The 56,818-nt window shown below is 58.1% G+C and carries 55 protein-coding genes and 2 pseudogenes (2 of these 57 running past the window's edge); 14 read left to right on the forward strand and 43 right to left on the reverse strand.

Features of this window, described 5'->3' with window-relative positions; all coding sequences use genetic code 11:
• Window positions 1-234: the 5' end (the start) of a hypothetical protein gene (locus NL114_RS20680; protein ID WP_254824832.1), read on the reverse strand. It extends 456 nt beyond the left edge of the window; the window shows 234 of its 690 coding nt (coding positions 1-234); it begins with the start codon at window positions 232-234; its stop codon lies off the left edge, out of view.
• A gap of 106 nt (window positions 235-340) precedes the next feature.
• Between NL114_RS20680 and NL114_RS20685 the strand changes: the two genes are divergently transcribed.
• Window positions 341-1,108 (forward strand): DUF1889 family protein, encoded by a 768-nt coding sequence (locus tag NL114_RS20685; RefSeq protein WP_254824833.1) that lies wholly within the window; start codon window positions 341-343, stop codon window positions 1,106-1,108.
• A gap of 138 nt (window positions 1,109-1,246) precedes the next feature.
• Here the strand turns inward: NL114_RS20685 and NL114_RS20690 are convergent, their stop codons facing one another.
• The 3 genes from NL114_RS20690 to NL114_RS20700 form a co-directional block, all read right to left on the reverse strand.
• A complete protein-coding gene (locus NL114_RS20690) occupies window positions 1,247-1,627 on the reverse strand; it encodes a hypothetical protein (protein ID WP_254824834.1) in 381 nt (126 codons plus the stop codon).
• A gap of 90 nt (window positions 1,628-1,717) precedes the next feature.
• Complete coding sequence (locus NL114_RS20695) at window positions 1,718-1,906, reverse strand: DUF8012 family protein (protein ID WP_254824835.1); 189 nt, start codon at window positions 1,904-1,906, stop codon at window positions 1,718-1,720.
• 138 nt (window positions 1,907-2,044) lie between these two features.
• A complete protein-coding gene (locus NL114_RS20700) occupies window positions 2,045-2,926 on the reverse strand; it encodes a biosurfactant protein 1 (RefSeq protein WP_254824836.1) in 882 nt (293 codons plus the stop codon).
• 136 nt (window positions 2,927-3,062) lie between these two features.
• Between NL114_RS20700 and NL114_RS20705 the strand changes: the two genes are divergently transcribed.
• Together NL114_RS20705 and NL114_RS21785 are read left to right on the forward strand one after the other, a co-directional pair.
• Entirely contained in the window at window positions 3,063-3,614 is a 552-nt protein-coding gene (locus NL114_RS20705) for a DUF7342 family protein (protein WP_254824841.1), read from the forward strand.
• 17 nt (window positions 3,615-3,631) lie between these two features.
• Window positions 3,632-4,120, forward strand: coding sequence for a hypothetical protein (locus tag NL114_RS21785; protein WP_350355445.1), 489 nt, complete (start codon window positions 3,632-3,634; stop codon window positions 4,118-4,120).
• A gap of 251 nt (window positions 4,121-4,371) precedes the next feature.
• On the opposite strand, the pseudogene NL114_RS20715 reads toward NL114_RS21785, so the two are convergent.
• The 5 genes and pseudogenes from NL114_RS20715 to NL114_RS20735 all read right to left on the reverse strand — a co-directional run bounded on the left by NL114_RS20715 (window position 4,372) and on the right by NL114_RS20735 (window position 7,737).
• Window positions 4,372-5,242, reverse strand: a pseudogene (locus NL114_RS20715) (biosurfactant protein 1).
• Between the two features lie 155 nt (window positions 5,243-5,397).
• Window positions 5,398-5,535 (reverse strand): hypothetical protein, encoded by a 138-nt coding sequence (locus NL114_RS20720; RefSeq protein ID WP_254824838.1) that lies wholly within the window; start codon window positions 5,533-5,535, stop codon window positions 5,398-5,400.
• A gap of 2 nt (window positions 5,536-5,537) precedes the next feature.
• Window positions 5,538-6,083 (reverse strand): type II toxin-antitoxin system death-on-curing family toxin, encoded by a 546-nt coding sequence (locus tag NL114_RS20725; protein WP_254824839.1) that lies wholly within the window; start codon window positions 6,081-6,083, stop codon window positions 5,538-5,540.
• A gap of 28 nt (window positions 6,084-6,111) precedes the next feature.
• Window positions 6,112-7,098, reverse strand: coding sequence for a transcription initiation factor IIB (locus NL114_RS20730; RefSeq protein ID WP_254824842.1), 987 nt, complete (start codon window positions 7,096-7,098; stop codon window positions 6,112-6,114).
• A 234-nt stretch (window positions 7,099-7,332) separates the two neighbouring features.
• A complete protein-coding gene (locus NL114_RS20735) occupies window positions 7,333-7,737 on the reverse strand; it encodes a hypothetical protein (protein WP_137685129.1) in 405 nt (134 codons plus the stop codon).
• 207 nt (window positions 7,738-7,944) lie between these two features.
• On the opposite strand from NL114_RS20735, the gene NL114_RS21885 reads away from it, so the two are divergent.
• On the forward strand, window positions 7,945-8,031 hold the full coding sequence (locus NL114_RS21885) for a DUF7837 family putative zinc-binding protein (RefSeq protein ID WP_491543638.1): 87 nt from the start codon (window positions 7,945-7,947) through the stop codon (window positions 8,029-8,031).
• Here NL114_RS21885 and NL114_RS20740 read toward each other — a convergent pair.
• Window positions 8,019-8,927 (reverse strand): HFX_2341 family transcriptional regulator domain-containing protein, encoded by a 909-nt coding sequence (locus NL114_RS20740; RefSeq protein WP_254824773.1) that lies wholly within the window; start codon window positions 8,925-8,927, stop codon window positions 8,019-8,021. The two genes, NL114_RS21885 and NL114_RS20740, sit on opposite strands and share 13 nt — an antisense overlap.
• A gap of 206 nt (window positions 8,928-9,133) precedes the next feature.
• Between NL114_RS20740 and NL114_RS20745 the strand changes: the two genes are divergently transcribed.
• Together NL114_RS20745 and NL114_RS20750 are read left to right on the forward strand one after the other, a co-directional pair.
• On the forward strand, window positions 9,134-9,922 hold the full coding sequence (locus tag NL114_RS20745; RefSeq protein WP_254824774.1) for a hypothetical protein: 789 nt from the start codon (window positions 9,134-9,136) through the stop codon (window positions 9,920-9,922).
• A 95-nt stretch (window positions 9,923-10,017) separates the two neighbouring features.
• On the forward strand, window positions 10,018-10,380 hold the full coding sequence (locus NL114_RS20750; protein WP_254824775.1) for a hypothetical protein: 363 nt from the start codon (window positions 10,018-10,020) through the stop codon (window positions 10,378-10,380).
• A 549-nt stretch (window positions 10,381-10,929) separates the two neighbouring features.
• Here the strand turns inward: NL114_RS20750 and NL114_RS20755 are convergent.
• On the reverse strand, window positions 10,930-11,796 hold the full coding sequence (locus NL114_RS20755; RefSeq protein ID WP_254824776.1) for a DNA-binding protein: 867 nt from the start codon (window positions 11,794-11,796) through the stop codon (window positions 10,930-10,932).
• Between the two features lie 687 nt (window positions 11,797-12,483).
• Window positions 12,484-12,759 (reverse strand): HalOD1 output domain-containing protein, encoded by a 276-nt coding sequence (locus NL114_RS20760; RefSeq protein WP_254824777.1) that lies wholly within the window; start codon window positions 12,757-12,759, stop codon window positions 12,484-12,486.
• A gap of 196 nt (window positions 12,760-12,955) precedes the next feature.
• Here NL114_RS20760 and NL114_RS20765 point away from each other — a divergent pair, with 196 nt between their 5' ends.
• Entirely contained in the window at window positions 12,956-13,450 is a 495-nt protein-coding gene (locus tag NL114_RS20765; protein WP_144906828.1) for a redoxin domain-containing protein, read from the forward strand.
• A gap of 174 nt (window positions 13,451-13,624) precedes the next feature.
• Here NL114_RS20765 and NL114_RS20770 read toward each other — a convergent pair whose 3' ends face one another.
• Both NL114_RS20770 and NL114_RS20775 read right to left on the reverse strand, forming a co-directional pair.
• Window positions 13,625-15,508: a sensor histidine kinase gene (locus NL114_RS20770; RefSeq protein ID WP_254824778.1), complete on the reverse strand. Its 1,884-nt coding sequence runs from the start codon at window positions 15,506-15,508 to the stop codon at window positions 13,625-13,627.
• Window positions 15,509-15,654: 146 nt separating this feature from the next.
• Window positions 15,655-15,951, reverse strand: coding sequence for a hypothetical protein (locus NL114_RS20775; protein WP_241686132.1), 297 nt, complete (start codon window positions 15,949-15,951; stop codon window positions 15,655-15,657).
• A gap of 67 nt (window positions 15,952-16,018) precedes the next feature.
• Here NL114_RS20775 and NL114_RS20780 point away from each other — a divergent pair, with 67 nt between their 5' ends.
• Window positions 16,019-16,279, forward strand: coding sequence for a MarR family transcriptional regulator (locus NL114_RS20780; protein ID WP_254824779.1), 261 nt, complete (start codon window positions 16,019-16,021; stop codon window positions 16,277-16,279).
• Between the two features lie 2 nt (window positions 16,280-16,281).
• On the opposite strand, the gene NL114_RS20785 is transcribed toward NL114_RS20780, so the two are convergent.
• From NL114_RS20785 to NL114_RS20895, 23 genes are all read right to left on the reverse strand, one after another.
• Window positions 16,282-16,851 (reverse strand): hypothetical protein, encoded by a 570-nt coding sequence (locus NL114_RS20785; protein ID WP_254824780.1) that lies wholly within the window; start codon window positions 16,849-16,851, stop codon window positions 16,282-16,284.
• Entirely contained in the window at window positions 16,848-17,213 is a 366-nt protein-coding gene (locus NL114_RS20790; protein ID WP_254824781.1) for a hypothetical protein, read from the reverse strand. The genes NL114_RS20785 and NL114_RS20790 overlap by 4 nt, the downstream gene beginning before the upstream one ends.
• Window positions 17,214-17,311: 98 nt before the next feature.
• The gene (locus tag NL114_RS20795; RefSeq protein WP_254824782.1) at window positions 17,312-17,641 is read right to left on the reverse strand and encodes a DUF8158 family protein; all 330 of its coding nucleotides are present in this window, start codon (window positions 17,639-17,641) and stop codon (window positions 17,312-17,314) included.
• Window positions 17,642-17,672: 31 nt separating this feature from the next.
• Complete coding sequence (locus NL114_RS20800; protein WP_254824783.1) at window positions 17,673-18,185, reverse strand: PIN domain-containing protein; 513 nt, start codon at window positions 18,183-18,185, stop codon at window positions 17,673-17,675.
• Window positions 18,186-18,488: a hypothetical protein gene (locus tag NL114_RS20805; protein ID WP_066419238.1), complete on the reverse strand. Its 303-nt coding sequence runs from the start codon at window positions 18,486-18,488 to the stop codon at window positions 18,186-18,188.
• Window positions 18,489-18,559: 71 nt separating this feature from the next.
• Window positions 18,560-18,886 carry a DUF7558 family protein gene (locus NL114_RS20810; RefSeq protein ID WP_254824784.1) on the reverse strand — a complete coding sequence of 109 codons (327 nt, stop codon included), beginning with the start codon at window positions 18,884-18,886 and terminating at the stop codon, window positions 18,560-18,562.
• Entirely contained in the window at window positions 18,886-19,176 is a 291-nt protein-coding gene (locus tag NL114_RS20815; RefSeq protein ID WP_254824785.1) for a DUF8069 family protein, read from the reverse strand. Before NL114_RS20815 ends, NL114_RS20810 begins: the two co-directional genes overlap by 1 nt.
• 183 nt (window positions 19,177-19,359) lie before the next feature.
• Window positions 19,360-19,848: a hypothetical protein gene (locus tag NL114_RS20820; protein WP_254824786.1), complete on the reverse strand. Its 489-nt coding sequence runs from the start codon at window positions 19,846-19,848 to the stop codon at window positions 19,360-19,362.
• Window positions 19,849-19,975: 127 nt separating this feature from the next.
• The gene (locus NL114_RS20825; RefSeq protein ID WP_254824787.1) at window positions 19,976-20,410 is read right to left on the reverse strand and encodes a toxin-antitoxin system TumE family protein; all 435 of its coding nucleotides are present in this window, start codon (window positions 20,408-20,410) and stop codon (window positions 19,976-19,978) included.
• 8 nt (window positions 20,411-20,418) lie between these two features.
• Window positions 20,419-20,952: a DUF7342 family protein gene (locus NL114_RS20830; RefSeq protein ID WP_254824788.1), complete on the reverse strand. Its 534-nt coding sequence runs from the start codon at window positions 20,950-20,952 to the stop codon at window positions 20,419-20,421.
• 211 nt (window positions 20,953-21,163) lie between these two features.
• Window positions 21,164-22,432 (reverse strand): phage NrS-1 polymerase family protein, encoded by a 1,269-nt coding sequence (locus NL114_RS20835; RefSeq protein ID WP_254824789.1) that lies wholly within the window; start codon window positions 22,430-22,432, stop codon window positions 21,164-21,166.
• Between the two features lie 388 nt (window positions 22,433-22,820).
• The gene (locus NL114_RS20840; RefSeq protein ID WP_254824790.1) at window positions 22,821-27,116 is read right to left on the reverse strand and encodes an ATP-binding protein; all 4,296 of its coding nucleotides are present in this window, start codon (window positions 27,114-27,116) and stop codon (window positions 22,821-22,823) included.
• Window positions 27,109-29,316, reverse strand: a complete 2,208-nt coding sequence (locus NL114_RS20845) for a VirB4 family type IV secretion system protein (RefSeq protein ID WP_254824791.1) — start codon at window positions 29,314-29,316, stop codon at window positions 27,109-27,111. The genes NL114_RS20840 and NL114_RS20845 overlap by 8 nt, the downstream gene beginning before the upstream one ends.
• Window positions 29,309-30,430 (reverse strand): TraC-like domain-containing protein, encoded by a 1,122-nt coding sequence (locus tag NL114_RS20850; RefSeq protein ID WP_254824792.1) that lies wholly within the window; start codon window positions 30,428-30,430, stop codon window positions 29,309-29,311. Before NL114_RS20850 ends, NL114_RS20845 begins: the two co-directional genes overlap by 8 nt.
• A gap of 2 nt (window positions 30,431-30,432) precedes the next feature.
• Window positions 30,433-31,548: a TrbL/VirB6 family protein gene (locus NL114_RS20855; protein WP_254824793.1), complete on the reverse strand. Its 1,116-nt coding sequence runs from the start codon at window positions 31,546-31,548 to the stop codon at window positions 30,433-30,435.
• 2 nt (window positions 31,549-31,550) lie between these two features.
• Entirely contained in the window at window positions 31,551-32,387 is an 837-nt protein-coding gene (locus tag NL114_RS20860; protein WP_254824794.1) for a hypothetical protein, read from the reverse strand.
• 3 nt (window positions 32,388-32,390) lie between these two features.
• Window positions 32,391-34,127, reverse strand: coding sequence for a DUF8186 domain-containing protein (locus NL114_RS20865; protein ID WP_254824795.1), 1,737 nt, complete (start codon window positions 34,125-34,127; stop codon window positions 32,391-32,393).
• Window positions 34,128-34,155: 28 nt separating this feature from the next.
• Complete coding sequence (locus tag NL114_RS20870) at window positions 34,156-34,578, reverse strand: DUF7985 family protein (RefSeq protein WP_137685114.1); 423 nt, start codon at window positions 34,576-34,578, stop codon at window positions 34,156-34,158.
• A gap of 6 nt (window positions 34,579-34,584) precedes the next feature.
• Window positions 34,585-34,833 carry a hypothetical protein gene (locus tag NL114_RS20875; protein ID WP_049987855.1) on the reverse strand — a complete coding sequence of 83 codons (249 nt, stop codon included), beginning with the start codon at window positions 34,831-34,833 and terminating at the stop codon, window positions 34,585-34,587.
• A gap of 202 nt (window positions 34,834-35,035) precedes the next feature.
• A complete protein-coding gene (gene xseB / locus NL114_RS20880; protein ID WP_049987856.1) occupies window positions 35,036-35,218 on the reverse strand; it encodes an exodeoxyribonuclease VII small subunit in 183 nt (60 codons plus the stop codon).
• A gap of 2 nt (window positions 35,219-35,220) precedes the next feature.
• Complete coding sequence (xseA, locus tag NL114_RS20885; RefSeq protein ID WP_049987857.1) at window positions 35,221-36,264, reverse strand: exodeoxyribonuclease VII large subunit; 1,044 nt, start codon at window positions 36,262-36,264, stop codon at window positions 35,221-35,223.
• A gap of 82 nt (window positions 36,265-36,346) precedes the next feature.
• Window positions 36,347-36,907 carry a TATA-box-binding protein gene (locus NL114_RS20890; RefSeq protein WP_144906689.1) on the reverse strand — a complete coding sequence of 187 codons (561 nt, stop codon included), beginning with the start codon at window positions 36,905-36,907 and terminating at the stop codon, window positions 36,347-36,349.
• A 71-nt stretch (window positions 36,908-36,978) separates the two neighbouring features.
• Window positions 36,979-37,146, reverse strand: a complete 168-nt coding sequence (locus tag NL114_RS20895) for a DNA-binding protein (protein WP_004048632.1) — start codon at window positions 37,144-37,146, stop codon at window positions 36,979-36,981.
• 136 nt (window positions 37,147-37,282) lie between these two features.
• Here NL114_RS20895 and NL114_RS20900 point away from each other — a divergent pair, with 136 nt between their 5' ends.
• The gene (locus NL114_RS20900) at window positions 37,283-37,579 is read left to right on the forward strand and encodes a PadR family transcriptional regulator (RefSeq protein WP_004048633.1); all 297 of its coding nucleotides are present in this window, start codon (window positions 37,283-37,285) and stop codon (window positions 37,577-37,579) included.
• A gap of 53 nt (window positions 37,580-37,632) precedes the next feature.
• Window positions 37,633-38,520, forward strand: coding sequence for a DUF8172 family protein (locus NL114_RS20905; RefSeq protein ID WP_254824796.1), 888 nt, complete (start codon window positions 37,633-37,635; stop codon window positions 38,518-38,520).
• 179 nt (window positions 38,521-38,699) lie between these two features.
• On the opposite strand, the pseudogene NL114_RS20910 reads toward NL114_RS20905, so the two are convergent.
• Window positions 38,700-39,008, reverse strand: a pseudogene (locus tag NL114_RS20910) (site-specific integrase); the annotation flags it as partial.
• 43 nt (window positions 39,009-39,051) lie between these two features.
• Here NL114_RS20910 and NL114_RS20915 point away from each other — a divergent pair.
• From NL114_RS20915 to NL114_RS20925, 3 genes are read left to right on the forward strand one after another with little or no spacing between them, the layout of a single operon-like run.
• Window positions 39,052-40,281, forward strand: a complete 1,230-nt coding sequence (locus tag NL114_RS20915; protein WP_254824843.1) for an AAA family ATPase — start codon at window positions 39,052-39,054, stop codon at window positions 40,279-40,281.
• Window positions 40,281-42,041 (forward strand): McrC family protein, encoded by a 1,761-nt coding sequence (locus NL114_RS20920; RefSeq protein ID WP_254824797.1) that lies wholly within the window; start codon window positions 40,281-40,283, stop codon window positions 42,039-42,041. Before NL114_RS20915 ends, NL114_RS20920 begins: the two co-directional genes overlap by 1 nt.
• 58 nt (window positions 42,042-42,099) lie before the next feature.
• Window positions 42,100-44,460 carry a type 2 periplasmic-binding domain-containing protein gene (locus NL114_RS20925; RefSeq protein WP_254824798.1) on the forward strand — a complete coding sequence of 787 codons (2,361 nt, stop codon included), beginning with the start codon at window positions 42,100-42,102 and terminating at the stop codon, window positions 44,458-44,460.
• Between the two features lie 76 nt (window positions 44,461-44,536).
• On the opposite strand, the gene NL114_RS20930 is transcribed toward NL114_RS20925, so the two are convergent.
• The 5 genes from NL114_RS20930 to NL114_RS20950 form a co-directional block, all read right to left on the reverse strand.
• Window positions 44,537-44,920, reverse strand: coding sequence for a DUF8076 family protein (locus tag NL114_RS20930; protein ID WP_254824799.1), 384 nt, complete (start codon window positions 44,918-44,920; stop codon window positions 44,537-44,539).
• A gap of 117 nt (window positions 44,921-45,037) precedes the next feature.
• Window positions 45,038-47,167, reverse strand: a complete 2,130-nt coding sequence (locus NL114_RS20935) for a DUF262 domain-containing protein (protein WP_254824800.1) — start codon at window positions 47,165-47,167, stop codon at window positions 45,038-45,040.
• A 252-nt stretch (window positions 47,168-47,419) separates the two neighbouring features.
• Window positions 47,420-50,077, reverse strand: coding sequence for a DUF1156 domain-containing protein (locus NL114_RS20940; protein ID WP_254824801.1), 2,658 nt, complete (start codon window positions 50,075-50,077; stop codon window positions 47,420-47,422).
• Between the two features lie 146 nt (window positions 50,078-50,223).
• Complete coding sequence (locus NL114_RS20945; RefSeq protein ID WP_254824802.1) at window positions 50,224-51,177, reverse strand: HNH endonuclease; 954 nt, start codon at window positions 51,175-51,177, stop codon at window positions 50,224-50,226.
• A gap of 277 nt (window positions 51,178-51,454) precedes the next feature.
• Window positions 51,455-54,670, reverse strand: coding sequence for a DUF499 family protein (locus NL114_RS20950; RefSeq protein ID WP_254824803.1), 3,216 nt, complete (start codon window positions 54,668-54,670; stop codon window positions 51,455-51,457).
• A gap of 782 nt (window positions 54,671-55,452) precedes the next feature.
• Here NL114_RS20950 and NL114_RS20955 point away from each other — a divergent pair.
• Window positions 55,453-56,818 carry the 5' portion of a DEAD/DEAH box helicase gene (locus tag NL114_RS20955; protein WP_123622885.1) on the forward strand. Its footprint extends 389 nt past the window's final position, so the window shows 1,366 of its 1,755 coding nt (coding positions 1-1,366); its start codon is at window positions 55,453-55,455; its stop codon lies beyond the right edge, outside the window.

Here is a 56,818-nt window from a genome sequence, read left to right on the forward strand (position 1 = left end):
ATCAGTCCCGTCCACGTACTCGCCAGCGTCCTCCGGCTCGACTCTATTGTTCGACGTGTTGTGGACTTGGATCGCTAGAATACCCAGAGTGCCTAACATACCGATCACACCAGCAATCTCCACGAGCGAAAAAGGTGTATAGACGGTTCCGATCCCTGCGAGAATGGAGGCAGCAAGCCAGGCAAGGATGAGCTTCCCGATGAACCGCTCAGTCACGTACTGCCCAACCGACATCCTATCACTGCAAGTATTCACAGACCAGTATTATAAGTCGTAGGAGAGCAGCCTCAATCAGACATACCCACCTGATTTTTCAAGAGTTGCTGAGAAGTACCGAATTATGAGTCAAAACGACAGAACATCTTGGTTCATCGATTACGAGGGGCCAAATGAGGAGGCTGTCGAACTGGCCTTCGCGTGGGTGCAACAGCTCGGTGAGCAGCATGAAGAGAAACGAGATGCTGTCTTGGCAGTAAACACGAAAAAGCAGCTGGACGGTGTCGTATCTACTGTGATCGGTGACCAGGCAGCAAAGGCGTTGAATAAAAAGAAGCCGGTCGGCGTCGGTGAAGCAGAGATCCAGCTGATGACGAAACGGATTGATCCATCGGGGTGGCAAAGCGGTCCTGTCCTTGCTATCTACCCAGACAAAGACCTGCTGGACAAGATTGACGGAATGTATGGTGTGACCGATGTGCTCGTCGTGCCTTGGTCGAAGGACACCGTCCAGTTCTGGATCGATACCTGGGGCGCGTCAGCACTCCAATCAGATGCGAGTGGCGATGCACCAGAAATCGATAATCCGGTCGCCAAGGAAGCTGTCGACACGCTCGATGCATTGGTCAACACCTCGACTGGGATCACGCATTCGTCAGATCGTGCTACCTGTATCGAGATCTTCAAAACCCTCCATAGCAACGGTATCAGCTTCGATCCTGAAGCAATCAGAGCCTGGTTAGTCGCTGAAAAAGGCTGGGACCCGGATTATGCCGATGACGTAAAAGAGGTCGCCGAAGGCGTCCAAACGGGGAAACGCTTCCAGTACGACTCTGGCCGTCTTAGCAACGACATTATGAACCAGTGGAAAGACGCCGCAAATGTTAATTAATCCAATATAACTGCCGGAAATCGTTTTCACTCCGTTTGCTCACGTTCCTGTAGTGACCGCTCTGATGCATCTATGCTCTGTACTGACCAGCTGTTTCAGCTCTCACTCTAAATAAAGAAACAGTATCGGAAACTACTGCTACTCGTCGATCGGGTCGGGGGAACTGAGGTCCGCGTGGAGGACTTCGCCGTCGCGAACGACGTACCGCTTCGCCAGGACTGGGAAGCGGCACTTGGTGAACCCCGCCGTCTGGATATCGAACTCCTCGTCAGCTTCGAGGTGGTCGGCGAGTTCTTGCAGGAATTCGTGAGTCACGATCCCGCCCTCGTAGTCCGGCAGGCCGTTCTCCCGCGCCTCGTACACCTCGAAGTCGTCGTACCCCCAGATGGTGAGTTCGCCCTCGTCGGTCACCTCCCAGTCGAGCGTCCCGAAGCAGTAGCTCTCACAGAGCTCGCGGACTGCCTGTGGATCCGATACGATCGCGTCGGTCGACGTCGTCGCAGCTTGCAGTGTAGCCATGTCTGGAGTTCACGGGGTCGCCCCCGCACCCCTATCGGGGCGATAAACCGACGCGAGAGGTGCCTCCCGAGGCGTGGCCGGCGACGCCAGTTAGGAGTCTGCGTGGACGTCCGACCCGGCTCCGTCGCCCGGCCGCGTGAAAAGACTCACCTCTTCCAGGAGGTCTCTCGCGGTCTCGACTCGCTCTCGATCCGCGTCGTCCAATCGGTCGATGTCGAGTCGGTTGAGATTGCTGAGTATACGATGCATCCGGTAGCCCTGTTTGAACTCTTGCTCCATCGGAAGCGCCTCACCGCTCGCCGGCGCGGAAAGACGCCCCATCGAGGTTGGCGTCGGGCTTGCAGGAGCTCGCGGACGTAACCAACGAACCTCGACGCTACTCGCAGGGTGTTGGTTAATCGACGCCCAGCACTGGCGCTACTCGAGACTGGGTCCGTAGCGAGCCGAGCCACACACCCGACACTCCCAGATCGGTTGCCCCGTCCACGCCTCATCCGGGACCGACTCGTGGGTCTTGAACCGATGGCCGGTCGCCCGTTCACAGGTTTGACAGTCGAGTTCCTGCGTCGTCGGCACCGACGACACCTGGCGATCAGCCGCAGCCTCGCCAGTGGATTCGGTCAGCGCCATCGCTGGAACCAGCCACACCGCGTCGGCGGCGTCGTCGAGGACCGCGTCGAGACGCGACGCGCCGCGGATGCCGTCCCCACGCTGGTCGTAGAGCCGCGTCGGGGCCTGTTCCTGCCGCTCCGACGCTTCCTGCCCGTGCCACCCAGTCCGGTCACGGGCGGCACTGAGAAGCCGCTCTCCCTCCTCTGACGCCACCTGTACCGCGTCGGGGAGTGAGGGCCATTGCTCGGCCAGCTGGCGCGCCGGCGCCTCGTCGAGATCGTAGATGAGCGTGTAGTCGTCGACGGCCGGCTCCGCCTCGTTGGTAGAGAGGAGGTTCGCCGCGGCGCCGCCTTTCGCCACGGCGCCGTAGAACGTGGTCGACTCGACGACCAGATGGACGATGCCGAGGAACGTCGTCGACGCTGCCTCGTTCGTGCTAGTGGCGTCACCTCCGAGATGGTTAGAGAGACAGAACCGGCATTTCGTCTGGCCGTCTGGGACTGAGGCCCCACAGGACCGGCACTCGCCGTCGGTGGCCGTCGGCGCATCAGGGTAGCCACCAGCGTTCGTCGCGACGCGTTGCCGTCGGGGGGCACCCTCACAGCCGTCGTCCAGCCTCGTGTCCGGAATGTGGGACGCCTCGCCAGTCGGCCGTAGTTTTGCAAAGTCAGAATATCGGTTATGCATCGGTTGGCTCATACCTTCTGTCGGTATCGCATTTCAACGTCCGGACGCCTTCGCCTGCAAGGCACTCTTGATTATGCGAGACGGTACAAACATATATGGGAGTAGGGCGCGAACACTGTCCCAAGAGGTGCCAACCATGACCGAATCCTCGCGAGATGAGGTCCAATCGTGGACTGAGTCGATGAGCGCCCGCGAACGCATTCGAGCGGTCGCCGAGTCACTTCGCGAACCGCGGTCGGTCAACTGGATCAGCGAGCAGGCCGACGCTGCCTGGAGTACGACCAACGAGGAACTTCAGGATCTCGTCGACCAGGGCCAATTGCGTCGCGTCGAGGCCGGCGAGACGACGCGCTACCAGCCGGACTACACGCGACTGCTCTTCGAGGAGATCCGCACGCTCATCGAGGAGAACACCCGCGAGGAGCTGCGGAGTGAATTGGCCGCGATTACCGAGGAGATCGAGGAGTGGCAGGCGACCTACGACGTCGAGACGTGGGAAGACCTCGAACAGTCGCTCGCCGACGGCGACCTCACAAGTGCGGAGCTCCGGGACCGCCGCGACGTCATCGCGTTCTGGCGTGAGAACGAGGAGGATCGCCGCCTCATCAAGCACGCACTGGAACTCTACTCCGACGTCGAAGCTGCCCGCGAGCAGATGACCGACGTGGCTGACCGCGCCACGAGCTAACCCTCCTCTCTCACAGAATGATCTTTCTTGCCGGTCGCGACCGCTATACACAGCGGACCCTCCTCCGCGACGTTCACGACCGATTGACGAACCAGCCAGGGTGTGAAGAGGTCCGCTATCGCCCGTCTCGACGCCGACCCCGGTACGTCATCGCGGATGTCGATCCGACGACGTTCCTGAGTGACTCGTACGATGCGGCGACAGCACGACTGGAGATTCGCTTCTGGTACCCCGCCGGCGTCGACCACGAATACTACCGCATAAACTGGGTCGAACCGGACCGAAATCTGATGCTCGGATTCCACCAGGACGCCGACCATCCGGACCTTGGGCTCTGTCACATCCAACTCAATTACGAAGACACGCCGGTTGATCGGCACAAGGCGACGTTTCTCGATGCGCACCCACTCGCCGTCCTCGATGACCGACTACAGCAGTTCCCGCCCGCGCTAGATGCGATCCACTGGAAGAATGGAGCGCCCTCGCTCCCTACCTGGCCCGTCTAGACAGCGAGTTCATCGAGCGTCTGGTGATGCGTCCGTGTCGTGGTCGGCGTGACGTTTCCGGACTCGGCGATGTCACGGTGCGCTACCCACTACCCCTGTTCCCGCCCCGATTTGTGGAGGTAAGCCGCTGCGAACCCTGCCAAATGAACGCCCGCCGTGACTGCCGTCGGAATTGAGGGTACTCACCGTATTAACCAACAGAAGCCATCTCTGTCGGAGACTGTTGGTTAATCGGCGAGATTCCTCCTGCCCTATTCGGGAGCAGGTCCGTAGCGACCTGTGCCACACACCTGGCACTCCCAGATTGGTTGGCCTGTCCAGGTCTCGTCAGAGAGCGACTCACGTGTCCTGAACCGATGTTCTGTTTCTCTCGTACAGTGCTGGCACTCCAGGGCTGTCACGGTCGGGATTTCAGCTCCGGTACTGGTGGATTCGGTTTTGCGGGGAACTGTTTCAACAGCGATTGCTGGGACGATCCACAGCTGATCGCTGTCGTCGAGCGTGTGCTCGAGGGACGACTCATCACGAATTCCCTGGCCTCGCTCGTCATAGACGCGTGGAATCTCCTTCTGAGGGCGATTGTTCCTCTCGTTCCACGCTGTCCGCTCACGGGTCGCTGTTAGCAACGCCTCACCGGCCGCTGAGGTCACCTCGGCGGCCGCGGGGAGCGTAGGCCAGCGTTCGGTTAGCTGGGGTGCGGGCTCGTCGTCGAGAGCGTAGATGAGCGTACAGTCGTCGATCGGTTCGTCGTGACCTGACGTAAGAAGTGTCGCTGCAGCTGCCCCTTTCGCGACAGCACCATAGAACGTCCCGGATTCGACGAGGAAGTGGATCACACCACGGAGTGATTGCTCGGAACTCGCAGCATCCGACGCTGAGGCGGCGTCGAGTTCGTGTTCGAGACAGAACCGGCATTTTCCGTTGCGACGCCGGTATGGATGCGCCACAGGAGACACAGGCTCGGTCTGTGTCGGCCGTTCTATCCGGATACCCACCCGAATGCGCGGCTTCACGCTGGCGGGTTGGCTGGCCGTCCGCGGGCTGATCCAGCGCTGGGTCCGGCACCAGAGCGCCTTCCCCGACAGGTTGGAACGCGTCTCGGTCTGAGTTGCGGTCAGTCATCGATTCGCTCCGCGTTTCCCCCGGTTTGGTACTTGAGTCTCCGGACGCTGTCCACACAGCTCCCCGAGCGGTACGCTACTGAGACAGATGCCGAGCGGGACTCAGTCTGGGGGATTGAAGAACGAGCGATCGCCGTAATACCGCCGGCTGCCGTCCTATTCGGTGGCGAGTTCCTCGTAGATCTCCGCGTGCTCGTCGAGGTCTTGGCGACCGAGGAACCGGATGAGATACTGCCGCGCCTCCTCGGCGGACAGCTCATCGGGAATCTCGGGCGGCTCGCTTTCAGCGGCCATGCTTACTCCTCATTACGGGGGTCGTGGTCATAATCGTTCGGTTCGTGGGATTCCTGCTCGCCGGTGTCGCGGTCCGTTGGGAGCTGCTCCGTCCCGTCGATACGGGCCAGCCACAGATTGATGGTCGCCTCGTATTCCGGTGCCAGCGGCTCTGTGTGCGCCCGCAGATACGCGAGCACATCGTCCACATCGACACTGGACTCGTCTGTCGCGAGTGCCTTCAGAATCTCTTTGATCTCCCGATCGTAGTCGAAGCGCAGCCCATTCAGCGCGTAGAAAATCCGGGTCGACATGAGTGCTGTTCGCTTGTTGCCATCGACAAACGGATGATTGGCCGCAATGAGCCGGAGCAGCTGGAAGGCCTTCTCGTGGAGCGACTCGGGGCCCTGACCGAACTGGCCTTCCTGAACGTGTTCCACGGCGTATTCGATATCGCCTGGCGAGGCCACCCCGGCGGTAGTCTCTGCATTTGCCTCCACGATCAACGCGTGAATGGCCTGGATGTCGTCGGCCGACAGGTAGCTGATCGACTCCGAGTCCTCGCCCATTGTCGATATCCTCTACGACAACGCGTATCTATCTACTGTTTTGTGGAGCGCACTCGCGGGCCACCGCGGTGGCAAGATCTCCGCGCTGTCCGATGTCGAGCTCCTGCAGCACGTCGCGGTGGTTCCGTATCGTCGTTGCCGTAACGCTCGCCACGGCCGCGGCCTCGCCCTGTGTTACCCATCGCCCTGCTTCCTGGCCGGCCGTGTAGAGACAGGCCGCAGCGAAGCCGGCGGGATGGACGCCGGTCGTCACGCCGGCATCCTCGGCCGCTTCGGCAAGTGTTCGCGCTCGACGTCGGATCCGCTCCGGACAGTCGAGGTCAGATGCGAGCCGCGGAATGTACATCGTCGGTGTCGCGGGTTTGGCTGGGAGACCTAGCTCCTCGTTGAGTGTCTTGTAGGCGTTCGTGACCCGTGATTCCCCGACCGTCGCGACTGCCACGATGTCGTCGAGGAGCTGCGACCGGCCGTTGCATCGGCCGGTACCGTAGATGCTCGCTGCACCGATGGCTTCGATGGATCTGCCACGAAGCAGATCCTCGCTCTGAGCCCTCCGGAAGAGCTGGCACGCCTGGTCACGAATCGACTCGGAGAGTTCGAGCGCACTCGCCAGCCGGCGCACCTCGCCCAACCCGTGTGCGAGATTCCGTTCCGCTTTGGACCGCCAGCGACCACGGGTCTGCTCACGCCGCATCCGAGCGAGCCGCCGTCGCTTCTGTCCTGAGAGTTCATTCCCGTGAGCATCGGTTCTGTGACCGATCTCCGTCGAGAGGCCTCGATCGTGGCGGGCCGCCGTTAACGGTGCGCCTGTTCGCTCGCGCTCGTCTGCATCGTACGCTCGCCATTCTGGCCCGTGGTCGATCCGCTGCTCGTTGATGACCAGGCCACAGTCCTCGCAGATGGTTTCGACTGCGTTGGTGGTGACCCGCCCGTCGCACTCGGGACACAGGTTAGCGCTCGACTCCGTCTGGGCGTCCTCATCGAAGTCAGTTTCGTAGATGTCTCTGATTGCCATGGTTCTCACCGTGTTCAGGGAACCCGCCAGTACGGCGAGCCCCTCACCCATTGAGGGGACAATAGACTCTATGCTGGACTGAAGTGCCTACACAGGGAGTCGGGGGAACTTCGATGCCTGCCGTAAGAACGGCAAGAAGTGGAACAAGGTCCGCGACTGGGGCTACGACGAAATGTCACTAGACCTCCTGTACTCCAGATCGAGTCCTTTCTCATAGGATATGATGGGGCAGGACTAATCGTCCCGCTTCAGTGCTGCGTAGTACGGCACGCCCATCCTCACCGCGCCAATGAGTCTGTAGATGCCGTAGACGGCGCCAAGGGAGATACCGACGGTTACAGCCCCGAACTCCATCCCGAGCTCTATCAACATCGTCACACGCGGCAGCACACGACTGAGCAACGGGACGGATTGCAGGAAGAGGCCTGAGTCGAGAACGAATGGTGTACCACCGTAGACGGCGAGCAGGACGGCGTCCTTGAACTTCAGCACGCCAAAGAGGAGTAGCAGGCACACGCCACTGTAGATCCATTCGAGGTTCTCTAGAACGGCCTCCCGACCCACCGCGATAGAGGTGTCCTTGTTACCGGAGAAGTCACCTCGGATCTTGTTGATGGTCTGATGGAGGTCGTCGAACACTGTCGGATAATCAGACTGTTCCAGCATAGGTCTTGTTCCGCGTTCCACTTTCACTTCGCTTGGCTCGAATTTTTGAACGTATACTCCATTACTACACTTGGAGCCCCGGAATACAGTGTCACACGCTCCAGCGCTCCATCCCCCATGTCGTCGGAACAATCGATCCTCGGAACCTGTCCGGCTTGCGACACCGAGATACCCGCAGGTATGCTCCTCATCGAGTACGAGAAGGACGACCACCGAGCGGTCTACGCGGAGTGTCCATTATGCGAGGATCCAGTTCATCCTCGGTGAGTTTCCACCCACATCCGCCCCATCGTCGAGAGCTGCGTTTCGAGACTATTTCCGACCTTCTCGCGGTCTACATACCCCTTTTCGTCGAGTTTCGAGACGTTGTACTGGACGCGGCTGCGGAACGACTCGTCGTACTCCTCACCCTCTTCTTCAGCCAGCTGTTCGGCGAGCGCCGACGTCGACGCAATCGGATCCTTCCCAAAGAGGAAGTTCAGAATGGTCTTCTCGAAATCCTCAACGTCACTGCCAGGCGACGACGGGAACTCGACGTACATCTGCCCGTCGAGGTCTCGGGCACCCTCCGTCACACCGCTTTCGTTGATTCGGTCGAGAAGCTGCACGATCTCTTCGTACTGGCTGTGCACGGTCAGGTCCTCGTACTGCTTCAGATCATCGAGTGTGTCCGCGGCGTTCTCCAGAACCTCCATCATCCGGTGCACGAGATATTCCTCCGGAGAGACGTAGTAGGTGTGGAGCCGGTCTCGAATTTCATCCATAGTCTCCTGGAACTCGGCGATTATCGAGTCGGCCGCAGTAGCGAACGCGAAGGCGACCGTGCGAGGCATCGAAGAGATGTTGACAAAAACCTCGTTATCAGCCTTCAGTTCGTCGAGGATGTAGTCGTACGCCATCGGATAGAGGGTCTCATAGTCAAACATGCCCTCGATTTCGATGGATTCGCGCTGGACCTCGACATCAATCAGTTTAAACGAATCTTCCAATCGGCGAGTCATATTCGATGCGAGTTGCGCGGCCTTACTCGTTGCCTCATCGTCTGGATCGCCTTCGTGCGTGATGAGCACGACTCGGTCGGCCTCCATCTGTCCCTGCGAAATTGGGTAGATGAGACGCTCGAAGTCGAATCCAACTGGGATGATATGGACTCGTTCGGTCATAGTTCCCTCTGTCTGCGGTTTAGGCTAAAGACCTTCGTTATACGCTTCGTATGTGGGACGAATTATGGTCTCTACAGGCAGTATGTATTTTGGCAAGCCTAAGAAATAGTGTTTGTGCGAATAAACGCAAACAAGACTTATGCCTGTGCGGTGAATAGTGCCACGACAGGCGCCACCGAGACACAACCGCGCCTGAGAGATCCGACATGCCCGGCGACCGATTCCCGCACGAGTTCGTACCGAAGACCAAACCTGGAGCTTCCACCGATAGACGCCTCTTCGGCTACAACGTCGAGGAGTTTCCGGCCCTCCAAGCACCGTTCCGCCGGTCGACTTGGTTCGTAAACCAACCACGAGAGGCGTTCATGCATCCCGACCAGATGCTCATCATCAACTCGATGGAGCAGAACGAGTTCCTGGTCGGTCGTACTCCTGAGGACGAGTTCGAGCGGCTACAGGAACTGGACGGGATCGTCGACGTCTACTTCCCAGGCGACCGCTGGGTCATGGACAGCGACGATATGGACCGTCGCGAACTCCTGAGCGAGATTGAGCGATCGGTCGAGGGGCAGAAGGCGCTCTACCGTATGGTTGAGGATGCCGAACTCGACGTCGAACTCTATCCCATCATCGTGGGGTGGGAACCGTGGCACTACGAGCACTGCCGGGAGCTGTTCGAGGTCTTCGGCACGAAGTCGTGTGCCTTCGACGGGACCGAGTACAACTCGAAGTTCAACCTCTGGGATGACCTGGAGGCCCTGGTCGAGACGCTCGGCCCGGATCGGATCTACCTCAACGGTCGGGTCTCACACGAACATCTCCTCCACGCCCCAGACGAGGTTGTTGCCTTCTCCGGGAAGACGTCGATCTTGGACGAGAGCAGGCAACCGAACGGGGAACACGATGCCGAGCGGTTGACCGAGACCATCAACTGGAGGATCGAGGCCCTGCACAGCTCGCAAACTGCTCTTGACGAATTCATGGTGACCAACTAATGCCACGCAAAGGCGGCGGACCACCTGACGGACGTACCGACGAAGAACAATGGCAGCCTCCGGGACGCGAGGAACCACTCCAACGGTCACTCGATATGGCCTTGGAACTTGAACTGGACGATGAGGAGGAAGACCCGGATTTCATCTACGGCGATATCGTCCACGATACTGAGGCCGACGAACCGATCGCCTTGGTCGTCGTAAACATTCCTGGACTCGAACTCGACGAGTGGGAGTTTGAGGACGGGGACACGCTGGCCGACAAGACTCCGAAGTACCCGGATGACGACGAGATCATCGTAGTTACTCCACTCGATGTGCTCGAACAGCACATCCCGAGATGGGGCGACCGGGAAGCTGCAATCCCACTCGAAGACCTCGTTGAGGAGAAAATTCCCTTCGCACCGTTCCCGTCCCTCCAACTGGTCCGGGTCGAAGACTCCCACCTTCGAGACTGAGATGGCCGACGAACTGTGGCCGTTCTTGATCTTACTTGCCCTCTTGGTCCTCACCGGAACGCTCGGGACCGTTATCGGCGTGTTCGGAGACGTTGTGCACCTCCTGTGTCCCGACCCGTCGAGCCCATTCAGTGTCTGGTGGTGTTAGGTGTCCTGCGTAGTCTCTGACCGAGATCCCCTCCTGCAGGTGCATCGGCGGTAGGTCTTTCCAGGCGTCCAGTGCGGCGGCTAACTGTACTTCGACGATCGGTGAGCCGGTCGTCCGGTGAGCTTCGCGGAGGTGAATGCGAAGCCGTTCGCGGGCTGTGAAAGTATGTTCCTTGGACATCGTTGCTCAGGGCACGTTGTCTGTGTCCCCCCCCTGCCCCTCTGGGTACACACAAACCCCCTCTCTCTCAACCCTTGACAGCCGTCTCACTGCGCTCCTCTCAAGGGTAGGAGCCCGGTCGTGGCTGCCGGCCGACCAGCGGGAGGCCGGGAGCGGAGGGTGGGGTGGCGGGGTCTGGGCTGGTCCGGCACACAGCAAAAAAAGAAGGCTGCGCTAACTGGCTATTCTTCCCACCACCGACCGCGCTCTGGGAATTCGATCCGACTCCAGCCCGTGATGGCGAGACTGCACCGACCTTGGTACCAGTTCTTCTTGACCGCTCTGAATCTGACCGTCTGCCCCTCTCGAACCACCGTTTTCCCGCTTTTCTCCCAGACCGTGAATTTTGTTCGCCCGCTCTCGTCTTCGATGAGCCCGACTTGTTGAATTGAGTTGTCACTTGGGCTCCAGAGCTCAGTGATTTCACCCTGGACCGTCACTTCCCCGACGGGCACGTCCGGCACATCCGCGATGGGTACGATTGCACCTGGCACCGCCTTCAGTTCCTCCAGCGTCTCCAGCACCGCCTTGGTCACGTCCTGGCCGCGCTGCACCTTCTTGGCCAGCTGCTTCGCGACGACCGCTCTCGACCAGCCGCCTTGCACTTCGTCGTTGATCCGCATCGCCTGCTTGTTCACCGCCGAGAGTTCGCTCTGCGTCAGTTTTTCCCGTGGATCCGTGCGCTCCACCGGTTCGGGCTCATCCCGGCCACATTGCTCGACGACGACCTCTCGCGTCCGCTTCGCGCGTCCCTCCTGCTGACTGAGTTCCGCTTGGGCACTGATGTGCTCCAGCTCGGCCTCCCGGGCCTCGATGCGCTCTTCCTGTTCGAGGGTCTTCCCGTACAGGTGATCCGGGCCTTCCTCGACCCGCGCGTCTGGATGGTTGGAATCGACTTTCGCCTGCACTTCCATGTCGACCGTCGCCCGGAACTCGGGGGTCTCGTCGACGACCTCGAATCCGTCCTCGTCGACCTCGGTTTCATCGTGTTTCTCGAAAGCCTGTTCATCGACCGAAACTACATCCGTGGTGACGTTCTTACTTGACATTGGAACTTACCCTAGTTCCGAAGGCGCTCACGCGCCCGACACCGCGATGCCTCAACATCGCGGATTTCCTCGACGACAACAACCGACAGAACCATCTGCGCGCTCTCGCTCGCGCCTTCGCGAGCGCCCTGTGGGCGCGAGCGAGAGCGCGCCCGAGGCGGACGATCATCCAGCACCGCGCGCCGACCCGCCCGGAGCGAGCGGCCAGCGGGATATGCCCGCTCGTGTCCGGCCCGATGTGCGGGTCCGTGTCCAGGGCGACTGTCGCCGAGAACGCGCGCCGCGGTGTGGCGCGCGACAGCGCAGGCGGCACAAAGCGCTGGAACGCGAAAGCCCGCAAGGGGCGCAACCGACGGGGATACCCGCTGGCGCCGAGGGCACATCCATTTTAGCCCGGAACGGGCGCGGGCGGTGCGGAGAGCGCCCGCACGCCCGGAATGGTCGGTCGCGAGCGACGCGGAGGGCGGAACGCGGCGAGCGGGGCGGGCCATAACGGACACACCAGTCTAGCCGGCCGCGACACTCGGCGATCCAGCTACCGTCCTGGTGGACTCAGAAAGGGCGAGGCCGCCTCGGTCGTCCCCCGACCCCGCAAGCACCGCAGGAACGAGGAGCGCAGCAGTGGTCGCGGGATGCCGAGCGGCCGAGGGCTTTCAGAAGTCGTCTCTGTCGACGATTCCGAGCGCCTTAGTGGTTCGGTGAGCCGACTGGCTCGTCAAGAGGGATGTCGACGCCGTCCTTCGTGACGACGACCTCAACCCCCTCGACAGTGAATCGAACCTCGACATCGCCGGAGGACGATGCGAGAAGTCGTTCGAGTGCCTCGATGTCGACGACATCGTGGAGCTGATACGAATCGCTCGGCAGGCCGTGGACTTCCAGGGTTTCGACGATTTCGATAAGGAGATTCGAACACCGGTCCGTATCACTCGGGGATGATGAATCCGTCCTGATCTCAGCCAATCAAAGGACGAACAGCAGTTAAAAGCGATGGTTCGATAGCTGGTGAGGTCGCGTCCGACGAACGAAGGCTCTATCCTCGCACTACTCCGCCGAGTTGACTCGGTAGTGGGCAACTTGCCCGTTACAGAGACGTTTCTGAAAATCTGTGCGACAAAAGCGTGACAACTGATTTCAGACTCGCCTCCGTTATACAAATATGGTTCAAGTAGGGGACACAGCGCCAGACTTCACACTGACAGGAACCCAAGGTGACGAAGTTCGGGAGTTCTCGCTGTCTGAGTTCGCTGCTGGACGACCTGCTATGCTGGTGTTTTACGTCTACGATTTCAGTCCCGTGTGTGCTGACCAGCTGTGCGAGCTGAACGATATGGAGATGTTAACGTTCAACGACGAGATCGCAGTGCTCGGTATCTCGCCCGACGGCCCATACAGTCACCAACAGTTCATCGACCAAAACAACCTCTCGTATCCGCTCTTGACGGATGAGGAAAAGCAGGTGTATGACCAGTACGGAATGCTCGAGGAGACGATTGAGGGCAAACGAAACCAGAAACGAGGGATCGTCCTACTTGACGGCGACCGCACTGTGCGCTACCGGTGGGTTGCCGAAGATAACTGGGCGTCGTGGAATATGGAGCCGCTCAACGAAGCGTATGAGGTCAGCCAAGAGCTCGGAACCGCTGACGAGTAGTCTCAGCACAGTCAAGACGATATTCTACAGCTGTCTCACGAGCGTCACTCCGGAGCTTAGCTACCTGATAGCCGAACAGTCGCAAGCGACCCGGAAGACGTAGCAGGGATCGTGGGATGTCGGGAGGGACCTGGCGTTCAGATCGTCTCCTCACGCTCCTGATGCCGAGCTGAATCAAACGTCTGAGATCTCGAAGCGAGCGCCACCATCGCGACCGGTGGTGACGTCGATCTCCCAGCCGTGGGCTTCGACGATTCGTTTGACGATCGCGAGCCCGAACCCGGTACCCTCTTGATGGGTCGTGTATCCGCTCTCGAAGATATCGTCTCGTTCGTCCTCCGGGATACCGGGGCCTGTATCCTCAATGTAGAAGCCGCCGTCGAGGGAGCCGACGCGAATTGTGACCCCGCCGCCGTGTTCGATGGCGTTCCGGTACAGGTTCTCGAACACCTGGATGAGCCGACTGTGGTCAGCGTCGATCCGGACGCTCGATTCGATCTCGAGGGCAGCGGATTCCGTTGCGACGTTGTTCCAGGCTTGATTAGCGATCGCACGAAGCTCAACCGGTTCCGTTTCACCGACGGCATCGCCTTCGCGAGCGAGTGTCAACATATCCTTGATGAGCCGTTCCATCCGATCGAGCGCGCTGTCGATGGCGTCGACGTGGTCTATCTCGCCGGTCATCTGTATGAGCTCCAGGCGACCCTGGGCGACGTTCAGGGGATTTCGGAGGTCGTGCGAGAGGATGCTGGCGAACTCTTCGAGTCGGTCGCGTTCGCGTCGGATAGTCGACTCGGCCTCGATTCGCTGGAGGGCCGTCGTGACGTGCGTTGCGAGCATCTCGGCGACCTCTTCATCGCGGTCGGTGAATGCTGCTGGCTCTGGCGCAAACGCCTGCACCACCCCATACTCCCCGAGAGGAATGCTCAACAGCGACCGTGGTTCCGTTGGGTCCGCGTCCGGCAGTGATCCCCCGTCCTGGAGCGAGGATCGCGCTGCCGAGCGCGTATCCGTTAGATCCTCCAGTCGGAGCACCTCGCCTGACTGGTAGCTCTGCCCCGCGTAGCCGAGGGTTGCAGACACCGGCTCACACTCCTCGAGGGATTCGTGGTCCGAACTGGCGGCCGGCACGAGCTGGTCCCCGTCCGCGATCGCCACGCGGGCGACAGCGGCCGGAAAGACGTCAACAGCCCCGTCGGCAGTGCGTTGGTACACCTGTTCTTTGGATGCTGCCCTGGTGATCTCGGTCGCGACCTCGTGCAGCTGCGTGACTTTCGACGTGTGGTCACGAAGCTGCTCCTCGGCTGCTTTTCGGTCGGAAATGTCCTGAATAACGCCCGTAAAGAGGTGGTCGTCGCCTACGACGTATTCGCCAAAACTGACTTCGACAGGGAATTCCTCGCCGTCGGCGCGCAACCCGGCCAATTCGAGGCCATCCAAGTCGACAGTTCGCCTATCGTTAGAGAGGTACTGAGACAGCCCCTCGAGATGCGCCTCACGGAAGCGGGCCGGCATCAGCTTCGTCAGCGGCTCGCCGACGAGGTCCGTCGTGGGATACCCGAAGAGAGTTTCAGTCGCGTCGTTCGCGTAGCGAATCGTACTCGTCTCGTCGATCGAGATGACCGCGAACGACGAGTTCTCCGTTAGTGCCCGGAAGCGATTTTCTGAGAGTTCAAGTTGATGCTCCCGCGTTTGGAGTCCTGTGGCATAGTAGCCGAGAAGCACACCGGCAGCCATGAAGATGCCAGCGCCATTGAGATTCAACACGACCGGTTCCCCGGATGGAACCTGTTCGAGCGAGATGATGAAGACGAACCAGAGATTGACAGCCACGCCGACGAGGCCACCACCCAGCGTCCACTTCGAAAGTTGTCTGACACGGGCTACTGGTGACGTTCTTGCGAGCCATATCCCGCCGACGATGAGTCCGATGCCGACGGCGAACGGGGCCGCGACCTCGATGAAGTCGATAAGTGGCTCGTCGGTGTCTGTCGCGGCTCGGGCGAGCGTGACCAGGAGAAGCACCACTCCAAGGATGGTGACCGACCATTGACTCACCGCCCGAGACCAATCCCTCATCTGAAAGATATAGTAGATTCTAGCTTCATAATTTGCCTGATTGGGGAACGGACGTAATTCCACGCCTCACATCAGCTACAACGGGAATTGGAACGTTCGGAAGTCGATATTCCACGAATAGCATGCTATTGGGCCTCCGAATGTCCGCCTTGGGGATCGACGATTTCGACAGCATCACCTGTAACGGCGAGCTGAATCCCCTCGACAGTGACACGAACCTCGACTGCTCCACTGGATCCCGCTACCAGCTGCTCGAATGCTTCGACGTCGAGATAGTCGTGTAACTGGTACTGGTCGCGGTCCACTCCACATGATTCCAACGTCTCGATAATCTCTACAGTGAGGGTTTGTGGTGAGGACTGATCCATTTCAATACTCGTGGAGTAGGGTGGGTAGCCGTTAAAACGTTGGGAGTCAACCATAGAAGCTTATCGCTCTGCTACTTGACTTAGCGCGTTCGGGATAGCGTCGGCGCAACCACAAGCGATTATGCGCTTTGACGCCGACTGGATGTCTCGCGCTGATGACCGCATTCTGGAGCATCTATCTGAAGCCGGCCCCGATACCCCAAAGGAAATGGCGGACAGCGACCGTGTCCGCTTCTCTCGGCAACACATCAATGCCCGCTGCAAGACGCTGGTCAAATACGGACTCCTTGTCCACCTCGGCAACGGCGTCTACGACATCACGCGAACGGGAGAGCAGTATCTCGCCGGCGAACTCGACGCTCGTGACCTCGAAGCTGACTGAACCTACCCTTCCAGAAGCGTGACTAACTGGGCGACGTACGGGCTGTTGTCCCAGCTCCGGTGGGGGCTGATCACGCGAAGTAGCGTTCGCGCCTCCTCGTGGGTCATGTGGCCGTTCCGGGCGTAGTCGCAGATAAGCCGCGGTGTCGGGACGATACGCGGCCCCTGGAGCACAGCGTGAATCAGTGGGAAGTTCGTGCCGCCAAATTCGTCGGTGAGAAAGCCGTCGACGTCGAGCGCGTTCGCGAGGACGATGCCATCAGTTTCGCCGTCGTCGAGGCCGAACGTCGGTCGCGCATCCGGGGTGTCGTCGCGCGCATACGGATCTTCGACCGTATAGTGGTCACGGGCCGCGAGGACGTTACTCGCCGCAGCGGCGTGGATATCCTGATATTGCGTGATATCGCGGAGTTCTGCGACCACTTCCGGAGGGACGATCACGTCACAGGAGGTGAGCAGGTACTGGAACGGGTCCGGAACGTCGGACCCGACCGCTGCATCTGCACAAGGCACGGCGAGACTGACAAGCGCGCTCGTGTCAGCGACGACCGTTCGCAGTCGCTGGCCGCTCATCGATCGTCATCACTGGTCTCGACCGTCGTCACATCCCCTTCGTAGATGTCGACGTCGTCAGGGGCAGCGAGATCGAGCGGCTCGTCCTCGAGATCCGCTTTGAGGAGACGGAGTCGCTGGGCGGTCTCGGCGCCGACCAGTTGCTTGACCGTCTCGAACTCGAGCTGGTCGTCGTAGTACTTCGTCGCGACCAGCTCTTGGAACGTCTCGCTGTCGGCCGTGTCTTCGATGTACTCGCGGATGGCCTCGACGAGGAGATCTGTCCGGTCCTTGTCGAAGAGGTCGGCGATGGCATCCAGCCGGTCGACGAGGTACTCCGGCGACTGGAAGTGAACCCGCCGGGGATCGTCGCTTGCGCTCATTCTATGTGCAAGTTCTGCACATAGGCGCATAACGGTTTCGGCGTAGCCACAGCGCTTGCACATCAGTGCGCGGGAGAAGGGACTCGCTCACGTCGGTTTCAGTCGTCGTCCTGTGCGTTCAGTTCGTCGAGGAACTGGCCAGCGGTCGTCCCGACACGAACACCGTCGAAGTTGGACATTTCGAGGCCGTGAGTAGCGGTCCGGAAAGGCGTGCCGTCGACGAGAACGCGATGGATAACAGTTCGGACGGGGCCGGTCCCGTACCTGTCGACGACAGTAGCCATCATCTCGTCGAGATGTGCGTCCCGGTGCTCCGTCCGGGGATGCTGTGCGCGTTCGAGCACGAGTTCGACTACATCGTCAACTGATGCGTGCTCGGGATTCTTCGTTCGTTCACGAACGTCGTAGAGAGCGTCGTTATCGGGCATTCCTAATCACTTCGAAGGATCCTCCACGGTGTTAGGGCTCTTCGAGCAACGAGCGAGCTCGCTGCACGTAACTGTTCGCGCCCCAGCTACGGGCGTCGCTGATCGCATCGAGGAGCAGCCGCGCATCAGCAGTTGATAGTTGTTCAGTTCGAACGAGAACCGAGAGTAGCGTCGGTGTCGTGACGAGCCGAGTATCAGCGAGTGAGGCGTGGATCAAGCCAAGTTGGTTGAATTCGTCACAGAGGAAGAGCGCAGCATTGAGATTATTCGCGAGCGTGACCGCCGCGTTTTCACCGTCATCGAGGGGGAACTCGGCATCGAGGTCCACCGACTGTGTCGTGAATGACTCCGTTTGGTCGAGGACGGCGGACGCGGCGTGTCCATGGACGTCATCGTAGGAGGCGATCTCTTGGAGTTCATCGATGACCGCCGTTGGGACGACGACCTCGTACCGGGAGAGACAGAGTGCGAGTGGATCGGGGTCGTCGTCAGTAACGATGCCGAGACTCACGAGGGCGGAGGCGTCTGCGATAAGCCGCGACATCTATGCGTCGGCGACCTCGTCGATGAAGTCCTCGTCCAACTGCTGTTTCAACACGCGGAGGTTTGCCGCCTCCTCGGCGCCGACGAGCGCTTTGAGTTGCTCGAAGGTGATCTCATCGTCGTAATAGGCGGCGGCGATCTCCTGGGTGAGTGCGTCGTCGTGAGCGGCGTCTTGGAGGTACTCCCGAAGCGCGGTCACGAGGACGTCTGTTCGGTCTTCCCCGAGGACTGCGGCCAGTGCATCGGCGCGGTCGATGAGCCGATTGGGGGCCCGAAACTGCACGCGCTTCTTATCGGTGCTCATGATGTGTACATTGTGAGCCAACGCACTTAGCCGTTTTCGTGTGTACGATGTGAGCCTCACTCGGACGACCGTCACTCGGCCACGAGATGCTCCTTGAGATTACGTGTCCAGTACGTTGCGAGCCCCCCTGGACTACAGTGCTCGCACAGTTGGAGCGCCCCCTCGAGATGGCCGAGTTCGACACGGAACCGGGTAAGTGCCGCGAGGGCGTCGACGACCAGTCCGCACCCGTCGCAGGCGTGGTGGTCGCGCTCGTCCGGATCCGACCGCGTCTGGGTGGCGCAGTCGACACAGATTGGGTGCGTCACCCGTTCGTCTTTCCCCCACGTATGCGCCTCGCCCATCTCGGAGCCGGGCGGTGATTCGCAGAACGCACACCCGGAGAGCGTCTGTTGCATCAGTTGTCCTCCGTGTCGGCGTCGATGGCGGCCTGCCAGCCGCGATGGAACACGGCGAGTTGGATGATCGAGTCGAAGGGCGTGCTACTGGGCTCGTGGACGAGAATGCGTTGGTTTGGGATCGGCGCCACCACATCGTCCTCGACGAGGTCGCCAACGAGACGGCGGGCAGTCGCCTCGTCGATGTCCGCCGTCGCGACTCGGGACGCATCCCGGTCCTGTGCAACGAGTTCGGTTTCGAGCCGGTCGTAGTCGCCTGTCGTGTCGTCGATGGTATCTTGACCAGACATAGGAATTCACGCTTCTGCACGCGCTTCGAGCGCGCCTCACGCCTCCTGGCGCCGATAAACACGCCTGCGGTGCGGGCACGATGTCCTACGTCAGCGATCTGCCTCCAGCTAGCCGTTCCTGGTTGGAAGGGAGCATGACGCTACTCCAACACCTACTGTAAGCCACCCCTTGCTGTCGGTCTGTTAGAGTGCGATCACGAGCCCGGTCACGAGTGTCACGAGTCCGAGTGCCAGCCACGTCGTCCGCGCTGCAAGGCGCTGCCAAACCCGCCTCCCCAGCTGGCGGAGTTGATCACGGAGGGCTGCCTGCCGTTCTGTTTCGAGGACCGCGACTTCGTCGTAGTAGTCGCGGCGCTCTGCGGGAAGCGTCCGGAGTGTCGTCTGGCACTCGCTGCAGGTGTATTCGAACTCTGCTCGGACGTGCTGGCGGCGGAATTCTTGCTCGCCGCCCTCGTCGTAGCCTGTGACCTCGTACACAAGGAGTTTCGAGACGAATCGACGGTTCCCACACTCCGGACATTGGTCCATCTTGAGCGTTGGTGTTCCATCCTCGCTGCTCGCATCGTCTGGCCACGACGGCTGCGAATCTGTGTCCTCGGTCTCTCTCGGTGGACTCGTGTGGTTTTCTGACGGCGATGCACTCGCTGTCTCGGAGTTACTGAACGTAGACATGGATTCACCTGTGACTGCACTCAGCTGACACCTGGCTGGACACCACGGCGACTATCGTGGTGGTGCCCATCGTGCTGAGCGCCGTCACCCTTGGTCGGCGCGATAAACGCCACTGCGGGGGAGTCGTCTAGTCGTCCCACAGTACTGCAATCCGGTCTTCGACCTCGTCGAGGACCAGTTGCAGGACATCACGATGATCGGTCGGCCAGGAGTCATCATCACCGGGCGTCGGGGCGGTGGGTGGGGGATGGAAGTGGTCGCGCGTATTGTGGGGGTTCGGATGCCGATCCCATCGACATTCCCAGGTGTGCTCCGAATGGACCTCTCGATAGTGGATTGTGAAGTCGTCGTTCGTGTACCAGCGGACAGTCAGGGTAGCGTCGTCGACGGGCGCTGGGTAGTACGACTGGGCAAAGACGACCTGAAGCTCGAAATGGCCGCTTGCATCCGTGATGGCCGCGTGGGAGACCTGCCTCGTCGCTTGGAGCCGTGTCTGAAGGAACTCGAGGATGGGACGATCGATGGGGGCAGGGCTCCCGCCATCGCCTGTCGGTGGCACCATCGAGCGGGCTACCCGGATGTCTGTTTGCGCTCGTCACCCGTGCGTTGCTGGCGCGCCCGTTCGTAGCAGTCTCGCTCTTCGCGGGCGGTCGCCCAGTCGGCGAGGTCGCTGTATACGTCGTCGATGGTCCGTTCGTCGCTGCCCTCTGCGGCGGCGACGGCATCGACGGCGGCCGGTGACGCGGCGTCGTACGCCTCCTCATACTCGGTGATGCGCGTCGTGAGTTCACGAACGCGTTCCTGCAGTTCCTCGACGGAATGGTCGGCTGCGAGCTGATTAATTCGTCGCCACTCGAAGTACGCGTTGTTGCGCTCGTAGGTGGCTGGATGGCCGTCGTGGCGGGTGACGATGCCGAGGTCGTCGAACCAGCCCAGATACTTTCGGGCGGTCTTGGGGTCACAGTCGGCGCTGTCGGCGATCGCGCTTGCCGTCGTCGGCTCGCGGGTCTGCAGGATGGTGCCGTAGATGCGTTGTTCGACGTCGTCGCTGGCGAACGCATCCTCGAAGGGAGGTGGCCCATCGGCGGCGTCTGTCTCGGACATACTCAGAATTGCAGGTCTAAGGATATAGTTCTTATTTCGGGGAATAGTTTCCCGAACAACAGTATCCTGCGATAGCCCCCATTTTGCGGCGAGATTGAGCGTAGTTAACCAACAAATCGCGTGGTAGAGCGAGTCTGTTGGTTAATTTTCTTGGCTCGCGGAACCTGAACGCTCGAGGGAGGGCTTTTCGGATGGCGGTGAAGCGGCGCCACTACTCGGACCGACCACCGAAGAATCGATTCAACAAAGAGGCTGGCTTTGGGTCATCATCGGTCTCGTCCCCCGTACCGGAGTCTTCCTCGTGGGACTGCTCAGTTTCCTCGTCACGGGCATCGAGTTCGTCGGTGAGTCGTTCGATTTCTGCTTCGAGGGTCTCGATCCGCTCAGTCTTCTGTTCGAGTGTTGCCTCGAGTTCGTCGACGCGCTCGCTCAACAAGCGGTTTTTCTCCGCCAGATACGCACGACTCCGGTCTGTCTCGGCAGGCGTCCCGCCAGCTGTGACACCGTCAGGTGTGCCGTGGGGATCTGCAGCGTCGTCGCCGGCGTCCGGGTCGTAGAACTCCGACGTGGTTGCAATCGCTCGCTCGATGGTCTTCTCGCCGTACGTCGACCCGTCAGCGTAGTGGACCTCGTCCCACTTCTCCCGCATCAATCCCGACTGGCGGAACAGCTGCTCCATTTGGGTCCGGTCACCACCGGTCCAGAACGCCAGCAAACAGCACAGCGCCATGTCGGCCTCGGACTGACTGTCGTAGCCGACCGTATTCCCGTTCCAGAGCCGCTCGAACTTCTCGCCGTTCGATGCGTTTCGCGCTTTCTTGAGGAGGTCCTCGTCTTCGAGGTCGACGTCAACGTCGACGTCGACCGCATCGGTCGTCGGTGACCGGGCGGCAGCGCCACCACGCTGCTCGGACTCGGGTGCTGTGTCACGCTCGGTGTCCTGGACGTACTCGCGGTGAATCGCTGTGAGCGCGTCCTGCCGGCGTGCAACGCGCGTTGGGGTCCGCTCGACGTGGTCGCCAGTAACGGTGAAAAAGCGTGCCGTGTCGTACAGTTCGACGCTCCCGCGACGGTTCCGCCCGTCGGGGAGTGTGCCGGTAATCAGGACGTGATAGCCGGTACCGGACGGTGACACCTCCGTATAGGAGTCGAGTCGTGTGATGATGTCCAGCGCCGCGTCGTCGACGTCGTCTGTATCGGGATCGCGGCAGTCGTCTAGATCGACGCCGACGATGGGATCGTCGTCAGTAAACACGAACCCGATGCCATCGGCGTGCTCTGTCTCGGTGTAGTCGAGTGCTGCCTCGAAACTCGCCCAGGTCTCCGACGCTGTTGCTGACGCGAACCCCCCAGCCCCTGGCGTCACCGGAATCTTCGTCGGCTTGCCGTCCCGCTCCTCTTCGCGCCAGCACACCCACTGGTCCCGTTCGCGTAGCGTCTCCGGAATCGCCTCCGATTCGTCGATACTAATCTCACTCATCCTCACATAGCACCTCGCATGGCTCTCACTGGCTCTGAGCCAGCACAGACTTCACGCTGCTCTACGTCTCGATCCAATCCCTTGGTCCCAACGGGGACCCCCCGTTCTATCCTAGTTGGTTTTTGCCGTAACAGATCATTCAAATCAGCGAAATCCTGGGTCTGAGGCTCCCGATACGTGCATACAGCAAAATCTCTCCAGAATGCTTGTGTTACGGCATTTTGGTTGATTGCCGTAACCCCTCTCAGTCTGCTGATTTCGGTGCTGCGGAGACGATATGCCTCGATGATTCCGTAACGCGAGAGGCATTTCCTGTTATACAAACTCAAATTCGCATGTACGGTATATTTGGCGCTGAGTGTGGATTGCATTGTATTCACTTCCAGCTCTATTCTGATTTGAGTGCAAGCCCCTCGTAGTATCGAACAGAGTCGCCGTTCTCATTGTCTGTGTTCCGCTCGAACGTGACATAGTTCCCGAGGCGACGGCCGAACCAGGGTTTGCTATCTGTATCAATCCCGTGAGCCTCAGCCCACTGCTCGTAGATTTCGTAGACATTTCCGGCGGCTACTCTGCTTTCCGGGTCTTCGACGAGGTGTGTCTCTGCGAATCGCTCAACAACCGCCTCTGGATCATCAGCAATCTCGTCAATCGATGGCTGAGGCGTCTGCTGAATATGGTCCGCCTGTTCTCCTGTCGTTTCTTCGCACCCACTTGTGGTGACGGTATCGAGTAAGGTGTCCATCGAGTACGTACCGTCAGTATCGTACACGACCGGGTCGCCTTCCTCAGGGAGAATGACGATAGCGTACGACGTGGGACTATAATCGGGTGTCTGGAGTTCGGCTTCGGGGACGAATGGCTTCTTGATACGCACCCAATCGTCCTCGAACGCCGATTTCGTCTCGTAGATGTGTTGCTCACCGTGCTCGTATACGACGTACTCGTCGGCAGCGTGGTCGTAGCTGTAGATGGCTGGAACACGGTCCTTCGAGAGTTTTTCAAGCGACGGGAGGCGGATGTGTTCCGTCCCGCTGGCATCACGAAGGACGATCTCGGCGCCATCACGCTGCCAGATGTTCTGGGTCCCGTTCTCGTCCCCGGTCGCTGGTCGGACAGCCGTCACTCCACCTTCTTCGGTTGCCCCGCCGTTGAACGCGAGATTCGAGTCAGTCGTGTAGAACCGCGTCTCACCATTCTGGAGGGTACGAACGGGTGGTGTGAGAATGCCGTCGACACGCTCGGCCCACTCAGTTTCGTCGTTTCCTGGTCGAACGACAAACAGCGGGATATCTCCTGCTTCTTGGGCTTTCCGGAGATTTGTGAGTACCTTTGCGGGATTCTCGGGTGTCGTCGTTTCGACTTCGATGGCGAATCGATCGGCAACGTCGGGGTGGCTCGCCCTCGCGTCAGGTTTCTCGCTGCCATCCTGTGCGAGGATCGAGACAGTGAAACCGAGTGCAGTGAGTTCTTCCTCGATCTGGCGGAGTGCTGCGTCGTGAGCACTTCCACCAGCGGCCTGCACGTCACCAGTATCGGGTGTTGCGACCTCTTCTCCGGCTTCAGTGAGCCGGATGCGGAGCTCGTCGGCGTCGATATCGACGGTCGTATCGAGGTATCGTGATCGTTCTCGGATGTCCGCGAGTGCATCATACGACGGCGGCTCGGCGTCGACGTCGTCGAAGAGCCGTCTGAGTTCGTCGTCAACTGCTTCAACGGCTACCCAGCCGTTCTCCTCGCGGCACCCCTCTCGAAGCTGGAGACTCCGGACCACCGTCGCAATCGCGACGTCCAGGTCGTCACTCCCGATATCGAGGACCTCGTGTCCGTCGGCAGGTGTGCTCGTTGTTGCGGTGTCTGGCTCAGCCGGCACACCGTGTTCATCGCTGATGTGCTCGTGCATCGAGGAGAGCGTCTCAGTGAACTGCTCCTCTTCACGCTCAGTGAGCGGGGATTCGCTCTCGGGGTGGCCCGGTGGAATCGGGAGTGGTTCGAGACTGAACGGATACGGCCCCGTTTCACCGAACGTCGGGCTTGGCAAGCTGGCGATCCACTCTCCGCGCGGCAACGAACGGATCCGATTGGCGAAATCCGCAGGGTCCATCTCTTCGTGGGCCATCGCACGTGCCAGTTCCCGGTCGACGTTGATTTTCCCGATGAGCGAACTGCCGATGTTGTTCAGAGCATTCAGGTAGATCTTCCGCCCACCTTCAGCCTCCATCTGTTCGGGGAACTGCATCGACAGGCCAACAGAGAGCCGGAATCCCCGGCCTTTCTCGAGGAGATCATTCATGATGTCGGAGACCACGACCGACGCTGCCTCGTCGACGAGCAAGTTCACGACGTAGTCGTCCGAGTGCTGGGAGAGGGCCTGTTTGCGGTCCTTGAGAGCTGCATCGAGATTCGTCAGGATCACACCGGTCATAATCCGGGCGGCGTCGTCGCGCAGGTCGCCGAGGTCGAAGAGGATGACCGTATCCTCATCGAGGACATCCCGAAAGTCGAACTGGTTCTCGGTATTGTTGAAGATCTGCCGCAGGTGCGTATCCTGTGAAATGTACGCAAGGCGGTTTCCGACACCACCCATCACGTTCGCGAAGGTGTTCGGATCTAACTGGAGTTGCCGTCGAATCGTCCGCGTGACCTCCTCGTCGCTCGACCGTGGGGCGTTGCCGATGTTTTCGTTCGGTGGCCCGGCCTCCCAGAGCTGGTCGACGACGTGTTCGAGCTGTCGGTGGGCGAAATAGTCCGTCGACGCTCGGTACAGCCCGTTTTCACGGCCGTATTCCTCGTCGAACAGGGCCTTGATGAGTGTCTTGATGAGAGTCGGGGCCACAGTCGCCCGCTCGTAGCGGTCGGTTCCCATCACGAGCTTCAAAATCTCTTCGTAGTGGTCGGCCTTCCGTTGGACGGCGTCTTCGCGGCGCCGTCCGCTCTCCATCGACGGTTCGAGATCGAAAAACGAGAACCCGGGGAGGACGTCCGGGATTGGGAAGTGGACGACGTTCTCTTCGAGGTCGGTCATTCCGAACCGACGCGCGTGAGCTCGCATATAATTCTGGGCCATATCGTCGTTCTTCGGGATGATGAGGATCGTCGGCCCCTCGGTGTTGTCGTACAGCGACAGCATATCGTTGATGAGGGCTTTCGATTTCCCAGAGCCGGTTGTTCCGAACCGGCCGTAATGAGTGGGCAACAGTCCGGGTGGAATGTGTGTCGGCACGTCTTCGGCCTCGCCGGTGTCGTCGAGGGCATACCCGATTGCCATCCCGTCTCGGAACTCACCCATAAGGTCCTGGTGCGGACGGGGCAACGGATTCCGACTCTGCTGTTCCGCACGCGTCCCACGTGCCCCCTCGACAGTAAGCTGCTCCGAGGAGGGGACGAGGACGAAGTGCGCGAGTTCTCGACCACTCAGGACGAACTCCGGTCGGGTCGTCCCACGACCGGTCGTGATCTCACGATCCAAGAGCCGCTGCAGCGCCGCTCGTGCGTTCCGTTCTTTTGTGGCTGCCCGCAAGCCGCTGTCACGTATTCGTTCGGCTGCAACCTGGTAGTACGGCCCGTCAAGCGGGTCGAATACTGGGACAAGTGACTGTATCCGCTCATCGAGATCATCGCGACCGTTACCACCGGATGGAATCCCGACTGCTCGGATGTTCGCGGTGAACGACCGCTTCGGATTTTTCGCCTCGATTGCTGCGACACGTTTTGCAACCGCGTCGCTCAGCTGGTTTCTGTCCCGGTTCTCCGGCTGATCGTCAAGTTCGAAGAGGGAGCCAATAATCTCCTGAGCGAGTGTGTCTCGGCCGTCGATGACGTCCTCCTTGCGAAGGTCGGCATCGGACTGCCAGCTCTCGCGTCGCTGGAAGACGACTTGGAATGCTACTGGTGCTGTCGCCTCCATTAGGTGGTCGACGAGCGACGCGAGCGCACCTCCTGGCTGATCGACGGCTGGGAGTTCCGCTTCGTCGTCTGCAGTAAATGGCGAGAGTGAGGTCATCCAGTCTTGCTTCCGAGTTGCCGACCCTTGCCACCGCACGCCGAGTGGGGAGACGGATTCGGTCGCTGGCCGCGCGAGTATCGTCCCCTCCGATGTTACCGTTGGTTTGGCAAGCGTCGTGAGTGGCTCATCCTCGGGAATCGCATCTGGTGGGGCGAGTTCGAGGGCAGTATCGCCGATCTCGATGATGTGGTCGGCAGACTGATCACCGACCGTTCCTCCATCCGCGACCGATTCGGCGTCCCCTGGCCCCGATTGTTTGTTGTCGTCAGTGCCACGTTCGTATTGCTCGTCAGGGTCGAATTCGTACTGGAGGTCGCCCGCCTCATAGTGCTCGACGAATGTCTCGCGGTCGAATTCGACAGGCTGTACGAGTCGGGATGCGATGTCGACCTCGGTACGCTCGATGTCGAACGTCTCGGGATAGACCGACCGGAGCCGCTTCTCAAGGGTATCCAGATGGTCGTCGGCACCGTAGTAGAATTCGACGGGGTCATCTTTCCCCTCGCTGAGCGCGAGGAATTCGAAGCGTAGCGGTGTGTCGCTATGTAGCGGATTGAGTTTGTCAGCTAGCCCTGTCGAGTCCGTGGAGGTCAGTTTGTGGAGGCTCTCCAGTGCCTGCGGCAGACGCTCCGGATTGAGCCGTTCGGAGGTTGGCGTCACGCGAAGGTACTCACGCATCGCCGTCACCTCCCGCTGCGCCACCATCAGTCTCTGCTGGCGTCTGCTCAGGTGGGCGTTGTCCGTTGTCGGTCGCTCGGCTTTCAATATCGTCTTGGAACGCCTGCACCTCCGCGTCCACAGCATTCTCACCAGTCCCCGGGAGTGAGTCTCGCCGTTGCTCGGTTGGCTCGAAGTCGATGACCTGCTTCTCCTTGGGCATCGCTTTGACCTGAATGCCGCGCCACTCGCCGTCGACGCCCACGAGGGCCTCGGAGAAACCGGCGTCCTCGTTGCCAGGAACGGCGTCCTGAACGAACCGCATCTGCGCGTAGTTCAGCCCGAACTCGTCGGCCCACTCCTTGTCCATCCCGTCGAGGCGGTGGAACTGCTTGACCGCACACTGGTCCAGGATGGCCTCAGATTCGGCGTGCTCGAAGAACTCGTCGACGGTCTGCGTGACCAGTCGGATCGAGAGGTCGTGGTGACGGTGGTGGCGGAACACCGTCTCGAGGAACGCTAGACTCGCGGCGTCCTGCATGATGTAGCGGGCCTCGTCGATGTAGAACACGACCTCCTTCTCCGAGACCTTCGCTCGCTCGTAGACCAGCGAGATGAGCAGCTGCATGGTCAGCGCCGTACTGCTGTCGACGCTCCCCTCCTGCTGGGCGAGGTCGAGATAGATGACCTTCTCGTCCCGGATGTCGAAGTCGGATTCCTGGCCGAGGTTGGCGTGGCGACCGTCGTCCTCGAAGGGGCGGAGCTGGTCGAGGAGCCACGTCGCATCCTCCTTGATCTTCCCGGCCTCCTCGTCGGATCGGACAACGAACTCCTCGGGGTCGTCGACCATATCCTCGAAGACGTCCATCATGTCACGGATGGTCGGACTCGGATTGTCGTGCGTCGAGATGTCGTCGGTGATGCCCTGACGCTTGTAGGCACGTTTGAGGGCGAGTTCGAGCGTCGTCCGCCGGTCGCCCAGTGAGATACCACGAAGGGCGAAGAAGTTCGTGAGGAAGCTCATCGCGTCGTCGAGCTTCTCGTTGAACGGGCTGGCGTCCTCGCCCATCGCTCGCTGGACGTGCTCGGGCGTCTCTCGAATCTCCAGGGGATTGAGGCCGAGCGTCCCGCCGACCGTGATCCGTTTGGCATCGAGGGCTTCGGCGACGCCGGCCCAGTTGTTCAGCGGCTCGAGGATGATGCCGATACGGTCCTTGCTCTGCTCGATAGAGCGGATGAAGTTCTGCTTGGAACTGAACGACTTCCCCGAGCCCGTGTCGCCGACGGTGAACATCGCGTACCCGTTATCTCGGGCAAACGGATCGATGACCACCGGGCTCTGGTTGTCCTTGTGAATCCCGAACTCGACGCCGCCCTCCTCAAGGATCGTCGCGTTGTGCGGTGAGGAGAGTAACGCGCCGACAGCCCCGCCCAAGGCGATCGATGTCCGGCCGAACTCGTTGTCGCCGATGGGTGCGGCGGACTGGAGGGCGAGGTCCTGCCGGCAAATTGCGGTCTTCGGCGTGAGGTTCGCCGGGTCGTCGCGGAGCGCACTCTTGACCGTCTGGACAGCGTCTCTGAGCCCGTCTTTCTCGTCGGCCCGGACGGTGATGAACATCCCCTGGTCGAAGACGTTCGCGCCGTTCTCGACGGCCTTGTACGTCGCTGCGGCCTCGTTGGCGCGCTCTTGGAGATAGGCGCTCCGGATACTCTGTTCGAGGTCAGCATCGACCTGGAGGTCGTCAGCGATGTCCTGTAGTTCGTTCCGGGCTCGCTCCTGATTTTTCGGCGTGATGTGGGCCGTCAGATCGAACTGGACGTCGGTCATCTCGAAGAGGTCGCTCAGATACCCGTCGTTGGGATAGTCGGCATAGTTAGCGATGTACAGCGTCGTCGTCCACTGCTCGCCGACCCGTGCGGCTCGCGTTTCCCACTCGACAGCTCCGGGCGCGGTGACGGTTTTGTGCGACTCGGAGATGTCGTCGAGGAGCTTGCGTTCGGCCTCGCCTTCTTCGAGTGTCTCCTCGTCGAGGACATCGGTGAAGTCCACGTCTGGTTCATCATCCGCAGTGAAGCGGTCCCAGAGGTACTTACTGCCGGCGCCAAGGCCGAGACCCACTACAAGGGCAAGTACTGCACTCTCTGCTGGCGTCAGATTCTGGAGCCACCCGGCGACGGAGCCAAGCGCGCCACCACCAGTCTGGAGGATCACGTTACGCATCGTGTGGGTCCTCCCGGCGCGAGTGGCCGATGATCGATTGGTCGCGAACGGTACGCTCCGCCTCGTCGTAGTCGTGTTCGCGGCCGTTCCAGAAGTCCATATTCAGGACGAACAGCTCGACCGTGCTGAGCCGGCGTGCGGACCAGCCAGACGCCTGCTGGATGAACTCCGACCGTACGTCGTTGACTCGGCTATCCAGTTTCTCGAACATCTGTGCGCGGCGCTCGACGTCGGTGAGGTCCTCGCGGCGGGTGACAAACGGGTTGAACAGGAACCCGATGACCGGGAACTGAGTCAGCTTCTCGGCGGGGGTGCCCTCGTCACGGAAGCGGTCGTACACTTCTATCGGACTGACTTCAACGCCGATGTAGTACCGGACCTGCTGAATACCCCGGTCACGCATCTCCTTCGGCCGTGTCTCTCGGTACTCTTCGAGGAGTTCCCGGAAAATCGGGTTCTCCGTGACGTCTTCGTCCGTGAGTCGATCCTCGATGGTCTCGGTGATCTGCTCGACCGGGAAGGAACGGGTTGTGGCGTGGAGTTTGAGCTTCGAGTCCAGCTCTTTGTTAGCGAACTCTTCGCCGGCGTCCTGCAGCTGCGCCCAGTCGTCGGACATCGCGAAGTCCATGTTGGCCGGATCGATCTCGATGAACGCCTCCATCGCGCCGTCTTCACGCTGGATGGCACCAGCGCCCGGCCACGCTCGCTTGATGTTCGTGAGGTCCTGTGTCCGCTCGTCCGGCTTGAACGGCGTGTAGTTTGCGAGTCCGCCTTCGTTCCGCTCTGACTCGTTGGTACTCGTGTCGGCGTCGGCGGGCGCACTGAACGTGACCTGAGGCCGTTTGAGATACCGATAGACGTCTTTGGTCCACGTCCAGGCGTTCAGGTGGGTTGGTGAGACGTAGATGACGGCAACGCCAAAGCCAAGCCCGCCAGCGACGAACGGGAGGGCCAGTGATTCGATCCCGGTGAGGCCAGCGATAAACAGCCCAATAATGGGGAAGGCGATGAGCATGCCGACGTCCCCTTCCTCGATATTGAGATACGGGATGCGACTCTCCTCGCCGAACTGATCCATGATGCGCCGTGCGGCCGCGTCTTGATCTGCTGACATTGTTAGTGGATTCCTCGATCAAACTCCATCCCACGGTCGTCACTCGCCGATTCCGCTGTCGCTCCACCAGGGTCATTCTCTGTTCGACGGTACGATGGCGTCCCGCCATCGTCTCCTCCATGCCCACCGCGGGCAGCTGCCTTTTGTGCGACGGCGTGGCCAGCGGCGGCTTTCGGCCCCCACCGAGCGGCGGTCGTCGCGACGCCGGCGCCACCGACATAGGCACCGGCGGCGACACCACCAACGAGTGCTGCGCCTTTCGTCGCACCGCCGACGACTTTGGCCGTCAACGGGGTCGCGTATTTGAACGTCTTCCACGTGATGTAGAGGGCGACCAGCGGGAGAGACGCAGCGACGAGATATTTGAGGAACGCTGTTCCTGGTGTGAGCGTTCCACCGCTGTAGATCAAATCGTATCCCTTGAGGACCATCGCAGCTGGGAGCGGGAGGACAGCCAACGGGACAAACCGTTTGCAGAACCCCATCGCGATATCGGATACGACCGGAATGTTTCCGTAGGCCAGTGCAAATGCAATCGGCATTCCGTACAGGTAGACATAGAGCAGGATCATCCGGATGTAGAACAGCGCCTCCAGCGCCCACATCGAAATTCCACCAATCACGGCGAACAATAGCCCCAGCCCTGGGTTTGTGATGGCTGCACCCAAGAACTGAAGCATTGCCGAGGCTACGGAGGAAAGCTCCGGCATCAGTGCAATGGTGAACCCGTCGACGAGGTAGAGCGCAAGAGTTCCAACCCAATACCACGTAATGATTAGAAAGGCCCCGACCCAGGCCGTCTTCTTCGTTTTTCGAGCTTCGTAGGTACTTCCAATATTGAAGATCCGAACCGTGTGACGCCCCTGGACACTCATCACGAGGAGCAAAAGGGACACCAGCATGATTTCGCCGCCGATGAGAGCATCGTGAATCGCTGGCCAGGGTGCGTTGGTTGGTTCACCGAAGACAAATGCTCCGTTCGTCTCTGGGGTCGGCGTTCCGAACATCCCCTCAGTCAGGGTCTCATACCCCGACCTGAGACCGTCCATGAACAGCCCGATGAACCAATCAACGACGCCTTTGATACCCTCAAGGACGACGTCAATGAGATCAACCATCGTCAGGCCTCCGTGATCGTGACCTCACAGTCAGTCATCTCGTCAGACCCGGAATACTGGACATCGTAGGTACTCGTGACCCGATTGCCACTGACTTGAGTCTCGACGATAACCGTGAACTGCCCGCTGTTTCCATCTGGGGAACACCCCATTCCGTCCTCACTCTCTGAACCGAACGGGAACGAGTTACTGAACAGGTCGGCCGTCTCGCCGGGGGAGACTACTACCCGGTCGGTTTCGTGCATTCCACTGCCTCTGGGGTTCTCAATTGGATTGGGAACGTCCCCGGAGAAGATTAGTTCAGTTATCGCTTCCGGACCACTTCCTGTGTTCTCTACCGTGACGAATGCCTCGCCATTCTTGATCCGGTCCGTCTCGCTCTCACCATAGACTTCGTCCCACGGCTTATCTGGATTATTCCGATAGAGTCCGACATCCTGTATCTGAATCTCTGGACGGAGTTCAGTCGTGGTCTCAACTACTGTCTCCTCGCCTTTCAACGCGAGTACGCGGTACTCACCGGGCGCATACGCGGTGCCGATCTCGAACGAGACCTGTTGAGCACCCGCGGCTACGTCACGCTTCCCGAATAGCTCGCCGTTCGGTTGGATGAGGTTGACCTGGTCAATGTCGGCCTCTTCGGAGAGTTCGACGACGAGTGTTGTCCCCTCGATAGCGATACGCGTGAGTGGGCCGTTGCCATCTGGAGAGGTCGTTCCGTCACCAGGCGTCCCAGAACCGCCATTGTCGTTCAGACAGCCAGCGACGCTTACGACCGCAGCACCTGCGACTGTTCGGAGGGCGGTTCGCCGACTGATGTGTGGGTGGTTTCTAGTCATGGACTATGGGTTCCGTTGGAAGATGTCTTCTGGACCGAGCATTCGGAGAAGCCGCTTGCCAGCGTAGAACATCACAAGAAACGGGATGAGCTGCCAGCCGACCTCGAAAATGAACGCGAACCAACCGTCGATGGTGCCGAGCGGGTGCCAGCGGGCAGTAGCCGTCGCACTCACATATGCGGGGTTGTGCCCGAGCCACGAACCCGGATGGTACCGAGCCGTGTAGATACCCGGCTTGTCGATCGTCACAATCGCTACCCCGGAGGCGTTGGTCTCAACACGTTGCTCCGCGATGGTGATGTAGCCGTTGCGAGTGTTCCCGCCGATTGGATATCGTCGGTCGGGATCGCTGAGCACGATTGGTGCGCCGGTCTCGTTATCCCGGAGCTCGATGCGGAGTGTGGCCTGGCTTTCGTTCTGCTGGAGCACCTCAACAGTCAGATTACTGCGCCGGAGCTGCCGCTCTGAGCCAGCGTCAGGTGCCACAATCGAGGCGTTCACACCCCGCACGATCCCCGCTACTTGGAGGGCGTTGCGGTCGACGTTCTCCGCGCGAACCGCAACACCGTACGTCGTCGTGTACGACTGGTTGACGATGTCGATGTTGATGTTCTCACCGAGCGTGCCGACCGGAGACGGTCGGTCAGTGCCCCAGGTGTCGATGATCTCTGGGCCATCGCGAACTGGTTCAGCACGCGGGCCGATTCGCGACGGGTACGCGTGAACATAGACCGGAATCGCATCCGACTCGACGGTGGCGCTGTCGGTCCGGTTCGACCTGACGAGTGTATCCCAGTTGGTGTTCCGAGCGGTGTAGAACCGCCAGACGCCACGCACTCGTGCGCTTCCATTCCCCGTCAGCGTGTACCCCTGCCACGGTCTGGACTGGAAGATAGCCACACCAGCGTCACCATTGGGATACTCGGCGTAGTAGGGGTACGCAGAGAGGTCGTAGATCTCGACGGCGATCGAGTCCGAGACGTTGAGCGACTCGGTACGATACGTGACCTCGACATCGGTCTCGTCGCCTCGGTCGATTCGCGTGGTCTTCTTCAGCCGGACGCTGATCTCGGCTTCAAGCGTGAGGTTTGCACTCCAGTCATCCTCGATCTGGTAGTCGAGGGCCGGCGTGTGCGAGCCGTCGCGCTCGACAATGGTTTCGCCGTCCTTCTGCAATCGAACCTCCTCGACCTCGTTGCTCGCGAGCGACCACTCGATCGTCCTGTTCCCCGAGGAGCTTCCGTTCGGGACGCGAACGCGATAGTCGACGAACCCCCGCATCGTGCCGTTCGGCGCGATATAGAGCGGGGTCTCACCCGACTCCAAGTGACCTCGCGTCGACGGCTGCACTGCGAACACTGTGGCGTGGGCGTCCTCGATAAACACGCCATCTTCGAGCGACGCGTGGCGCGGATGCACGGACGTATCCGACCCACCGGCTTCGAGATCAGCGAAATCGTTTCGCGTCCACGTTGCAGCTGTCGCCGGCGGGCGCGTGAACGTGATGTCCGTCCCGTTTGCGAGTTGGTGCATCGCGGTCCGGCTCTCGCCGTATCGCTGCTGGTACTCCTCCTGGGTGATGTAGTTGTCCGCGTCACGAGACCACAGCGTCGCTGATTCATTCTCAGTGAGCCCATTCCCCTCCGTGCCTGGCCGTGGCGGGCTTGCAGTGACGAGACCCGTGACTAGGCTCGTCACGAACAGGGCGGCCATTAGCACGGAGAGCTCTCGTTGTTTCATGGGGGCTCGCGACGGGGGTGGTAGTCGCCTACCAGGGGGCGAGGTCGACGCACTGCGCCAGCGGGAGGTTCATCATCGACCCAGCGACGGTGTAAAGTGGCCCGAGGGCGACGAGGACGACCGCAGACTTCATCGCGGAGCGCTTGTGGCGCTTGAGGCCCTTCTTTTGGTCGGGTGTGATCGTGAACATCTCGATGAGGGAGTCGGCCTGCCACACGACTGCGAGGCCGACAATGCCCAGCGCCGTGGTAAGCTGGAAGAAGCCCTCGATCATGCTGGGGAGGTTGTCCGCACTACAGACGGCATTCGTCTGTGCGGCGGCGGGTTCCACAGCGAACAGGCTCAGGGCGACGACGATGAACATAGCTTGCCTGGGAAGCCTACTCGATGCCGTGGACTGGCTGTCGGGGCGATTCGAAGCCGTCTCGGAGGGCGTATTGTCCTGTGACATAGCGGGTTACTCCTCTGCGTCGTCGACGAGTGCTTTCAGATCAGCGTAGCGGTTGGTCTCGTCGACGATCTCGTCTTTCGTGTAGCCCTGTTCGCGGGCCCGTTCGAAGAGATCTCGAAGCTCGTCGGGGTCGACGTCGCGAAGCTCCATTTCATCTCGGAGGGCGCGGCGATAGAGGGCGGAACCGTTGATATGGCTGTTCCACGTCAGGTACAGATCATCGATGTCTTCGATGGTGACTGCCCGTGTGATCATATGTGCGGGGTGGGTATGCACCGGTTGAGCCCCGGTCCATGGTGGTGCGATAGCTAGAAGATCGGTATATGCTTTCTGGCCACCAACTGGCGCAAAAATCTAAAGTAAATTATAACCGGATAGCTCGTTCACCTCGCAAGGGTACGGTTAACCAACAATGGGGCTAGATTCCGTTGTCTGTTGGTTAAGGTTAGGATGGCCTCTACTCGAGTTCCACGACCTCTCCACGCCCGTTGTCAAGGATTTCTCGCACCTCGGCCAAGCGTTCCTGACCCTCCTCGTGGAGCCTTGTCCCTTCATCGAGATCACACTCATCCGCATCGAGCTGCTCAATGATTTCTTCGACACGGGTCAGCCGGTCGTGAATCTCTTGGTCGTTTGCCACGCTCAGATCACCCCCAACCAAAGCCCAGTGATAGCCAACAACAGCAACAACAGCACAGCGATTGCGGCCTTGTAATAGACCGGCGGGAGGCCCTCGGGTACGGCCGCCTCGTCGACTGCTTCGGCAAGCTCCCGTTCATGTTCGTGCTCTTGCTGGAAGGTCTCGTACGCGGCGTCGAGTTGCTGTGCCAGCGGCTTGACTTCGCCCGCCAAGAACTCCTCGCGGGAATTCACGATATACTCACCGGCGGCCGTCGGCGTGATCGTTGCCACATCCGCGACCTGATCGGCGATTAACCGGTCGTCAGTATGCCCGATCGCCGTGACGATCGGGGTGTTTGCGGTGAAGATAGCTTCCGAGACCCGCTCGGTGTTGAACGCCTGGAGGTTCGAATCGCTCCCGCCACCGCGACCGACGATAATCGCGTCGACGTCCTCGGAGCGGTCCAGATGGTGGATGCCGTTCGCGATGGATGTGGGCGACTCCGACCCTTGGACGGTGGCGTCCTTCACCAGGATGTCGACGGTAGGGTCCTGTTCGTGGATCGCGTTCTGGATGTCATAACGGGCATCGCCACGGAGGGAGGTTACGACCCCAACCCGCTCTGGGAACGCCGGCGGGCGCTGTTTCTGCTCGTCGTCGAACCAGCCACGCTCTTCGAGTTCGCTTCGTAGTCGCTCGACGGCAGCTGCTTGATCGCCGTCGCCGACGACGATCACCTCCCACGGCTTGAGGTCGATTTTCCCGCCCTCTGTCCAGTAGTCGATATCGCCTTCGAGGATGACCTCGGTCCCGTCCTCGAGGTCAGCGTCCATCTTCTGATAGCGGTTCGCCCAGAGCATACAGGGAAGCTCGGCGTCGCCGTCAGTCAGGGTGAAATAGAGGGCGGTACTGTTCTGATGGAGATCCGTGACCTCGCCAATACAGCGGACGCCGTTGAGGGCAGGCGTGTCCTGGACGACCGATGCAATTCGGTCGTTCAGCTCTTGGACTGAAAGAACATTCCCGGACAGGACATCATCTACCTCCCGTTCGGCATCAGCCATCGCACTAACTTAACACGGGGAGAGCCGATTCAAAAATGTACTCACCAGTGCCAGTGTACCCTGCCAACTGTTCTGTGTTGAATTACTCCAGTAACCCGAGGTCAGTGAGCCGGTTTTCGATCACTGTAAGCGCTTGTTCAGCATCGTCAAGCTGTTTTCCGCCCGTGATGACGAGCTTTCCACTCCCGAAGAGGAGTGCGACGACGTCCGGGTCGTCAAGTCGGTAGACGAGCCCCGGGAACTGCTCTGGTTCGTATTCGATGTGTTCGAGACCTAGGCCGATCGCAATCGCATTCAAATTGAGTGTGTGGTCGAGGTCCCCACTTGAGACAATATTCTGGATTTCGATATCTGGGGAGGTAGCGACATCGACACCCAATTCACGGAGCTCGTCGAAGACGTATTCCAACGCAGTCGTCACATTGTCGACGCTTTTTGCACCCGTACAGACGACTTTCCCCGAGCGGAAAATGAGCGCTGCGGCTTTAGGATCGTGCATCCGATATACGAGTCCAGGGAAGTTATCGGGATCGTAGTCGGTGGCTCCTAAATCCTCAGAAAGCGTTTCCAGATCGAGTTCTTGACCGATATCGGACGACGCGACCACATTCTCGACTTGAATTGATTCGGCTGTGACACTCATAGGAGTACCTTCCAGTCACAACCCCCTTAAAACGGGGAGTGACTTCGAGCGTCGGTGTGGTACCTTCCGAATTAGAGGTCGCGGGGCTGGACCGTCTTCCGGTCGTTGGCCTCGGCACGCTCGGCGGCGTCGTCGAGCAGTTCGGCGACCTCTTCGTTGAGGGCGTCGTAGAAATCTGCCGAGACGTTGTGGTCCGAGAGCGCGTCCTTCACGGCTGCTTTGACGATTAGGTCAGACATTCCATCGCGGACTTCTCTTGTCCACCATATAAAGGTTCGAAGTTCTCACGCAGGGTTCTCGCCTCGTCGTATCGAATATTGGCATCTGAGTACCAGAGAGAACATATGCCACCCCTCAAAAATAGAGAACAGGCAGATGCACGATCTAACTGGGTTCCAGCGGGATATCTTGTACGTAACCACCGGGCTCGAGGAACCACATGGGCTCGCAATCAAGGACGAACTCGACGACTACTACGAGCAGGAGATCAATCATGGCCGCCTCTATCCGAATCTCGACGATCTCGTCAACAAAGGACTGCTGGAGAAGGGTGAACTCGACAAGCGGACGAACGTGTACACGGTCACGCAACGCGGATTGCGGGAAATCGAGGCGCGACGTGAGTGGGAAAGTCAGTATTTAGAAGATGTGAACGCACCCACTACGTCGTAGAGTCATTATAAAAACGGGACTGCTTTACCCACTTCCCACGAATCCACAGTAAGATGGCTCGGCTCGTCTTCTATCACCACCCACAGGCCGAGAATTTCTCACTCAAATATAGCTCGGCATCGGTGGCAGAAATCCTGTCTCAGCGAGAGCAATCCGGCGAGTCGACAAAGCTCATCGGGTACCCCTTCGAAGCTCCAGTCTATGTGCTCTACGAAGGCGAGTCAGAGATCGAATCTGCCCAAGAGGTCGACTTCGATCAGGAATGGCTGAGCGACCGTATTCGTGACCTTCCCCGTGCTGGGCAGGTTGTCGCATTCCGATTAGTAGAGTTGCTCGAAGCTGCGGTTGATGTTCGCGATGAGGATGAGTTCCGGCTCTACAAGGAGTTCGAACCGCAAAAGATCCAGCAGGCACTCGATCACGTCTCCTGGGGAGCTCCACTTCCGATCGTCGCTGGAGAGGTGATGTCGAATTTGATCCTCCGACATTCCCTCCCAAATGCGAATCACCGAACTGGCATCGCGATGCTGCAGTTCTGTATTGAGAGTGTGGACCCGGATTTTGAGATGCCACGAACGCACGTCGACGACGATACCTGGCGAGAGTGGGTTGATCCCTATATTGTTGATTCTAAGCGTCTCATCACGGTCCGCCGGAACAACCTCCGTTTCAAGCAACTCGAAGAGCTGGACGTCGACCTCGTCGAACGGAAAGACGGGATCCAAATCCGGTTAGCCGAGTTCGAGCTGGATATGCACTGGCGAGAAGCCCTATCAGAGTATGCTGGGCAGCACGAATCTCACTGTACGGACTTCGCGCAGGCAGTTCTCGAACGAGCAGGACGGGACGATCTGCTCGACCGTCAAGGACCAACGAAACAAGAGTTCATCACGTATCTGGAGGACGGACTGGTCGAACGGGACTTCAGAGAAATGTTTTGATCAGTCGCGAAGCTCGGCGACCGACTGACCAACCTCACGGACGTGTTCACTTCGCTCGAGGTCGAGTTCCTCGGCGAGGTAGTCAACCGTCTCTTCGAGGCTCATATTGGAAAGAAGTCTGCCGAGCGGTATAAACCTAGTGCTGACCAGCAATGTAGCTCATCAGGGGAAGCGCCTCCTTACGTAAGACTATCAATCTCTTCTAGTGCCTCAGTTGCGACGTCGCCGAGTTCACCAGCTTCTATATGTGCGTAACGCTCTCTCACCATCTCCTCGGAGTTATCCAAGTAACGAGCAGCCACCGTGTACCCAAACGCGCGGACAAGTACCTCCCCCATCCCACGTCGACCACCGTGCGGAGCAAGATAATCGTGTTTCGGATGGTCAATTTCGATCTCTGTGGCTTTCGAGAGCCGCTGGAGAATCTATCATGCGCCGTCCGTCGTAATCGACGGCGGCCGAATGTCCTCATCGAGCGCCAGCAGGATTTTGAACGGGATTTTATATACTGCGGACTACCTGTATTCGATGATGAGTGACTCGTCGGACGACTATACACTTGAAGATGCGAAAGACGAAGTCGGAATTCTTCGCCGTGTAACCGACGACGTCGTCGAAGCAATCCGGAATGCAGAGAGCGAAGACGTACTGGAGTTTTTGATCGAGGACGAGAAACTCGACGTAGTCCACGACGGTGAACGTGGTCTGGGTCAGGTTCGACGTGCCGTACTTGAGTCGCCGCTGGCCTCAGACCGTCTCAAGCGCGTCGTGAGTCTCCGCGGTGATGAAACGCCTGAAGAGATACTCGTTCCGAAAGATGTCGAACGCAACGCCAAAGTCGCGCTTGAAGCCGGGAAGCCCGTCGTCCTGTACGGACCGACCGGAACAGGGAAGACGACCTTCGCCAAGCAGCTCGCCCGTGAGACCGGCATCGGGTACGCTCTCAACACTGCGACCCCCTCGTGGACGCCGTCGGACATCATCGGCGGGATCAGCCCGGACTACACCGGTGACTCGCTAAGCTACCGGACGAAACTCGGCTGCGTGTCCGAAGCCGTTCAGCGTGCCCGCCGATTCGACGTCGAGTACGGCGTCATCCTCGACGAGATCACGCGAGCCGACATCTCGAAGATCTTCGGTCCGCTGTACACTGCCATCGAGAACCCCCATCAGACCATCTTCGAGACCGACGAAGGCGAAACCATCGAATTGGATGAGCGAGTGAACATCATCTGTACGATGAATATGTCTGACCGGACGGTGAACGAACTCGACAACGCCATCACCCGTCGGTTCGCCATGATCGAGCTCGATGAGTACGAGGAGGACAAGCGCCGACAGCTGTTCAAAGACTGGATCACCACGCACGTCACCGACCACACGGACCTCGGAGAAAGCGAGATCCTCCGCCTATTCGAGCGGGACTACCAAGGGATCAACCACGGTCACGAATCGACGTCACAAGGGTCGATCATGCGCTTCGGCCCGATGCATTATCGCGACGTCGCCGTCTTCCTTGGCGTCGGCTGTCGAGAAGGCGGAGAGTACGAGTATGACCAGAAAGATGCGGTCGGACAGGCGTTCCGGACGTACATCGTTCCGCGACTCCTGAACGCCGCCGCATTTCCGCAGATCGAGCGAATCGCGGAACACTACCGCGCGATGAACGGCGAGTTCGAGGAGTTCGATCTAGCCCCCGCGGCTGAGCTCGCCGAACGGGAACTCGAACAGGAACGTCGCCAGATGGGCTCCTACGAGTAATGAGCACCGTTGACGAAGTTTACGAGTACGGGCAGGACACCTTCAACGTCCCCGAACGCGGGGAGATCCGGATAGAGGGCTGTCCGTCGTCCATCGGGGACCAGCTTCGTCGCGCATCTTTCACACAGCAGAGTCCCGGCGTCTTCACGAAGAGTCAAGCAGCACTCGAGGGCGAGCAGGAGTACGAAGTCGTCACAGTCACCGTAGACGGCGACGAGAACGAGGTACTCCACGTCGAAGCGACGGACATCATCGGCGTCGTGAGCCTCACACCGTCGTCGAAGGTCCAGGTCGATCCGAAGATCGACTGGGAGCACATCTTCGATATGTTGCTGGCGGTCTACGACCAGAATCGGTCAATCGAATACCACGGGATCCCGCTGCAGGACTTCCTCTCCGACGACATCCATCTCGACGATGTCTTCGTTGTGCTGGCAATCAACTACCTCGATGGGTTAGAGACGATCCACCGGCAGGGGTACATCCGCGACTTGGTTATCCGACGGCTCGACAGTCTGGACGGGCGGGGAGAGATCGACGTCGAACAGACGCTTATGAACCACGCGCGGGGGACGCTGGAGCCACATTGGATCCGCAACGAGACCGAGTACGACAACGCCGCGAACTCGCTACTCCACTACGCGGGGAAGACGCTGCTTCGGCTCTTTCGACAGAACTCTCACGAGAACGACCACCCTGCATACGACCGTATCTTCTCAGAGGTTCACCGAGAGGTGGAGCGCCTGGAGAGTATGGGTGTTAGCAGCGGGTTAGACCGGATGGACGCGTATCGACGCCTCTCGCTTAGCGACCTCCCGAAGCAGCGCCGGTACTACCAGAAGGCGTTCGATGTCGCCAAGGCGGTGATGTCGTCATCACTCGGCCAGCAACTCCGAGACGGCCCGCGGGAACTGGTCGTGGACTACGTTCTGAATATGGAGTCGCTGTTCGAGCAGTACTCCCAGGTCGTCATCGAGCGCGAATTCTCATACATCAAGTCCTACGACCACCTCGGCGGCCTCGACGACGTGACGCCTGTCCGGTCACCGTCCGTGAATCCGTTCGAGGGTGAGGGCCAGATCTACCATGAACCGGACCACGCGCTACAAGAGGGCGACGAGACACTAGCTGTACTGGACTCGAAATACTACGCAGAAGGCCACGACCCAGTGAAGGAGTCGCCGTCTCGGTCTCGGTTGTTCAGCTACGCCTACCTCCTGCACGCTGACCGGCTCGCGTTCCTGTGTCCGCTACTCGAACCGAAGCGTCGCCGAGTCGCCCAGACCGGAGCCGAACTGCAGATCGTCTCACCCGAGCAGTCGTTCACTCTGGACGGATACGGCGACGTCGTCCACAACTACCTACACGACGTCCTCGTCGAGAAATCTGCTGAACTCGAAGCCTTCCGCGCCGTCGCAGAGAATCGCCTGTGTCTCGACGGCGTCGAAGAGACTGCCCTGAGCGAAGCGACATCGATGAGCGGTCCGTTCACGTTCAAGGATACTCGGGACTTCTCGCTCCGCGTCCTCAAGGCCGCTGCCGATGAACACTCGTGGGAAGTTCGCAATCGGTACGACCTAGAGCAAGACGGTGACTGGACGCGAGAACAGATCGAGACGCGCTGTGAACAGCGCTACGAGCATACGACGACGTGCGTACCGGTGTTCTGCCGCGAGCACGGGCAGGAGTGGATCGACCTCTATTTCCTCCAGAACGGTTCCGATGAAGTGGAGAAAGAAGGACCGCTGAAACTGCTCTGAACAGTAGTTTCGTCCGACAGCCTCTTTATACCTGGTTTCACACTAATCAGATAGTTGAATGAGTAACGAGATGACATCACATGACCCCCTTTCGAACGATGACGGGTTCTGGGGTCTACTGCTCGGGAAGAAATATGATAAAATCCCGGAATCAGAACGGACGCTTGAAAATCTCGTATCGGACTTCTACGTTGGGCGAACGAAACGAATTGACTCCCGGTTTGAGTCAGTCGACGACTTACTCGCAGAATTAAAGGACCGATCACCAGATCGTGCACAACAGCTTCTACTCACCATCTGGGCAGAAGAAAAATGGGCGCAAAAGAGCAGCGGTGGCAACGGTTTCCAAGTGGAAACTAATTTCGAGGACGAACTTCGACGACTCGAAGAAGAGGGTCTCTTCGTCGAAGAGTTGATTGACGGTTTTACACTGGTGTGGCCGAGCAAAGAGGTTCGTGTGACCACTCGGGAAGACGACCGTGTCCGAAGTCGCTTGTTCGAGCGCGCCCACCCACTATTCGTTCGGAAAGATGGTGGTGGTGAGGTAGAGGTACGAGGTGCAAAGAGTCGAATCAAGAAGTTCTCAAAGACCTTTACGGATAGTGATGGAGTTGACAGAATAGAGCGATCACAAACGACTCAGCACGTCATCGATGGACTTGCGTCAATCTTCAACGATGAGATTGAAGCGCTCACACTCACCGAGGTGGAGTTCCAACGAACCTATCTCCCCGATGGATCATCCCTGTCCCTCAGCAACCCTACGGGAGTTCGAAATGATCTCAACTCAGAAGCCGTCTTTCAGGAACTAGTCGATCTACAGAGCTTATCCGAACTGTCCCATCTCGGCTTCAACCACAACAAGACGGGGAAGAAGGTCGAGCTGAAAGTAGAGCGTGAAGAAACAGGATTTTACTTTGAGATCCAGGATCGGTACCTTCCCGAGTCAGAAAAGGAGGCAATTCGATTACTGATCGAGGACAAATTGGGCATCTCATTCGATAGCATCTATCCATATGACGTCCAGCTACGAGATTCATACATCTTCCACCAGATTCTCACTGGGGCAGTTGAGACGTATAACCGATATTTCGAGGATTTACCGGAAGAAGAACAGTCACTTCTGAACGAATTCATCGACGTAGCCGAGATTGACACATTTGAGTGTTATCGCTGTCACGAGGTATATGAGGAAGAAAAGCCGGACGAGTGCGACGAATGTGAAGGTGATAGTTTCAGGGACGACATCCGGCGGGAGGTCAGCGTTGACGATGTGGCGATCCATGAAGCAGCATTTGAGTCGCTAAAAGAGATCCGTGATACGCTTTCGGATAATGGCATCAACTTCTTGGACGTCTCAATCGATGCGTATGAGACGAAACACAACGACTACATCCGAGCCACATTCCAGGAAGTGGCAAGTGCAGGAAAAGAAGCCAACACGCACCGGTATGAGTACATCAACTATTGTCTCGGAAATGGCCGCCTTCCTCGACGAATCAATCAATACCTGCTAAACTCGGTTCTCGTCGTTTACGGGAAAGCGTATCTCAACGGGCGAGAGCACTTCGGAACTATTGACCTACACGACCTGTTGATGACTGATTCTCCAGAGGATCTTCTTACCTCAGCGATTCGTGACAGCAAATCCCAGTTCAGAAACCGAATTATTGGTCGGGCGGACGAAGCGTTCGAACGCCTTCAGGACCTACATCAGCGGGGTGCAGCAGGCGAATTCGACGATCTCTCACAGGAGGAGCGGAAGGAACTGAAGGAGGATTACGATTACAACGAGTTTGAACGGGACGTATTCTATCTCCTGAAATTCATGTTCCTCTTCACCGAGCGGTGGGGTCGAGAAGGAGAGACGGAAACAGATGGCTGTCTCGTGATTCCTGAAGACGACGGTTACTTCATCGCAAGCTACGACCCGAAACTCACCTACACAAAGAAGGGATACGATCTCGATGCCGGTGAGAAGAACAAAGCTGCTTGGTACATGGTTACGGAAAACCTCGGTGGTGCTCTCTCGGTTTCGCTCTCAGATGACGAAAACCTGGACGCTCACCTCTTCGTTTCGAATAACTTCCGAGAAGGTCAATTCCCCTATGTCGCCTCTCGTGTACAGGAGTGGTTCGAGCAGAGTGAGGATGTGGAGAAGGAAGATATCCCAGTTGCATTCCTCCCTCTCGAATCATTGTTGTCGCTTTACGATACCTTCGACCGACACTACGATCCGATAATCGAATACCCCTCAGTGAAAGCTGCATTCAGAAGGGCATTCATAGAGAAGATCAGGAGCGGAGAGGACGGATACTCTGTTGTGGACACCGACGCCTGCGACGCCGTCGAAGAGCGAGTACTGCAGGCCTTGAAAGGGACTACCCGGAGTAGAACTCTCAAAGACCATACTGAATAGGGTGCGGTTAATTCTGCGCCCCTTTTCGAAATAGTACGACCGGACTACATACAGGGGTGATAACCGCTGGTGAGAATTAAAACGGCGCGACGAGCCATTCTCCACCCTCTTTCCGTTCGAGTTGTGGACCAAAGACCTGCTGAAGCGAGTAGAGTTCGTCATCGTACCGAAGGTCGTAGGTCTTCCCGCTTCGGTGAAACGACCCTTCGACGACGAACTGTATCGTGGGACTTTGATACTCCAGATCGTTCGCACGCTGATCCATCTCACGGGCGAGTTCGTTCGCCAGATCCTCGTCACTCAGGGCATCCGCGAGTCCGACAACACTCACTGTCTCGGGAACATCATCTTCCTTGAGCCGCTGGAGGAACTCCTTCACGGGAATCTGGTGTTCGAAGGTCTCGTAGACACCTTCAATGACGAGATTGTACTGTCCGGGTATTTGTCCGGGGCCTGCCATTACCTATAACACGTCGCCGAGGGGTCAAAAAGGGGTGCGGTACCTCAATCGTCACGTCGGAGGTCTTGCGGGAATTAATGCGTCGAAGTGCGTTATACCGATCGCGGTAGTTGGGCGTTAGGTCGGGAGTTCAATGCCAAGCGCCTCGTCGGTGGGCGACCAGGTATGCTTGTTCTGCTCAGCGAGGCCAACGTTCTGGAGACGGCTCAGAATCGAACCTACCTCATTTCGTTCTGTGCCGTTCGAGTTCGGTTCTTCGAACGGTGAGTCTGGAAGCTCGGTCGCGTCCCCGTGGATAACACGACGGACCGCGCCACCAGTGTTCTGGCGGAGTGCCTTGAGAACGAACTGTTCCTCCTTCGTAAGCCGGTCAATCGCGTCCGTCGGCTCTTCGATGTCTCCAAGACGTGTCTCGGGCGTCGCCCATTCGTCGAGGACAAAACCGATTATCGTCTCCTCACGGTCCTCGATATTTTCCACGGACCACTCGTCGTAGTCGTTCTGGATATCCCATTGTACCCAGAGCTTCGACTCCACGTATCCCTCATCACACTTGGTCTCGAATGTAGTGTTCCCCCACTTCGAGTTCCACGGTCTGCTCGCAAGCGTGAGATTCCCGAGTCGATCAACGTATGCGTCGTACCGCGCTTCAGGACTGGGATACTCGTCGGCATCCTCGAGGGGAAGTTCGTCGGGACTCTGTGGCCAAATGTGTTCGACCGTGTATTCGTTGCTCATCGCTTCCGTGAGCGATGGTCCACCGCGCTCACCCTTCTCGTCAGCTCGGTGTTCGTTGTAGAAGTAGAAGAGATACCGGAGGTCCTGCGAGCTCGCTTTCGAGTACAGATCCGCGGCTGAAAGGGATCGTCGGAACTGCGAGTCGTCCTCGTATCGATTCATTAGGGAGACGACTTTGCTCACCCAGATATCGGCTGGACTGTCTTCGCTGATGTTTCGCGTGCGGACGTAGAGACTGGACTCTCCGGTGTGACTTCGATGGTTACCAATCGAGTAGACGCGGAAAATGTACGTCTCAATCGCGTTCAGGAGCTCCCGCCTGCCATCGTCATCAAGATTCGGCCACGCTTTAAGGAGCAACGGGTAGAACTTCGTCGCGTGACGGAGACGGTGTATTCGCTGGACGAGGGTCGAAATTTCGTCATCACCGGTACAGTCTAACACCATCGATAACGCGTTAAATCCGCGTTCCAAGCTGTTGGTGTAGTCCTTGATGTATTCCAAGCACGCTCGTGGATCTTCCTGTCGAAGCTTGCGGATGTGCTCTTTCAGCTCGCTAAGGAAGGCGGGATCACTGTACTCGTCGGAGTTCGACCAGTCAAAATACGAAATGAAGTGGTAGCGCTGGACTGCATCATCGCTAATATCGGTGACGTACGGTGACTCCAGCATCGTCTGGTGGTCGTTGTACATCTCCCCGAACGATTGTCGGATTCGGCGGATGGTCGCTTGTGCCTCGCTCTCAGTATCCGCAGCGAGGTATGCCATCCGCATCAGGAACGACTTCGTCTTGTCGAACGTAGAGAGCGACCGACCTCGGTCGTTGACGCTATCGAAGATGAGCGTCGCCTTCTCGGGGTTGGCTGCGTCGACAACGTACACCATCAGTTCGAGTTCGAGGATGGTCTCCCAGAGTTGCTTGAGTTCCGTAGCGACGTCCACGGGATCGACATCGGGGGATGCGGTTAGATCGTCGAGTTGGTCGTCGAAGTATTCCTTCGCCTCGATCATCTTCCGCTGAGACGGGCGGTCCGGTTCGTGAACGTCGTGGCCCGTGAGTAGCCATTCGAGGTACTTGTTGTCCTCCTCGTCGAGGAGCTGAAGCTGATAGATGTTGTCCTCAACGAGAAGTGTCTCGCGCATCTCTTCGACGTCGTCGAGTATCTCGGCCTCGTGATCCGTCTCCGGTGCGATTTCCTCCAAACACTCCGTCATCGATCGAACCAGCAGCGCAAGCGAGGTGAGCCGTTGTTGGCCGTCGATAAGGAGGTTGATTGGCTTTTCTCTCGAAGAGCCGTAGCCACCGGTGCTCCCACCGCTTTCCGTTTCGTCCGTCTTCTGGATGATGATCGTCCCGAAGTAGTGCTGTTTGTCCGGCGGAAGCGTGTAGAGATCAGTCCAGAGGTCATCCCACTCCGGTTCAGTCCACGAGTAGTAGCGCTGATACTCCGGAACGTGGAACACCCCTGCTGTCGTCAGTTCCTCTAACGACTTCTTTCCCGATTCCATATGGTCGTGTGTTCAGAGGAGGTAGAAAGTTCCCGGGGTGGTATTCGCTCCAACAGCGTACCTCGGTCAGCCATCCAAAGCTCTATTTCACGGCGTGGCTAATCAACTATCGAGCGCAACGGTGCTGCGTAGAGCCTGTGTGACCATATCCCGGAAGCCTGGCGGTGCAAGTCAAGAGGCGTCAAAGACGGACGTGGGCACAGGAAACGCACCGATTTTTCGATTCTACGGTACGGAGAGCTGCTACCGGGCTCAGTAACTAGTGATATCCCGGTCTCCGAGCACTCGCGTGTACGTGTCGTCGCCGGTCACGTCCGCGAGCCGTCCCGCGAGTTCGCGCAGGTCGTCATCGACGTCCCACTTCTCGACGTAGTTCTGGACTGCCTGCCCCTTCTCGTACCGGTAGCGGAGGAACTGGAGCTTGTCGAGATTCGAGAGGTGTTCACCACCATCGCCGTTGACGCGCTCTTGGATGTACGCCTGGCGCTTCTCGTTGTCCCAGGTTCCGAGTTCGAAGCCGTCTTCCTGGTTGTAGAGGCGCATCTCCTTGAGGTCCTCCGGGGTGGCGTTGGTCCCTCGGCAGAGCTTGTTCACGTCGTCGAAGGACGGGTTCGGAGTGTCGAGGAGATCGATGAAGACGTCTTCGACGCCGATGTCGCTGGCCTCCTGGATGATGCCGTAAATCTCCTGGACGACCTCCTTCGCGGACATGATCTCGCCGTCGCGCTGGACCTTCCCGTGGTGCTTCGAGTATTCACGGAAACAGGCACCCATTTCCATCACGCCGATGTCGCCGCGGGAAAGATCACGGTTTTCTTCGAGTTGCTGGCGAGTACGGCGCGCTGTGCGGTAGATTTCGCGACGAAGTGACTTCCACGAGGCCGGTTCTGTATCGTCGATGGGACGAGCGACAACGACGATGTCGAATGAGACGGCCTCGCCGCTGATGAACTTGTTCAGGTCTGAGGAGATGGGATACGTGGCAGTTACCTCGAACCCAGTCTCGCAAAGGGATTCCAGTAGTTCCCCCCAAGATTCCGAGTCAGAGTGGTGGTAAGTAAATGCTAACAGGCCATCTGACTTGAGATGGCGGTGGATATTTTCGAATGCTTGACCCAGCTCAGATTCAAAATCTTCTGCTGTTTTACCGTGGAACGGATTGGTGACAATACTATCTGCTCGGGGTGTTTTTTCGTTATCGAACCCCGGATAGTCTCCTTCCAGCAGCAGCTTTTGCCAAACATAAAAGTAGTCAGCAACCTCTGAATACATGACATTATCATAATACGGGGGATCTGTAATTACTGCATCAAACTCGTTTTCCCCGAAATTGATCGTCCTAGCGTCACCTAGATTCAGAGTATGTGTCCCACCAATTTCCTTCGAAAACGGCTCTGATTCCTTTGTCTCGCCATCTTCGATATAGCGTTCTGTGGGGTTTGAGGCGTATTCTACAGCATTGAAGACTTTGTCCATCGTGTTGGAGAAAGTTCCCCGTCCAAATTTGGTACCCCAGAGGTTGTTTTCAACGAAGTCTGTCTGGGGAACGAATGAGTTCATCCTAAACGTGCCTTCAATCTTGTTAGCGTTTAGATTGTAGATAGAAAATGTACTGTTGAACATTAGGCTGTCAGAGAAGCCCAGAAGCAACAGTTCCCGAAGATTATCGTCCGACACATTCTGGTCAATTGAACGTAGAAGCGTACTCAGGCCAAAAAGCTGCCTGTCAGTAAACATATCCTGCCACTCTTCATATCCATGGTCGAAGATGGGGTTTCTTTCTGAAGGAATGTGTCCTTCGGGAATCTGTTCCGAAGGTGAATAAGACCGGAGTTCTTCATTTCCTTCCCACCTCTCTTTTGCTTCTTTAAACAGCTGAATATCCGTATCTTCAGCCTTTTTGTACCCTTTGTACAGGCTTCGCTCTTCATCTGCATCCTCACAGTGTTCACAATAATACTCCAGAGCGTACAGACGCGTGTCGTATCCTCCCTGTTCCTGGATCGCGTCTGTGATCGCATACTTCTGTCCGCAGTCAGGACAGTTGTACTTCCCACCACGGGAAACGTTTCCTTCCTTAGGGACGAACCCATGTCCACAATCGTTACATACACTTTCAGACTGCCAATCGTCAACAAGCGTGACCGCTCCACAGTCTGGACAAAGGACGTTATATTGGTCATCATTCTCGTAACGTCCTTTCGCAACACGGTAATCCTTGAAGAGCGGAACCGTGTGTCCGCAGGAGACGCAGTCCAACTCCTTGACCCAGAAGTTGTACATCACGTCAGCCTCGTGGTCGCCGTTCGGGCAGGGGGTCCGGTAATACTGCGAGATCTCGTCGGCGACATCTTCCTTTACCTCCTCGAAGGCAGCTTTGAGGTCTTCGACGTCAGTCTGTCCGGCCTCAAGTTCCTTTTTTGTGACGAACCATGCGACCGGATTTAGATCGTTTCCGACGACTTCGGCACCGAAACGCGATGCCTCAACTAGCGAGGTTCCACCCCCCATGAACGGATCGAGGATCTTCTTATCTTCAACCCGTACGTCTTTGGGGTAGAGTTTCCAGAGGCTCTCCGGATCCGTCATGTCCACCCGCTCAAGCAGGGACGCGACATCGAATTCCTCGGCGTCGTCGTCACCCCAACCGGCGAGTGTCTGGTCCTTATTCCCTGGTTCAAACACTTCCACCTTTTCTGGATCATCCAGAAGCGTATATAGAGAGACGGCACGGAAGACGCAGCCGAGACGGCGTGCCCACCACTTGTGCATCGTATAAATCGGCCGATAGTGAATCTTCGCACGGCCTTCCTTCTCGGCGATCTCGTTCACCCGCTCAATAGGGAATCCTTTCTCAATCGGGAGGGATTGCCGTTCAGAAATCTGCTTCCCTCCGGAGCCATCTGTCATATAAGGATGAAGCACAATCTGACCGCATAAGGATTCGGGTGTCTCGACAATAATTATACTACAACAGTCAGTAGCCTGTTGTAACTGTAACAACTGCTGTTCGGTTCGTCAATCGTATGTCGGAACTTGAGAGGTTGCAAGACGGATTAGAATTCGGTGATATGATCGTTATTGTACTCTAGAAATCCGGGATCAACCCCATGACCCGGTCGGAATTCGAGTTCTCTTTCTTTATCCTCGTAGCAGTGGTTGATATCCAATGACTCTGGGTCAACTTTGACCATCCCAAAATCGAAGTCAGCGTGATGGTTTGGACAGAGTATGATTATGTTCCTGATGTCATCAGGCCCCCCATCGCTCAGAGGTTTCAAATGATGTCCTTCAGCATAGTAGTCATCCCTAGATTGTTTTCGACGTTCCCCGCAGACCTGACAACGGTAGTTGTATCTCTGCTTTAGATTATTTACGATAGTTGTATTCCGAATTTTTCTAGTAGTCTCTGATGTCCTTTCATCCGGTATATCATAGTCAGTAGCCTTCTTTTCCGGATCTGGATTGGATACGCCAGCTGCTTCTGTTCCCGCCGGGAGAGATGAGCTTGAGAGCGAGGTCCGCAAACGGATTGCTTCCTTTAGATTCTCACTATTAGCCGTAATAACCACTTCCTCGCCAGTTTGTAAATTTCTAGTCTGTTCTCCTAACTCACCGCGGACTGCCTTCCTGATAGCCCATTGCTTCACATAGACTGTTTTTGAGAACGAAAAGTCTGGATGTAAATATCCATCCCATAATACAAAGACCTCCTCATTCTGTTCGTAACCGATTAGAAGGACAAGCCAATCATCAGAGAAATCGAAAGAACCTCGTTCGTCGCTATCTTGACCCGGTGCAATTAGTTGTGCTTTGTATTCATCATCCGGCCGATCACCTTCGGGGCTTGTGACATTATACATGTATACTCGAACTTTCGGAGGGAGCGGGTGATCAAGCGTTATCTCTAATGGTTTCTGGGAAGTATCAGAATAGTCTACCACAGCATCATCAAGGGCCGAAAGAAGTTTCTGATGCAATTGTTCCTTTGGTAGGGTATCAGTGGACATAGGTCTCTTAGCGGGGAACTGAGCATAGAGTGAAATAAATCTGCATCCCGATCAACATCCACTACCTCAAAGGCGGAGAAACTCAACCACAGAGATACAAGTACCGCTGACACAACAGGCCGATAGATAACGACTGACGACCTTTCTTTTGTAATTGGAGGGCGGCCAGGATCACTCAATCGGGAATGATTATTCTACTGCAGTACATGGATTAATCGGCCGAACACAAAGAACAGGAACTGGCGATTAATGAGGAGACGATACAGCTGAACTACAGCTACTTCTGAAAGCTGATCTCGATTTTCAGGCTTGTCGCCTCCTCGGGCATCCGCTCAAATAGGTCCTGTACCTTCGTGTAGTCTTGTTCGGACCGCAACGTCAAGCTGACCTGCGTCCGCTCAACATCGGCGGTCCCCTGAAGAGCGCCGGGAACACCCTCCCTGTCGGGCAGCATAAAGGTGACATCGCCGTACTCAACGCTCCCCGTCTGGTGGTTGTTCCGCCACTTGCTCCGCATCGCAGCGACGTCGTCGCCGTTGTACTCGAAGCGCCACGTATCAGCCTCTGTATCAGCCTTCCGGAACGGATAGCCGGGCACCCAGTCGGTGGCCTTGTCCGACCCGGTTGTGTTGACCACGTACTCTGGTTCCTCGTCCTTCCCGATGTTCTCCAGCAGGAACGTCCGCACCATGTACTCGGTGACGCTGTCGTCGAAACGGTCGGTGACCTTGTTGACGGTGAACTGATCACCCGGCTCCAGGTCCTCGATATACGCCAGAATCTGGTCACCGATTCGGTCGGATACCGTCGGGACAATCTTGACTGTCGTCGGCTCCCGGTCGCCGAGCGATCCGAGATACCGACCGCCGGCCTCCAGCACGTAGTCGTCGACGAGGAACTCGTTGACCGCCTCACGAGCGACCGATTCGGTCTCGTCCGGCGGCAGGAACACCGCTTCGTCCGACCGAACCTCTCCGATAATTGTGTCGAGATTCGCATACCCGTCGTCGTTGATATGCTCCTCGATACGGTCCACGAGGGACGACGCACCGACGACCTCTGCACCGCCGACGTCACGGAGCGTCGCGTCGGACTGCGGCTTGTCGAGAATCTCGTTCCCTTTCACGATGACGTACTGATCCTCACGGGCGAGCCGGCCGATAGCCCGCATCACAACGTCGTGGCTATCGCCGTCGATCCAGATCTCGCCGTCCTCAACGAGTTCCAGTTCGAAGTCGCCGATGTCGAGCGCAGTCGTCCCGCTCCCGAAGCGCTGGCGGAGTTCCTGCTCGGCGTCATCGACCCCCCACACGTCCACGTCATCCTGCTGAACGAGCACAGTGTCCAGCGAGCTTCCGGAAAGGTCGTCACGGAACCCACCAGTATCACGGGCGAGTACCGGCTTGCCGTCGAGCGCTTCGACGGTTGCGTTCAACACGTCGTTGGCACTGCCGGGAATCGGGAGCTCTGGGTCACGGAGGAACTGCTCGTAGATATCCTCGACCGATATTTCCCCCCGTCGCTCCAGAAGGTCCTCGGCGATGTCCCAGACGTGCGACTGGAGGTCGAACGGGTCAGCTGCCGCAGAGTCCGCAATGTTCGAGGCGTCGAGTTCCGCCTCGTCGAGGACGAACACATCGAGATCCATCGGCTCCACTTTCGCCCACTCGTCATCGTCCATCAGATTGTCGCCGTCGATCACATCGCCGTACAGGAGTTGAAGCTCTTCACGGAGCTCGTTCTCCTCCTGCTCCATCATACTACGAATCGAGGTGCGGATTTCGTCGTCGAGAGACTCGTCGGCAAGTACCTGTCGCGCGCCCTCGATATACCGTGCCTTGTCGATGTACCGTGTTCCGGACTCGATGGCCTTGTCCCCCGAGGGCTGGACGAACACGAGTGTGTTGCGCCACTCGCGTCCGCGACCGTCGTTCGTGATGACCTTCTTCACCTCGTCCTGGGTCCACTGGCCGTCCTTCACGACGACCTTCACCTCACGGTCGTCCGGGATATCCCGCATATCGTTCGTCCGGAACCCGACCGGGTGCGCGTTCGAGCCGAAGATATCCGTGATGAAGTCCGCGATCTCGGCCTTCGCCGACGTCTCCGACACATCCACAGCTGCGTTCCGGATGAGTGCGTTCGGGTTCTGCCGGTCGCGGATGGCGTACTTCCCGTTCAGCTTGTGGAGGTGCCATGCAACGCCGTGCAATCGTTCGAGGTTGAGGACGACGTCGGAAACGAGGTCACCTGTCTGGTAGGCACCCATCACAATCTCCGAGACCTCCGCACCCTCGCCTTCGCTCGGCTTCAACGAGTAGAGGAGGATCGTGTTCAGGATGCGACGACCGTGGGGCACTTCATCCGTGTCAACACGACTTTTGATATCACCGGTAGCGGCGTTCAGTCGTTCGTAGTTGATCTTCGCCAGTTCGTCCTCGAACTCGATGGCGTCGATGTCGCCGTGTGTGATCAGGTCCGTCTGATCCTGCATCTGCAAGAGGACCTTCGAGAAGAGGTAGATCATCCCGCGCGTGTTCTGGTTGCCCTCATCAGCGTAGTAGCGTGTCTCGAGGGCATCCAGAAGCACAGGGTGGAATGGATAGAGATCGTGCATCTCCGACAGCAAGTCGTCGGGGAGATCCACGTGCCCGTCGGCTTGGTCATACGCGTCGAAGTACCCGTTGACGATCTCTCGCGCCGCACTCTCGTTTACGGAGTCGATCAGGCGGTGGCGCAGGACCTCGCGCTTGTCCACCTGGTTGTTCATATTGACCTCAACCGCCTGTTCCCGATTCAGAATGTCGTGAACCTCAGATCCTTCGCGGAGCACAGAGACGATTGTGTAGAGTTCGAGATCCGAAAGCGCGGTCGATTCGAGCAGCGACTGGAGGAACGCCTTGTTTGCGCTCTTTCGATCGCCCTGAAGCGTATCGAACCAGTCCTCTAATTCGTCCACGAAGAATGCGACTGTGGTGTCGCCGACGGCCTCCTGAATCGTCTGCATATCGGGATAGCCACCCGACTCGAACGTCCCAGGATCGTAATCAAGCGCCTCAAAGAACGGTTCCCAGAGGTACTCGTACTGTTCGTTCTGCATCGCAACCGTGATCGGCGTCGCCGACTCTGGAAGCGCAGCGTCGAACCCCTCAACCGAATCACTTGCCCACGCACCCGCGGCATCGGGATCATCGAAACAGTGGTACAGTGCCACCATCTGGTGAGACTTCCCACTACCGTACGGGCCATAGAGGATGTGCGTGCCTCGCGGGTCGTCCCCAGTCAAGGAATCACGAAGAATCGAGAGGGCCTCTCGAAGGCCCTGAGTCATCAGCGTCCGTTCGAAAAAGAGTGCTGCGTCAGACTCGAACTCGTCGTCGTCGTCAACATTGTAGAGTTTTACCTGCCCATCGATCTGTCCTTCTTCCCTAAGCTCGCGGCTGAGGGTCACCGTGTCTTCGAGCGTATTTGGTAAGGATCCCGTCTGTGCCATCTTGATACTTAAACAAACCTCAGTGGCACCCAATAAACACTATGGTCCCGCGAATTCAGCGGCTTTGTGAGTCGTCTTCAGACATATCGGGGGGAATCGGAGTGTGGGTACAATTCGGCCGACTAGGGATTGTTACGGGCGTGTCGTAGTTCTCGTTATCATACCGTTCTTTCAATCGGTTAAGTAGCGGGTCAATTTCCCACGTGTCGCCAGCTAGTTTCCTGGTACACTCTGACCCTCTGTTTTCGTGTGGCGAATGTGGAATATAGCATTCTGAGTACCCGAGTTCCTTCAGTTGTAGAAATGCCCCGTGGTTGTAGAAGCGAACAGCTTGCATCCGAATCAAGGCTTCATTCCAATCGCTGCTAAACGTATTATTATCGTGTGAATGCGGAGATTCGCGTCGTGGAAGCTCCTGTAGAACACGTTCGTATGCCTCTTGATATTCGATTTTGCAGTCAAAGAAGTCGATGAGAATATCTCGTGCATTTTGTTCTCGGTTCCCACCTTCTACCCTCTTTCCATAGATTGGGCGACCAGGAATGATGTCGGCAATCTGCGTTTGAAGGGCATCGTTACTTCGGATTGCTTCGGGGATTTCTAAGTAATGACTGGCCCACTGGGTCATCTTTGATTACCTACCCTAATGTTATTTCACATCCACTTAGTGATTCGGTGGGAGCTCAGCTGCATATGTACACTTCCGAAATGGAGACACAGCTGCCTGGTTGCTGATTGGTAGTCACAAAACGTATTTCACGCACACCTGCTTCTACGAACGTATGAGCGGGTACGACCTCGTCGATATCGAGGTCACACACGAATCTGCTGACGATCTTCTGGATTCGCTGTCTGAGGACGGTACTGATGGGAGTCACCTGCAGAGTATCCAAGCAGTCCGTCTGCAAGCAGGCCAGCCGGATTCAGAACTCCGGTCACTAAAAGAGTTGGACGAGAACGCCGTCAAACTTCTCGAACACCAAGTGGATGCAGCCTACCGGGCTCTCTTCGAGATGGACGGAAAAGCACTCCTGGCTGACGAAGTCGGCCTCGGGAAGACCATCGAGGTCGGGATGATTCTCAAAGAGATGCACTTCCGTGAAACGGACGAATCCGTCCTCATCCTCACTCCCGCACAGCTGGCCAAACAGTGGCAGGCTGAACTCCGAGAGAAATTCGGTCTCGACTTCGTCTGCAACTACGACGATGAATTCGAGGATTTCGACGCCCACAATTACATCATTGCGAGCATCGACACTGCGAAGAGCGAGCGACATCGTCAGACGGTTCTTGATCGCGACTGGGACGTTCTGGTACTCGACGAGGCCCACTACGTCAAAAACGAAGAGACGGACCGTTACGACCTGATTGATCGGCTTTCTTACAACTACGCGTTCTTCCTGACGGCGACGCCGATTCAGAATGAACTGACTGACCTCTACAACGTCGTCTCGCTACTCCGCCCTGGGCTATTCGGTACACGCGACGTCTTCCATCACTACTTCGTGAACAGCAATCAGGAGACACTGGTGAATCGAGACGAGCTACAGGATCGGTTGAACAAAGTGATGATCCGGAACCGACGCGAAGACACGGATATCGATTTCACAGATCGGACTATCGACACACGAACGTTCGATCCCACCCCGAAGGAACGCGAACTCTACCAGGCAGTCTCCGACTACGTCAAAGGGGCGTACAGTCAGGACCAAGGCCAGAAGCTCGTACTGATGCTCCTCCAGAAGGAGGTCGTCAGCAGCCCGGTCGCGCTCAAGAAGACCATCGAGAAGCGACTCTACGACCAGTCGGAGCTCACGCACGCAGACGAACTGGAGTCGATCTTAGATCTGATCGATGAGATCGATACCGTGACCAAACAGGAACGACTCTTGGATATCGTCGAAGAAGCCCGCGACAACGTCGAGATGGGGAGAGTCATCGTCTTCACTCAGTTCCGAGCAACCCAACAGCAGATCCTCGACAGGCTTGCCTCGGAGGGATACACAGTACACGCATTCCACGGCGGGCACTCAAGCAGCGAGAAGGAGCAAATTGTCGAGGACTTCGAAGAAGAAGGAGGAATCCTCGTTTCAACCGACGCTATGAGTGAAGGCCGTAACCTACAGTTTTGCAATATATTAGTCAATT

Source organism: Haloglomus halophilum, from assembly GCF_024298885.1.
Taxonomy (GTDB): Archaea; Halobacteriota; Halobacteria; order Halobacteriales; family Haloarculaceae; genus Haloglomus; species Haloglomus halophilum.

What these genes read in the sequence shown, in the direction of transcription:
- NL114_RS20685 (WP_254824833.1), top strand. Translation starts at nt 341, where the DNA reads ATGAGTCAAAACGACAGAACATCTTGGTTCATCGATTACGAGGGGCCA.
- NL114_RS20690 (WP_254824834.1), bottom strand. Translation starts at nt 1,627, where the DNA reads ATGGCTACACTGCAAGCTGCGACGACGTCGACCGACGCGATCGTATCG.
- NL114_RS20695 (WP_254824835.1), bottom strand. Translation starts at nt 1,906, where the DNA reads ATGGAGCAAGAGTTCAAACAGGGCTACCGGATGCATCGTATACTCAGC.
- NL114_RS20700 (WP_254824836.1), bottom strand. Translation starts at nt 2,926, where the DNA reads ATGCATAACCGATATTCTGACTTTGCAAAACTACGGCCGACTGGCGAG.
- NL114_RS20705 (WP_254824841.1), top strand. Translation starts at nt 3,063, where the DNA reads ATGACCGAATCCTCGCGAGATGAGGTCCAATCGTGGACTGAGTCGATG.
- NL114_RS21785 (WP_350355445.1), top strand. Translation starts at nt 3,632, where the DNA reads ATGATCTTTCTTGCCGGTCGCGACCGCTATACACAGCGGACCCTCCTC.
- NL114_RS20720 (WP_254824838.1), bottom strand. Translation starts at nt 5,535, where the DNA reads ATGGCCGCTGAAAGCGAGCCGCCCGAGATTCCCGATGAGCTGTCCGCC.
- NL114_RS20725 (WP_254824839.1), bottom strand. Translation starts at nt 6,083, where the DNA reads ATGGGCGAGGACTCGGAGTCGATCAGCTACCTGTCGGCCGACGACATC.
- NL114_RS20730 (WP_254824842.1), bottom strand. Translation starts at nt 7,098, where the DNA reads ATGGCAATCAGAGACATCTACGAAACTGACTTCGATGAGGACGCCCAG.
- NL114_RS21885 (WP_491543638.1), top strand. Translation starts at nt 7,945, where the DNA reads ATGCTCCTCATCGAGTACGAGAAGGACGACCACCGAGCGGTCTACGCG.
- NL114_RS20740 (WP_254824773.1), bottom strand. Translation starts at nt 8,927, where the DNA reads ATGACCGAACGAGTCCATATCATCCCAGTTGGATTCGACTTCGAGCGT.
- NL114_RS20745 (WP_254824774.1), top strand. Translation starts at nt 9,134, where the DNA reads ATGCCCGGCGACCGATTCCCGCACGAGTTCGTACCGAAGACCAAACCT.
- NL114_RS20750 (WP_254824775.1), top strand. Translation starts at nt 10,018, where the DNA reads ATGGCCTTGGAACTTGAACTGGACGATGAGGAGGAAGACCCGGATTTC.
- NL114_RS20755 (WP_254824776.1), bottom strand. Translation starts at nt 11,796, where the DNA reads ATGTCAAGTAAGAACGTCACCACGGATGTAGTTTCGGTCGATGAACAG.
- NL114_RS20765 (WP_144906828.1), top strand. Translation starts at nt 12,956, where the DNA reads ATGGTTCAAGTAGGGGACACAGCGCCAGACTTCACACTGACAGGAACC.
- NL114_RS20775 (WP_241686132.1), bottom strand. Translation starts at nt 15,951, where the DNA reads ATGGTTGACTCCCAACGTTTTAACGGCTACCCACCCTACTCCACGAGT.
- NL114_RS20780 (WP_254824779.1), top strand. Translation starts at nt 16,019, where the DNA reads ATGCGCTTTGACGCCGACTGGATGTCTCGCGCTGATGACCGCATTCTG.
- NL114_RS20785 (WP_254824780.1), bottom strand. Translation starts at nt 16,851, where the DNA reads ATGAGCGGCCAGCGACTGCGAACGGTCGTCGCTGACACGAGCGCGCTT.
- NL114_RS20790 (WP_254824781.1), bottom strand. Translation starts at nt 17,213, where the DNA reads ATGAGCGCAAGCGACGATCCCCGGCGGGTTCACTTCCAGTCGCCGGAG.
- NL114_RS20795 (WP_254824782.1), bottom strand. Translation starts at nt 17,641, where the DNA reads ATGCCCGATAACGACGCTCTCTACGACGTTCGTGAACGAACGAAGAAT.
- NL114_RS20800 (WP_254824783.1), bottom strand. Translation starts at nt 18,185, where the DNA reads ATGTCGCGGCTTATCGCAGACGCCTCCGCCCTCGTGAGTCTCGGCATC.
- NL114_RS20805 (WP_066419238.1), bottom strand. Translation starts at nt 18,488, where the DNA reads ATGAGCACCGATAAGAAGCGCGTGCAGTTTCGGGCCCCCAATCGGCTC.
- NL114_RS20810 (WP_254824784.1), bottom strand. Translation starts at nt 18,886, where the DNA reads ATGCAACAGACGCTCTCCGGGTGTGCGTTCTGCGAATCACCGCCCGGC.
- NL114_RS20815 (WP_254824785.1), bottom strand. Translation starts at nt 19,176, where the DNA reads ATGTCTGGTCAAGATACCATCGACGACACGACAGGCGACTACGACCGG.
- NL114_RS20820 (WP_254824786.1), bottom strand. Translation starts at nt 19,848, where the DNA reads ATGTCTACGTTCAGTAACTCCGAGACAGCGAGTGCATCGCCGTCAGAA.
- NL114_RS20825 (WP_254824787.1), bottom strand. Translation starts at nt 20,410, where the DNA reads ATGGTGCCACCGACAGGCGATGGCGGGAGCCCTGCCCCCATCGATCGT.
- NL114_RS20830 (WP_254824788.1), bottom strand. Translation starts at nt 20,952, where the DNA reads ATGTCCGAGACAGACGCCGCCGATGGGCCACCTCCCTTCGAGGATGCG.
- NL114_RS20835 (WP_254824789.1), bottom strand. Translation starts at nt 22,432, where the DNA reads ATGAGTGAGATTAGTATCGACGAATCGGAGGCGATTCCGGAGACGCTA.
- NL114_RS20840 (WP_254824790.1), bottom strand. Translation starts at nt 27,116, where the DNA reads ATGCGTGAGTACCTTCGCGTGACGCCAACCTCCGAACGGCTCAATCCG.
- NL114_RS20845 (WP_254824791.1), bottom strand. Translation starts at nt 29,316, where the DNA reads ATGCGTAACGTGATCCTCCAGACTGGTGGTGGCGCGCTTGGCTCCGTC.
- NL114_RS20850 (WP_254824792.1), bottom strand. Translation starts at nt 30,430, where the DNA reads ATGTCAGCAGATCAAGACGCGGCCGCACGGCGCATCATGGATCAGTTC.
- NL114_RS20855 (WP_254824793.1), bottom strand. Translation starts at nt 31,548, where the DNA reads ATGGTTGATCTCATTGACGTCGTCCTTGAGGGTATCAAAGGCGTCGTT.
- NL114_RS20860 (WP_254824794.1), bottom strand. Translation starts at nt 32,387, where the DNA reads ATGACTAGAAACCACCCACACATCAGTCGGCGAACCGCCCTCCGAACA.
- NL114_RS20865 (WP_254824795.1), bottom strand. Translation starts at nt 34,127, where the DNA reads ATGAAACAACGAGAGCTCTCCGTGCTAATGGCCGCCCTGTTCGTGACG.
- NL114_RS20870 (WP_137685114.1), bottom strand. Translation starts at nt 34,578, where the DNA reads ATGTCACAGGACAATACGCCCTCCGAGACGGCTTCGAATCGCCCCGAC.
- NL114_RS20875 (WP_049987855.1), bottom strand. Translation starts at nt 34,833, where the DNA reads ATGATCACACGGGCAGTCACCATCGAAGACATCGATGATCTGTACCTG.
- xseA (WP_049987857.1), bottom strand. Translation starts at nt 36,264, where the DNA reads ATGGCTGATGCCGAACGGGAGGTAGATGATGTCCTGTCCGGGAATGTT.
- NL114_RS20890 (WP_144906689.1), bottom strand. Translation starts at nt 36,907, where the DNA reads ATGAGTGTCACAGCCGAATCAATTCAAGTCGAGAATGTGGTCGCGTCG.
- NL114_RS20895 (WP_004048632.1), bottom strand. Translation starts at nt 37,146, where the DNA reads ATGTCTGACCTAATCGTCAAAGCAGCCGTGAAGGACGCGCTCTCGGAC.
- NL114_RS20900 (WP_004048633.1), top strand. Translation starts at nt 37,283, where the DNA reads ATGCACGATCTAACTGGGTTCCAGCGGGATATCTTGTACGTAACCACC.
- NL114_RS20905 (WP_254824796.1), top strand. Translation starts at nt 37,633, where the DNA reads ATGGCTCGGCTCGTCTTCTATCACCACCCACAGGCCGAGAATTTCTCA.
- NL114_RS20915 (WP_254824843.1), top strand. Translation starts at nt 39,052, where the DNA reads ATGAGTGACTCGTCGGACGACTATACACTTGAAGATGCGAAAGACGAA.
- NL114_RS20920 (WP_254824797.1), top strand. Translation starts at nt 40,281, where the DNA reads ATGAGCACCGTTGACGAAGTTTACGAGTACGGGCAGGACACCTTCAAC.
- NL114_RS20925 (WP_254824798.1), top strand. Translation starts at nt 42,100, where the DNA reads ATGAGTAACGAGATGACATCACATGACCCCCTTTCGAACGATGACGGG.
- NL114_RS20930 (WP_254824799.1), bottom strand. Translation starts at nt 44,920, where the DNA reads ATGGCAGGCCCCGGACAAATACCCGGACAGTACAATCTCGTCATTGAA.
- NL114_RS20935 (WP_254824800.1), bottom strand. Translation starts at nt 47,167, where the DNA reads ATGGAATCGGGAAAGAAGTCGTTAGAGGAACTGACGACAGCAGGGGTG.
- NL114_RS20940 (WP_254824801.1), bottom strand. Translation starts at nt 50,077, where the DNA reads ATGACAGATGGCTCCGGAGGGAAGCAGATTTCTGAACGGCAATCCCTC.
- NL114_RS20945 (WP_254824802.1), bottom strand. Translation starts at nt 51,177, where the DNA reads ATGTCCACTGATACCCTACCAAAGGAACAATTGCATCAGAAACTTCTT.
- NL114_RS20950 (WP_254824803.1), bottom strand. Translation starts at nt 54,670, where the DNA reads ATGGCACAGACGGGATCCTTACCAAATACGCTCGAAGACACGGTGACC.